This window comes from Thermoplasmata archaeon (assembly GCA_015063285.1).
Lineage (GTDB): Archaea > Thermoplasmatota > Thermoplasmata > Methanomassiliicoccales > Methanomethylophilaceae > Methanoprimaticola.
Map to the genome: position 1 here is coordinate 1 of SUST01000005.1, position 56,952 is coordinate 56,952.

Sequence of the window (56,952 nt, forward strand, 5' to 3'; positions counted from 1 at the left end):
GCCACAAGTATACCAAGCTAGCCCATAGGCCCACTGAATACTGCGATTTATCGGACGTATAAAAACTGTAGTCTCATCCGATTCTTCACATAGTCTAGGCGTACGCGATGACCTGGGGCCTTAACCCTGCGATATGCACCCATGTCCTGAGCAATGATCAGTTCTCCCAGGGATATTTGGGATCAAGAAGATCGGTGAGTAATCCGAGGTTCTCCGAGGCAATGGTCTGATCATGATCCAAGATGACCATGGAGGATGGATCGATGTTCTTACCGATCCCTGCGAAAGCCGTTTCCTTTGCAAGGAAGTCCTTGGCTGCCTTGATCTGTCTGGGCGCCTCGACATACCAGTAGCCATCCTCTTGGTACGGCTCACCGAAGCGGTTGCCTTTCCAGTGCTCCAGGAAATCATTTGATGCCTTCTCGACCCTTACCGGCGGACCCCTATGTTTATGGGTATCGGACAGGAAGTCAGCCTCAAGCTCGAAAACGACATGGAGTCTGAGATCATCCATCATATGTGCAGCACGGAGGACCTTGAAATCGAATTCTCCGAACTTCTTCTCGATGGCGTACTGAGTCCTCCACAGCTGTGCCTGGAGATTATCCTCGTTCACGTCAGGCTTATCGAACGAGATTGATGTGAGTCTGCTGTTCCTCTTGGCGCATATCCATTCCAGCTCCTCAGGGGAAAGCGGGATTCTCGGATTGGGGAAGAAGAACTTCTCGCTGGGATTCTCCAGGTATGCTTTGGCCGCAGTTTGGAACAGGTGCAAAGTGTCCTCATGGACAGCGGATGCGGCGTTCCTGTTCTTATCCACGGGATCGTAGACTACCAGCGCTGATTTGAAATGAGGTCCTTTCTCCTCTACCACGATGGTCTCGCCGTCCTTCCATCCGATTGCCGCTTCCAGTACTTTTCTGAACGATCCGAACTTGACTATGAGCACTTCGCACATGTATCCGGAGAATCCTCTGGAATCCTGTTCGGCACCGTATGCGCCGATGCCCTTCATGAACTTCTTCAGAAGACGGACCTGATCCTTCTGATCTGGTGTAAGATGAGAGTTCATGTACTCTGTGTGGAACGGGGTGCGGTCCACCGCGGTCCTGATCTGCGAGGTATCCTTCAGGTGGTAGCATGGGACCATATCGGTCTCTACTCCTTCGAAGTATCCTGTTGTGTATGGGTGCTCTGAATAGACCAATTCTCCGCCTATTATGTCCTTTCCGGCCTGAAGGCCGATCTCTATCATCTGCTCGCGGGGCATGTCCAGAGGGAAGAGCATGAATAGGTCGAAATCCTGGTCCTTCAGATAGCATCCTTTGGCGTAGGATCCGGCCAGCCTGACATCGACGTCAAGGCCCTTCTCCTTGTAATATCTCTTGACTGTGGTGAGCAGGCGATCGGCGATCGCATCGAGTTCCGCGGCGGATTCCTTTGACGGCACTATCTCCGATAATACCGACAATTCCACCAGTTCCTCGTCCATGCTTATCGCCTCGTTCCCTTGCTAGGATATCAGGCATATTGTAGAACATCTATTAAAAAAGAAGAAAGGGGTTTTGCCGCCCTTTCGGGCGGCTTTAAAGGTTATCAGGCGCTTGCCTTCTTCTTCCTCGACAGAGCGAAGAAGATGATGGCAATGAGTACGATGACTACGACTGCGATCGCGATGTACATAATCATGTTGTCTCCGCTGCTTCCGCCATCGTGGTTGTTCTCCTCGATGTAGTACACGGAGTACTCAGATGCGTAGATGGATGCGTAGTACTGGTCGTTCTCAAGGTCGTAGTAGACGTCGGTAACCATGGGGACAGCGGTATCGTTGATCACGTGGTATACGAATGCGTCGACGGTGCTGATAGGCAGGTCGATGCGTGCCTCGTGGTTTCCTTTGATCTCGAATGCCTTGTGTCCGTCGTACTTGGTCTCGGAGGCGCTGAACTTGAGGGTCTCCAAGGGGACGGCTCCATCGACGTTGAACCTGACGCCGGCCTTGTTCTGAACGATGAAGGAGTGTCCGTTGTTCTGGACGAAGAATCCCTCTGCGTCGGTCTTCACGATGGTTCCGGGCTCTGCAGGTACGACCTTGGTTCCGAATACGGAGGTCAGCTCGAGGTCACCGACTACATCGTAGTAAAGGATGAACTTGTCCTGCAGCACATATCCGCACATGTTTCCATCCTTGTCGACAAGCCAGAGAGGTGCATCTCCGCCGGTGAAGACCTTACTGTACATCTCTCCGTACTTGGCGGTGTCCTTGGCACCGTCGATGGTGATGTTGTAGGTCTTTCCATTAGACTTGGCGTAGAGATCAGCCACATAGCCGATGTAGATGGGCTCAACGTTGTTGTTCGCATCTACGGTGAATCCGATGTAGGAATTGGGGTCTAGGTCGTATCCAGGCAGGGCAATGATGCTGAGCTGAGGTCCTCCGGTCTTTCCGCAGTCCACAGACAGCAGGGCTCCGACGAATTCGACATCTATGCGGGCGTCGTCTGCCAATATGACACTTCCGTCCTTCACATAGGCCTTGCCCTCGATGCTCTGAGCTTCCAGGTTGATGTAGTTCAGTACGAGAGGCACATCGCCGGCGATGGTGAGTTCCGTCTTGAAGTCCTCGTAGTAGCCTCCGCGGAGGATCATGTAGTAGAGCATGTCGGTGTTGACGGTGTCAGAGTAGTACATGATTCCGGTACCGCTGGTCTTGAAGTCAACCTTGACTGCCTTTCTAGATTCGTCAGGTACGGTGGTGACGTCAGCCTGTGCTCCGTCGGTCTGCACGTAGGTGATGCTGGACTCCTTGTACTTGAGCACGGATTCGCCGTCGTTGGAGGGTATGATTGCGATTCCCTTGATGTATCCGTTGATGGACTTGAGCTCTCCTCCTCCGATGTAGTTACCGGAGACGGTCGCTTCCTCTGCTTCGAACTGGTAATCTCCGTCCTTGAAGTCGGTCATGACGACCTTTCCGAGGTCGGTGACGATTCCGTAATCCCAGAACTTCAGGTTCGTGGAAACGGCAGTGGGCTCGAAGGTGAATGAGGGTGCGAATCCGTCATCGTAGTCTGCAGGAACGATGTTTCCGCTGACTGCGACGTCTTCGGCCGTGACGATACGCACTGCCTGTCCTGCCTCGAACATGGCGGCCTTGAGGTCTCCCTTGAGGTCTGCGGTTCCGGTGTCGTTGGCGAGATCTGCTGTGATTGTCAGGTTATCGATCTCGATAAGCCTGTCCTCGTTCATCATGTACGCGCCTTCTACGGTCATCTTTCCATTGGTGGTGATGCCGTCCTGGTTGTAGGTGAACTTTCCGCTGATAGAGCAGTTGTCAATCGCGGCTTTCATGTCTCCATCTCCGGGGATGCTCTGGGTGTAGAACACTCCTTTGATGGATACAGAGGAATCTAAGTTGGCCTCGATATTCAGTTCGGAGATGTCTCCGGAGATGATGGCCTCGATGACAGACTCGATGTCGACATCGAGCTCTGCGGATACCTTGGAGTTGGCTCCGCTTGCCTTGAAGACTGAAGAGATGTCATCGGCTCCGTCGAACATGAGGAAGATCTCCCCGATGCTTTCCTTCGTATTGATGGTCACTTTGTTATCATCGATTGTGAAAGCTTCGCTGGTGTCGATTCCCTCGATGGAGATCTCAAAGGAGTCCTTCTCGTAATCCTTGTCGATGAAGGAAGCGATGAGGTCTCCCTTGATCTTCATGCTTCCGGTGATCTTCTCGGAAGATATGACGCTGCTGGAGCTGATCGAAGGCAGCACCAGTTCAACCTTGTAGCCCTCTTCGCTGACGCTGAGGTCCAGTCCTTCGAATGAGGTCTTGATTTCCATGTCATCATCGATCGATATGGATGAAGCTGCTCCGTAGAACGTGATGGCCTGTCCTCTGTATGCTGCATCGATAGTTCCGATCGAAGCACTGTAGTCATAGGTGAATGAGGGGTTCTGGTAGTCATCGATTCCGGACATGACGGCTCCAATCTTCTTGGATACCTGTTCGAAGTAGTCGATCTTTCCCTCGATGGAATCGAAGTTCTTGATTCCTGCCTTGACGTCAGAACACATTTTCTCCAGGTTGACGTTCTCCTTGTTGAAGACGAAGAGGATGTACTCGCAGGATCCTCCTACGGTGGCCAGGGTAGGCTCGTCCATGGATGCGATGATCTGCTCGATGTAATCTTCGGTCTCGGGTTCGGGGAATGCGGTGTAGAAGATGTCGTTGAGGACGGTCCTGACAGCTGCTTCGGACATTGCCGGGTCGTAGCCGCTGAAGATGAACTCTACGAGGTAGTCGAGGTTCCTCAGACTGAAGAGGTCCGGGTAGCTTCCGACATCATAGGTGAACTTCTCGCTCACGCTGATCTTTCCGCTGGTCATGTTGAAGTCATCGAAAGCGAGCTCGAAGGACTTGATGGCGTCGTTCAGGCTGATCTCGAGGGTTTTGTCGTCTGCGGAGATGTTGAAATCATAGTCGATTCCCTTGAATGCGAAATCGAAGTTGGGTGCGCCGACCTCGGCCTTGCCCTTGTAAGAGACTGAGAGGTCTCCGTCGATGTTGCATTCGACGGATGATTTGCTGCCGAGAGTGGCATCCGCACCGAACGAAGGTGTGGATGCGGTGACGTTGTATTCCTTTGTGTCTGCGGAGATCTCGATTCCTCCGAACCATGCATCTGCGGATATGGAGTCATCTGTGAGACCTGCATTGGCCTTGAATCCGTCCCAGGTCATTGCGTAGGTGCCCTGTTCGGTAGTGGCGTCGGCAGAGATCTTTCCGAGCACGAAGCTGCACTTTGCGTCGATGGACATGTGCTTGTAGTCGTCGACACCGGTAACGACGCTTGTGATGAGGTCGCTGACCTTGTCGGTGTATGCGACGAATTTGGAGACAGGGCCCGTCTCTGTGATCGTGCTGGCGATCTTGGCGCATTCCGTCTCGAAGTTCTTCTGGTCCAGCTGGAAGAAGAACAGGATGTATGCGAAAGGCATAGCTACATAGCCTGCGGACTCGTCAGGAATGGAAGCTACAGCACTGTGCACATAAGGCCTGATGGCGAATCCATCGGGGCAGATGGGCTGGAGGTAGGAGACGAAGAAGTCTTCGATTGTTGTCCTTCCTGCAGTCGGGTCGGGGATGTAGGCGAACATGAAGATCGCGGTTCCGACGATGTTCCTTCCGGACAGAAGCTCCATGAAGCTTCCGAGCTCGAGGGTGATGTCCTCAGTGTAACTGGTCTTATCGATGGTCATGTCTACGGCGTCGCCGTCGACCTTGATAGAATCGAAGGAGATGGAAGCGGACATCTTGACCTGTTCGTTGCTGAAGTTCGCGGAGTGAGACAAGTTCGCATTCTTGATGACAACTGCGCCATCAGCGTTCGAGTCAACAGTGATGGATGAAGACATGGTTCCGTTGATGAACGGGATCACGTTCTTGAGTGTCTCGGGTTTGGACCAGTCGATGTTGTCTGTCAGACCCTGGATTCCGACAGAGATGTCGAAGTTCTCTGTGGCCTTGATGGTGACGTCCTTATCGGAGACGCCTGCATCGAAGTCTCCCTTGAGGCTGACGGTGATCTTGTCGGTTCCGGATGAACCGGGTGTCTTGATGTCGTAAGATGCGTTGAGTTTGATCTTGTCGATCGATATTGTATCCATGCCGTCAGCACCGATCTTGATTCCGTCGGAGCTTACATTCACGGTTCCGCTGATGGATCCCTTGATCTCGGAGAGCGGGGTTCCGGACGCGATGGCACTGGTGGGCATGTCGACGTCTGCAGTGATGGATGCGGAGGTCTTCGTGAAGTTGTAGTTCACTCCGTTGACGGTTGCCTTGGTTCCGTTGTCGATGGTCATCTCCATGGAGACCTTCATAGGTGTCTTGGTGATATCGATGGAGACGTTGTAGGTAACCTTTCCTTCCATAACGATGGATGTGTACTCCTCAATCTCGTTGAATTCCTCTTCAGAAAGGAACTCCATGACAACCTGGGCACCTTCCTCAAAGATGAATCCGCTTCCGGAGTTACCTTTGATAGAGAAGGGCTTGGTCATATCCATGTAGAGTATGGCCCCCTCTTTGAAAGTCAAAACAACGTTTGACTCGAGTACATAGTCTGTGTTCAAATCGAATTGTTCGCCGTCTGTATAGGTCTTGCTTTCGGTGATGACCGTAGCATCCTCACCGGATACTTCTGTATCCGCCACTGCAAATACTGCAGCGAAAGATGCTACGAATGCGATAGCAAAAACGACAGCGCAAAACGCTTTCATTTTTTTATCCATTAAAATCCTCCTTAGAGTATTGGGCGTAAATGGGTGGTGTTAGTATATATTTTATCGTGCGTAATAGTAAGTAATTCTGCAAATAATAGACACGAAAAGTGTAAACTCTGTTAATTTTTTGTTTGCTGGCTATATCGTCCATCATTCTGAGAAACAATGGCTCGGTCCTGATTGGAAAAAGGTAGTGCCGGGTCGCGATATGAATCGCGCCCGGATTGTTTTTGTCGCGGTATTTAGAATTCCTTTTTGATGAATCTAGCCCAGGCTATGAAGTATCCCACGATTGCCCATACGATCAGCACCAGAGCGTTCTTCACCAGGTCGGGATACTCGATCGGTTGCAGTGCACTCATGTTGCTGAGCATCTCCAGGACCCTGATCATTCCCGACAGGTTTCCATCTGCGGTCATGGTCAGGAATGTGAACACCCTCATAATGGATACCTGAGTGGTATGGTCCGGCAGAGCGAAATAGTCTGGATCGAAGTACTGTTCATACTGGTCCATGGCATCGCTGTATCCGCTGAACACCGATTGTATGACCAATGTCTGCGTCTTCTCGTCCAGCAAGAAGAATTCCGGAGAGAATATCTGCATTGCTATCCAGCCTATTCCTTTGCTGAGGCTCTCATCGGTGAATCCTTTCAGGATGTCGACGGCACTCTGGATGACGTTATCGAACTGTTCAATGTTCTCGTTGTAACGGTCTACGTATTCAGGGATGCTGGTGTATATGGTGTCGCTTGCCTGGTCCATCATGAACCAGTTGTCTCCGCCGTCCGTGGTCATCATCGCTGATATGATGGGGAATATGACGATTAGGAGAAGGATGGAGACCACCGTGCACACACTGCCCTTCTTGAAGAAGGAGCTGATGATGAAGGCGATACCGGAAGCCGCGAACGCATACAGGGCAGCGAACGCGAAGGATGTGAAGAAATCGATAGGGACGCTTCCTATCTTGATCATCCCCACGATGATTACCAGGATGTAATAGGTCAGGATTATCATCGCTTCGATGATGGTGCAGGCCAGCAGTTTTCCTATGAAGATGGAGGTGCGTCTGACCGGTCTTGTGAAGAGGATCAGAGCGGTCCTTTCCTCGAATTCAGATACGATGGCAATCGACGAGAGCAGAGCGACCACCAGCACGATGATCATCGGCAGGCTGTCGATGTATACGTCGATAAGTGCACCGATGTCCTTCATGTTGTCCCATGTTCCGATAAGTAGCTGGAGGCCAGTTATCAGAAGGAAGACTAGGAGCACTATGGCGAGGCTGATCATGAACTTCCTTCCGCGGACGCATTTGATCATCTCGTTCTTCGCCACTACGGCAATCTGTGAAATGTCTCCGGCCATCTTATCTCGACTCCTTTATGAGATCAAGATACGTCTCTTCCAACGCATCCTGTTCGGTCAGTCCGTAGACGTTCATGTCCATCTTGTCCAGATCTCTGTACAGTTTTGCCCTCAGAGATGTGTCGGCATCCATCGTGATCGCGATATCGTTCCCGAGGCGCTCGGCCGAGATCACATACTCCAGCGAATCAATCTGTCCGATCATGTCGTCTGTCGGGAGGCCGTCAATCTTTGCGATAAGGCACCTCGTTCCCTCGTTCGATTCGAACGCCGATATGTCGTCGTCCTTGAGCAGCGTTCCATGGTTGATGAACGCTATCCTGTCGCATAGGTCCTGGACCTCCGGAAGGATGTGCGAGCTCATCACTATGGTCAGGTTCTTGGAGTCGTTCCTGAGGTTCTTCAGGACCTCTCTGATCTCCGCCATGCCTCTGGGATCGAGTCCCGAGGTGGGCTCGTCTAGGATGATTATGCTCGGGTCGTTCAGCAGAGCCTGGCCCAAAGCTATCCTTTGCCTCATTCCCTTAGAGAATGTCCCGAGTCTCTTGTCGCCCCATTCAGTCATTTTCACCCTAGCGAGGATCTCTTCAGTTTCGGCGGCTATCTGCTCCTTCCTCATCCCTATGAGCTCCCCGACGTACTTGAAAGTCTCAACAGGTGTGAGATAAGAGTAGAACTCCGGGGTCTCGATGACTGTTCCCACGTCGGTCAGAGCCTTCTTGGGATTCTTCGTCACGTCCACCCCATTCAGGTATGCCTCGCCGGATGTTGCGTTTATCAAGTGGGTGAGGATCTTGAGCGTAGTACTCTTTCCCGCACCGTTGGGTCCCAGCAGTCCGGTGAAACTGTTTTTCCTGATCGTCAGATTCAGGTCGTTTACGGCAGTGAATTTGCCGTACTCCTTCCTGAGGTTCACGATCTCGATGGGATTGTCTGTCATGCTATCACTATTTTAGGTATGCCTAAAACAACCACATATTTACAGGGTTGCAGGCCTCTAAGAGTGCACATACGGATGGTGATAAAAACTATACAATGCCGAGAGCAGCTCTTTCTTCTCTGACAAGGATAGTTTATTATGGGCAAGTTACATCCTCTTTGACAGGTTAATATCATGGCGAAGATCAGGGTCGGAGTCAACGGTTTTGGAACGATTGGAAAGAGAGTAGCTACAGCAGTATCGGCACAGGATGACATGGAGCTCGTGGGAGTCACGAAAACCAGGCCGTCATTCGAAGCTAGATCGGCAATCGAGAAGGGCTACGGGCTCTATGTTCCTGCAGACAATGTGCAAGCGTTCAAGGATGCAGGCATCGAAGTCAAGGGAACGATCGACGATCTGCTCAAGAGCGTCGACATCGTCGTAGACTGCACTCCCGGAAACGTCGGAGAGGAGTACAAGGCCAAATACCAGGCCGCAGGCGTGAAGGCCATCTTCCAGGGAGGAGAGGACCACGCACTCACGGGAATTTCGTTCAATTCCACCGCCAACTATTCGGAGTCATGGGGAGCACAGCTCTCCCGTGTCGTTTCATGTAACACGACCGGACTCCTGAGGACCCTGAATCCTTTGGATAAGAAGTTCAAGATCAAGAACGCCTTCGTCACCATCGTCAGGCGCGCTGCCGATCCTGGGGACACGAAGAACGGACCCATCAACGGATTGGAACCCTCTGTCAAGCTCCCCACCCACCATGGACCGGATGTGCAGAGCATCATGCCCTGGCTGAACATCAACACCATGGCAGTGAAGGCATCCACCACTCTCATGCACCTCCACACCGTTGTAGTACAGTTGGGCCAGGAGGTCACCACCGAGGATGTACTGGAGATCTTCAGGAACGCACCCCGTGTCAGACTCGTCAAGAGCAAGGACGGTATCAAGAACACTGCCAACATCATGGAGCTTGCAAGAGAGCTCGGCCGCGACAGGTCGGACATGTATGAGATCGTCGTATGGGAAGATGGCGTCAAGGTCGTCGGAAACACCCTGTACTACTATCAGGCCGTCCATCAGGAGTCCGATGTGATCCCTGAGAACATCGACTGCATCAGATCGATGTGCAAGATGGAGCAGGACGCAGCGACATCCCAGGCCAAGACCAACAAGGCAATGGGAATCTCTCAGTGAAGGTCTCAAGATGTCCAAGGATTTCAACACCCTCGAGGACTTCAATTACAGGGACAAGACCGTCCTCCTGAGGGTCGATATCAATTGTCCCCTCGACAAGCAGACCTTGAAGATCGTCAACGATTCAAGGATCAGAAGGGTCGTCCCGACAATCAGGGAACTGATCGGAAAGAGGGCAAAACTAGTCATACTGGCACATCAGAGCAGGAAGGATAAGTGGGATTTCATCAACCTCGAGCAGCATGCCGATCATCTTTCCAAGCATCTCAACATCCCTGTCAAGTACGTGGACGATGTCCTCGGCGACAAGGCTGTGGAGGCTATCAAGGCACTCGAGCCCGGACAGGTCCTGCTCCTTGGCAACGTAAGGGCGATCGACAGCGAGACGGCCAAAGGCGACATGAACATGCATGCAGAGGGCGAGATTGTACAGAAGCTCGCGCCGCTCATCGATTACTACGTCTGCGATGCGTTCGGAGCATCCCACAGGTCGCAATGCTCGCTGGTCGGATTCTCCGCCAAGGTACCTTCCGCATCCGGAAGGCTGATGGCTAAAGAGATGTCCGCACTCAAAGCCATCTTCGAGAATCCCCGCAGGCCATCCGTATTCATACTCGGAGGGGCCAAGTTCGGAGACGTGTCGATAATGATCGACCGCGTCCTCGGCAACAACACCGCAGATACGGTCATACTCACAGGTCTGGCCGGAAACGCATTCCTCCTCGCCAGAGGGGTGGACATAGGTGAGGCCAGCTCTCAGATCCTGTCGGAGGAACTCACAGAGGAGAACCTCCAGGCTGCAAAGGATGTCATGGCCAAGTACGGCCAGAGGATCCTTCTCCCAGTCGACGTGGCAGTCGAGAGGGACGGCAAGCGCGTATCCGTGAACATCGGCGACCTTCCCACTAAGGAACCCGCTCTGGACATCGGAGACGCCACCGCAGAGAAGTTCTCAAAGGTCATCAGGTCATCCAGGACAAGCTTCATGTCCGGTCCGGCTGGAATGATTGAGAAGCCCGATTTTGCCATAGGCACCCGCGAGCTGATGACCGCGATGGTCGACAGCGGAGGCCAGTCGGTCATCGGAGGCGGACACACCGGCGGAGCGGCAGAGAAGTTCGACCTCGCAGACAGGTTCTCATACGTCAGCACCGGAGGCGGTGCATTGGAGACTTTCTTGTTGGGAGAGCCTCTGCCTGTCATCGAGGCTTTGAAGTATTCAAGGCAGAAATTCGGTTCTGAGGCGCAAAAGCTTTAAGTGTAGGACTAAGGATGCGGTTGCGATGGCTAAGAAGAAGAGGCGCATAATAGAGGAACCCGAAGAGGAATACGAGTTCACGCCTACGGAATTCAACGAGAGGGAGTTTATCCTCAAAGAGACCTATTCGTCCAGGATATTCTTCCTTTCCATGGGAATGGCAGTCGTAATCGGCATCATCGGCGCAATCATCATCAAAGTAGCCCCGATGGAGAGTAACGGTTTCTACCTGTCCTCCATAATCGCGACCATCATCTCGTTCGCCGGACTCTTCCTCATCAGGAAGATCGCAGGAGCCCTAGGTCTTCACCCTGAGCTCATCGAGGTCAAATCAATGGCAGGAACATACCTGATGTATCTCGCCATGGCATTGGCCGTCTGTATCATCGGAGTCCAGTTCTGAGGACTCCCTTGGTAAAACACCTTATTTCTTTTACTTATTCAACTGCTGAATCAGAAGTCTGACCGCATTTCCGCGGTGTGAGATCAGGTTCTTGTCCTCTATAGACATCTCAGCGAATGTGAGTTTTCCGTCCGGCGAGAATATGGGGTCGAATCCGAATCCGTCAGCCCCCTTCTCGGATTCTGTAATGTATCCGCGGCACACTCCGACGACCACTATGCGTTCGCCGTCGATGTCGCATCCGATGCAGCATCTGAACTCTGCTCCGCGATCCTCAACCCCGTCCATGAGTTTCAGTATGCCTTTGTTCCCTATGGTCTTCTGAGCATATGCTGACCAGACGCCTGGGAAGCCCTTGAGAGAATCTATGAAAAGACCTGTATCGTCCACTATGAAGTTCCTTACACCTTTGGAGATGATCTCATCCATCCCTTTGTTTACAACTTCTTCAAGATCGCTGGTCTGGACCTCATCGTATGGGAGCCTGTAATGCTCCATCTCGATGCCCAGCTCATCGAACGCCTTCTGGTATTCGGCGACCTTTCCAGGATTGGATGTGATTACCTTGAGTTTCATGTGTATCTCGCCCTGTTCTTGATGTCGGTGAGTTTCTTCTTCACCTGTTTGGCATTCTGAACGTTGTCGTAATAGGTCTTCATCAGAACGTCGAAGGAAGATTCCAGACCTACATGCGCGGAACTGAACGCTCTTTCCAGCAGTCTTAGGTCCACCCCTATGTCCTCGAGCTCTGCATTGGCGCAGCCCATAGAGAAGTCGATGAAACAGACCTCATCGCCTTCCAGGATCATGTTAGAAGTGGTCAGATCCCCGTGGCAGATGCCCGCCGAATGCAGTCTGGCGATGGATTCCCCGATCTTCCTGCAGATCTCATCCGCTCTCGCCGATTCCTCATCCAGGACACTCTTGACCGAAGGTCCGTTGATGTACTCCATGGTGATGGAGCTCTCATTGAGGTCGATGTCGTAGATGCATGGCGTCCTGACCCCGGCAGCCCTTGCGTCATGCATGATGCGAGCCTCGTTGCGTGTCCTGACGTTCCTGATATGCGTGTCAATCTCCGGAAGCCTGTAGGACTTGGCTGGTCTGGTCTTCACCAGTGCTTCGCGTCCGAGGAACTCAGTGAAGGATATAGAGGCCTCAGCTCCATGAATGACGTTTTTTTCGAGCATCATATCACAAATCTTTAATTGTGTATATCTCAATTCCTCTTCCGATATATATGAAATATACTATCACAGGAGACAATCTCCAGTTCGTCAACGTGGAGCTCAATCCCGGAGAGACACTCAACTCGGTTGCCGGGGCCATGGCATACATGACAGGGAACATGAGGATGGAGGCAGTCATGGAGGGCGGCTTTATGTCCGGTCTCAAGCGCAGCCTGTCCGGATCGTCATTGTTCCTCGTCAAGTATACCCCTCAGAACAGCACTGGTATCGTTGGACTCGGAGGAAAGGTCCCCGGAAAGATCCTGGATATCGATGTTGGAAAGGGAGGCTGGATTGTACAGAAGACAGGATATCTGGGAGCAGAGCCCAGTGTCAAACTCGACATGGCATTCCAGAAGAAGATCGGAGCGGCATTCTTCGGAGGAGAAGGATTCATCCTTCAGAAGCTGTCCGGAAACGGAATGGCATTCGTAGCGGCATGCGGTGACCTGAACGTCGTCGAGCTGAAGCCCGGAGAGCAGTACAAGGTCTCCACGGCCAATGCGGTCGCTTGGGAGGACACAGTATCGTATGATATCTCTGCCGCGGGAGGAATCAAGACGTCTCTGTTCGGAGGAGAGGGACTTTTCGTTACCACTCTTACTGGACCCGGAAAGATAGTCATACAGTCGCTGACCTTACAGGATCTTGCGAACGCACTGATTCCGTACCTGCCGTCCAACAACAGCTGAGGTGAAAACAAATGGCAGAAGCATCTAATACGAAGAAGATTGGAACGGGCAAGTCCGGCCTAGGATTGGTCCTTCTTGCGGTCGGAGTCATCGCACTCATCGCGCTCGTGGTCTGGGCACTTACGAACCCTGCCATCCTCGAGGCTGCAGTGACTCTCATCATATTCATCGTCGCAGCGATCGTCGTCATCGCCCTGATCATTGCTGGTGTGATGTTCATCATCGCCATACCGATGTATGTCAAGAAAGGGGAGCAATACCAGGAAGGAGTCGATTACAGCATCGATGACGTCAAGCCTGTCAAGGAATCCTCTTCTGAAGACAAGAAGAACGAATGAAACCTTTGGGGGTCCATCCCCCATTCTTTTTTTATTGCGATTTGCTGATTGGGGTCCGTGGAAAGAATACCATTGGGATGCTCTAATTTCGATTCCCTTTTAGGAGGGGGTATCGAGAAGGGAAGCGTGACCCTGATTTACGGAGAGGCCGGTGCCGGTAAGACGAATGTATGTCTGCAGCTAGCCCGCAACGTCGCCATCAACGGTGACAAGGTGGCCTACATCGATTCCGAGGGCCTCTCATCCGAGCGTCTGAGTCAGGTATTCAAGGGGCATGAGGAGAGCATAAAGAATCTCCTGGTGTTCGAGGTGCACAGCTTCTCTGAGCAGTCAGACCGCATCGACAAGATAGAGAAACTTGCGGCAACGGGCACGATATCCATGGTCATAATCGATTCCCTCACGATGTTCTACCGTTTCAATTACGAGGACAGCTATGTTAGGAACGATTTCATCAGGCAGACCGAGGTCCTGTTGAACATGGCCCGTCAGTACGAGATCGCCATAATGCTGACGTCGCAGGTCTATTCCAATATAACCACGGGCGGTGTGGAATTCTTAGGAGGGCATGCTCTCCATCACAACGCAAAAACCATAATTCGTTTGGATAAGAGGACGGAAGGCAGACGCGCTGCCGTAATAATGAAGCACAGGAGCCTCCCCGAAGGGAGGTCTGCGCTTTACCGCATAACAGAGAACGGAATCTCCGATCCTTGATCAGACATCTCTGTCGATTGCGTATCTGGCAAGGGCAATCATGAATTTCTTCTCTTCGCTGTCGGGAAGGAATTGGATCTTCGCGATCGCATTCTCCACTTTCTGTTTTGCCAAGTTGAGGTTGTAATCGATCGCACCGACGTCCTCCATGATCTTCTTCGCACGGGCACATTGTTCGTCGGTGGCATCGAGGTTCCCGAGGATGGATTTGAATTCAGCCAGAAGCTCGGGGTCCTTGAGGTTGGCGATGGTGTTTGTCACCATGCATGTGCATTTTCCCTTGCGTATATCGTTCCCGACGGATTTCCCGGTCTTGCTGGAGTCTCCTGCGACACCGAGGTAATCATCGAACATCTGGAATCCCAGACCGAGCTCGATGGCGTACTCGTTGATGGCCTGGACCTCTTCTGGTTTGGCACCTCCGATGATCGCTCCTCCAGCCGCAGCGGCGGCGAAGAGGACGCTTGTTTTCAGCTTGATCGTTTCAAGGTAAACCTCTTCGGAAACTATCTGCCCTTCGTTGTTGATATCCATCTGCTGACCGCGGGCAAGGTCCCATACGGCCTGGGCGACGTATTTCAGAGTGTCTCTCATCTTCTCGGCGGGGACATCGAGGTTGGCGATGATCTGGTATGCCTTGGCGAAGAGGGCATCTCCGGCAAGTACCGCTGTCGGCATGCCGTATCCGACATGGATGGTCGTCATTCCTCTGCGCTTCTCATCTCCGTCCATGAGGTCATCGTGGATTAGGGTGAAATTGTGGATGTACTCGATGGCTACAGCCAAGGGGACCGCTTTGGAAGCATCTCCTCCGACGGCCTTGCAGCATGCAACGGCCATAGCGGGGCGCATTCTCTTCCCTCCCGCGTACGGGTATTGCTTGGAAGCGTCCATGAGGATCTTGGGTTCCTCGTCTCCGATGTAACTCTTGATAGGTCCGTCCAATTCTGCGGACATCTTCTTAAGGTATTCCTTGGCGTCAATCATAGTTGGTCCATCCATTCCTTGGTCTCGCCCAGTACTACGTAGCGGGCCTTTGAAAGCTGTTTCAGGTTCTTGGATCCCGTAAGGACCATCGCGGTCCTGAGTTCCTCTTTGATGATTGTTAGTTTTTCCTTTACCGCAGCAGCGGATTCGGTCGCATCCTTGAGTATCACATTGGCGATACCGGCTGCGTTAGCACCCATTGCTATCGAGGATGCTACATGGATTCCGTCCAGTACACCTCCGGATGCGATGATGGACAGCCCTGAATCTCTGCATTGCATCAGCGAAGCCGGCGCAGGTATGCCCCAGTCGAAGAAGGTGTCCCCGATGTTCGCCCTGACAGTATCCTCGCTGTCCAACGCGCGATAGAATTCTACCGCAGAGAAGCTGGTGCCTCCCATTCCTGCGATGTCAACCCCTTGGACTCCGATGCCTTTGAGCCTGTCAACGACATGTTTAGAGATTCCAGCTCCGGTTTCCTTCACCATGACCGGGCCTTTTCTGGCGATGTCGCGGATGGCATCCCAGCAACCTTCGAAATTGGTGTCCCCTTCCGGTTGTACCATTTCTTGGAGAGGATTAAGGTGTATAGCAAGAATGTCTGCGTCGATTAGGTCCACAGCCTTTTCGATCATCTCCTCGTCATACTTCTTGCCGCTCTTCTGCTCTATGAGCTGGACTGCACCTATGTTGCCAATGACCAAGGGGATATCGTAATCCTTGATCACCGAGTAGCTTTCAGGAGATACGCCCATGACTCCGGCCCTTTCGCTTCCGACTCCCATTCCGATCCCGAGATCGGCGCATGCCTTCGCGATGTTGGAGTTGATCTTCTTCGCTCCTGCAAAACCGCCGGTGATGGCCGTCACGATCAGAGGAACCTCTAACTTCTTGCCGAAGAGGCAACAGCTCATGTCCACATCATCGGCGTTGAGTTCAGGGAGTGCATTGTGGACGAGCCTGATGTCATCCCAGTAGCAGTATCCCGGTGCTACGCGCTCACCTTTGCAAATCCTGATGTGATCAGCTTTTCTGTCCTTTATCGCCATATTATCACGGTCTTACCTTTGTGCAGGGGACATCCTCGCCCCTCAGCAGCGACAGCAGTCTTCCTGGGACGGTTCCGTTGACCAGGATGCATTCTCCGCTGTCCCCGCAGATCTTCAGCATCTCATCGACCTTACCGCGGATGCCTCCGGTGACATCGGCCACCGTGAGTTCGCTGTCCAGTTTGTCCAGCATCTTTCCATCAACTTCAGGTATGAGCTTAGCGTTCTCATCCTTTTTGGGGTCGGATGTGTATAATCCGTCAACATCGGATACGAATACTATCCTGTCCGGTTTGAAAATCTTCGCTAGAGCCTCCATCGCCTGATCTCCCGAGCATATCCCGAACCCTTTGGAACGATCTGCCACCACATCGCCGAACAGAACCGGCATCACACCGATATGGGCCAAGGCTTTGATCGATTCAGGGTTGTCCACGATAAGTCTCCCGTTGTCCATGACGAAGCAGGATCCCGGGGGTACGGAGACCGCCGGCATTCCGACCTTGATCATCTCTTCGACGACATTCAGGCTGAGTTCTCTGACGTCATGCTGCACCTGAGCCACTGCAGGGATCTGTCTGAAATCCTGGAGGCCATGCTGCAATTGGTATTGCTTGGAAAGAACATGTCCATAGGAGCCGGCCCCGTGAACCACAAGCACGCCTTTACCGGACGCTGCTATCTCGGCACAGAGTCTGGCCGTCTGCTCCCTGTTGAACTTCTTGTATTCGGATTTGTCTGTGATGACGCTTCCGCCAAGCTTTATCAGAATCATTGTTCAGTCATCTGTTCTCTTTATAATAATATAAGTGGTCGCAATCGTCGAATGGATCGAGACTCCCGTCCATCAGATGAGAATGATAAGTGGCTGACAGCGTGCCTGAGTTCCCGTACGCTTGCGCAATACAGTACAGACAGGTACGCGGGAGGGCTTTACTGCCGGGTTCGGAATGGGACCGGGTGTGACTCCTCCGCTATGGCCGTCATGCCAATACAGGGGATATCGGGGATGTATATAATACTGTCCATCGGTTCTGTCGATGGACAGATGATAAAGGTGGCGGGAACTGAATCTTCACCATTTAATCAACATTTAACTTACTATATCAGCCATACCGGAATCTAGACCTTACCCAAGCTCCGTGCAGCGTCGAACGCCAGATCGGTTGTTGGTGTTCTGCATAGCTTAGGCTTAATAGCCTGGTCCCTCATCTGGGCCGCTGGCAGAATTGCCTGGTATGGAGAAGAATCCGATTGCTCCTACGGCCGCTCCAGCAGCCAGGGTGATGCCTCCTGCTGCGACCAAACCTGATGCCGCGGCTCCTCCGGCAAGACCGACAATGCTCCCCGCCAATAAGAGTCCTGCACCGGCTCCGATGGCAACAGCTCCGACTATAGCCACTGCCGTAAAGAATGTCTTCCAGCTCCATCCGCCGTCGAATTCCATTTCAGCTGCAGACATGTCCACATAGTTTGTGGGCATTTTCATTTCCTTTGTTGCGTACATCCTACCGATCCCTCTTTCGATCCTTTTGAGACTGATCCCTTACTTACTCGAAGTTCAGCTGCTGTGGTTGGGGTTCTCGTAGTAGCACTCCCCGCAGGCCGCTGCGAACAGGCCTGTTGCGGCCACACTCGTTCCTATGGTTCCCACAGTGAACAGGGTAGAAAGGCTTGCATAGTAACCTGCGGCTGCCATCGGTGCGAAGACCGCTGCGACGACAAGGGACGCTATCGCCATACCGGACCAGAACTTCTTCCAGCTCCACCCTCCGTCGTATTCCAGATCGGTGGATGTCATCTCCACGTAGCTTGTGGGCATCTTCATCGCGTACGCAGCATTGTTCATTCTCAAACCTCCGATCCCGACGGGGGTGAGTTCCACTCCCTTTCCAGCTCCATTCCGAGCTTCGCCGCTGCGAAGCATCCGACACCGAAAGCGATGGTCCCGACTACGATACCGGCAGCCAGCGGCATTGCGACGGCTGCGGCTATGATCACTCCCAGTGCCGCTGCGGCCACGCAGGTCCACAGTGTCGCTTTCCAGCTCCACCCTCCGTCGTATTGCATATCGGTCTCGCTCATGTCCAAGTAATTTGTGGGCAGCTTCAATCCATTGGTCGCATACATTATATCCTTGCCTCCTCGGTTTTTTATTCCTATTCTAGGAGGGGTCCGTCACTGCGATGGCGAGGGGGATGACAGATCGACCGCCAACGTTCCGACGCCTCCGACAGCAGCGACGATGCTGCCGATGCCTAATACTGCTCCGGATCCCGCTATCAGGGCCATGCTGCCGGCCATGGCACCTACCAATACCCCGGCCACACCGCAACAGGCGATGGCCACGCCGACTATGGCCACGGTGGCGAAGAACTTGCCCCAGCTCCATCCTCCGTCGAATTCCATCTCACTCTCGCTCATGTCCACGTAGTTCGTGGGCATCTTCATTTCATGCGTTGCATTCTCCATCTGCGTTCCTCCTGATCATCACAGTTCTCTCTTTTCTGCGATCTTTTTCCCACGGTCTGTACTGTTTCACAGGCATTGGGGTCTTCGTTTGCTCTCGATTTAATTTCCATTTCTGTACTTCTTTATAAAGTTTTGGATAGGGCATCCAGTCGACGTACGACTGGGCCCAACTCTATTTTAATATAGTTCAGGGCCTCCTGACTATCGATATGCCGATCATCAGCGCCGCTACTGCGCCGGCGGCCACCGCGATTGGGATCAGGAACTTCGAATAATCATCTTTCTCCTCGGGATCCGCATCTCCCCAGACTGCCTTGAGGACTATGTCCTTGGTTCCCATGGTGATCGTCCCGCCCATGTTGTACGTCTTATCGTCATAGGACCATCCCTTGAACACGTAGCCCTCCTTCTTCCCGGAGTATATCTTGATGGTGAAGGTCTTGCCTTCCTCCACATCAGGCTGTACCGGTGCGGTCCCGGATCCTCCGTCGAGGTCGTAAGTGACCTTATGCGTGGGGAGTCCTTTCTTCCATATGGCCTTGAGGGTGATGTCCTCCAGCTCCATCGTTATGACGTCGCCTTCCTGGAAAGTGAGGCGGTCGTAGGACCATCCTTTGAATACAAAACCTTCTTTGGTCGCCGTGCAGCCTTTGACGATGAAGGTATGACCTTTGGCGACATCCGATTGTGTAGGTGCCGTACCGGATCCTCCGTTGAGGTCGTAGGTGACGCTGTGAGTCTCCGTCCACACTGCTAGGATGGTTATGTCCTTCTTCCCCATGGTGATGGTGTCGCCAGCCTTGTAGATCTTCCCGTCGTAGATCCATCCTTCATAGAGGCATCCGGTCTTTGTTCCGGAGTAACTCTTCAGATGGAATTCCGCACCCTCCTCTACCAATGAGTCAGATGGTTTCGAACCTGATCCGCCGTCGATGTCGTATGAGACCTTATGCACCGGTATCCATTTTGCGATCAGCACCATATTCGACGATCCCATCGTAACATGGGCGCCTACTTTGTAAGTTACCCCGTTGCAGGTCCACCCTTCGAAGGAGTACCCGGTCTTCGTACCGGTATAACCTTTGACGGTGAAACTGCTTCCCGTGTCCACATAGTCGCTATCCGGAGCTTTTCCGCTGCCACCGTCTATGTCGTAGTACACATAGTGTCCCTCTTTCCATTGGGCTACGAAAGTGATGTCTGATTCGCCCATTGTGATGGTTTGGCCTTTCTCATAGACCTTTCCATCCCACAGCCATCCTTTGAAGAGATACCCCTCCCTGGTCCCGGTGTAGTCATAGACGGCGAACTCATACCCTTCAAAGTAATATGTTGGAATGGGGACCGTGCCCTTACCTTCGGCCTGATCGTATGTGACCTTGTGTTCCTTGGTCTCTCCCTGTTCGGCAACCATGACGCGATTTGTATTTTCCTTTAATTTGAAAGTATGGCCCAGGAAATCAGCGCTGCTAAAGTCCGTGATCTTTGTTATCCCATCTGATTTGTAGAACTCATAGTCAGTCTGGGGATAGGGGAATTGGAAGGCAGTGTTGGAAATGCCCTTACACTCTTTACTCACCGTCAACTTTTTCAGATCGAAATTAAACGCATCCCCTCCGATACTGCTTACATTGGATGACAGGATCAAGTAATCCACCACCGCTGTGCAATTTCTAAACGCAGAACCACCCACTGTCGTTATATTTATAGAAATCACGAGTTCTCCCGCAGTCTGTGTACCTTTTCCATCATAAAACTTACAAGAGCTGAAAGCACTATCATTGATGGTTGTAACGGAATCAGAGATCACGTGCTTCACACTTTTTCCATCCTTATATTCTCCATAGAAGGTGCTACACTGAAAAGCTGTACTGCTGATCGTTGTTACGCTGCAGGGTATGTACAGTACCCCGTGGAATATGGCATATTTGTAGAGATTGCTTTGGATTCTTTTAGTGCTATCCGGTATTTCCAAACCGCCCTTGAATTCACTATGGGAAAAAGGCTCGGTCACACCTATTAAATCGGCATTCACTGTCAGCTTATTGAATACACATTTCCCGAATGCGGAAGCGCCCATTCTTTGCACACCATTCGGTATCATAAGATCGGGCGGATTATCATTGGCTTTATAACAATTGTAGAAAGCATGATTCTCTATCGTCTTCAAGGTTCCTGGTATCACTGGCGTTCCTGTGAAAGTAGATCCATTGAAAGCATGTTCGCCGATAAATTCGATGTGCCCTGGAAATTTGAATTCGCATAAGAAAGGGACGTTCTCGAATGCATGTTCGCCGATATACAACACTGAATCAGAAAGAGTGAGACTATTGAATTTGCAGCCGGTAAATGCATACGCTCCTATTTTTTCGAGAGAATAGGGCGTCTTGAGCGTTTCAGTAAAGCGACAGTTCTCGAACGCCCTGTCTTCGATGTTGATCAACTCCTCTGGAAGACTGAGGGTGCCGGTCAATCCACTGCATGCATTGAATGCATATTGACTGATTGTTGTGATATTCTGTGGGAAAGTAAGAGATCCGGTCAACGCGCTGCAATTGGCGAATGCATATGCTCCTATCGACTCAAGACTAGTGAGGTTTTGTAGTTGTAGATTACCCAGTTGTACGCAATCTTTGAACGCGTAATCTCCGATGGATTGTATTTGATCTGCTCCGCCGAACCCGATGGTTGTAACATTTTCGAGTCCGAAGAATGCATACGCTCCTATAGTGATCGCTCCAAGCCCGACAGTGATCTTAGTGATTTTTGATTTGTATGTGTCGCTCTTCCACGGAGCGGGGTTGTCAGCGGTGTAATCCGCCATATATCCGTTGTCCCCATCTTCTTTAGTTATCTCTAAGAGGTAATCGTCCGTGGGCTCTGTTGTTTCTGTAATATCTTTGAGTTCCCAGTGGAGTCCTCCGCAGGTTCCTGACGGAAGGTCACCATCCGCATTGGTCTGTCCAGGGTATATCAGCGACGATGCTATCATCGCAAATATCGCCAGGATCGCAATCCCTGTCAGCATGCGCTTGTACTCAGCGGCCGTCCGGCCACCAGGTTTCCCAGCTGTTCTCCTTTTTGGGTGCGATAGGACTCTTTCATTCATGTTTCAGCCCCTCAGAATCCCAATCCGTCCAGGAAGTAGTCCATATAGGTGTTCTTCTCGTATATGGTCCAGGTCTTTACGGACATACCGTTCAGTATCTCGATCTGGTTGCCCTTGTCATCGATCAGGGCCTGATCATCGAAGGATACTCTGATCTTGAAGAACGCACCCTCTTTGGTAATGGTGGCATCGTCCGCGATGGAGTGTATCTTTCCGTTAACGCATCCGAACTCGGTCTGCAGGAGCCCATCGACGGTGAATCTGCATTCCTGTCCGACTGCAAGCCTTACCCTGTCATGGGCGTTGACGACCATCTCGATCTGCTTGTCCGAACCGCTGTTGATGTTACCGATGGCCGCTCCGGTCTGCACATAGGAACCAACTTCGATATCCAGGTCATAGTGGACCGTTCCGGTGTTCGCCGCCTTTATGGTATACTTCGCGATGTTCGCTTCAGCCGAAGCGATCTGCGCCTTGAGCTGGACAGTCTGGTCCTTGGCATTGCTGTTCTCGCTTCTAATCGATGAAAGATACTTCAGCTTCACATACTCCTGCTTGTTGTCCAGATTGTTCTGGTTGTATTCGGAGAGGTATTGATTGAACAGATCGTAGAATTCGACTTCTACCGGCTCCGTGGAACTGCCTATGAAAGGATTGGAAGTGGTATCCCTATTGAGGGAGTTGATCATGGTATCGATCCTCTCAAGCCTGTCCTCCGCCTTTTCGCCCTGTTTTACGTATGAGTCGTATTGAATAAGCTCTTTTTCCAGATTGGCCTTCGTGTTGTACCAAGTATTGTAGAAGTCCTTAATGGTGCTCATTTTGTAATAGGTGCCGTATTCAGGGATAAAAGAAGCGTCAATACATAACTGATAGAAATCGGCATAGATTTCATAGAAGTCCTTCTCCGATGACCTAACGAACGGATTGTTGCCCGGACCCGGTTCAGAGGCCGCGGCCAGAAGTCTGTTGATCTTGCTTATCTTTTCCACACTGGCATTGTATAGCTCCTGATACATGAGTCCGCTTTTGATGTCCTTCTCTGCAGAGGTCTTCTGGGAATACAGATTGTTGAGATATTTCATGCGTACAGTTTCTTTCTGATCCGCATATGTCGTCTGTTCGAGTTCGTTCTCGTACGACTTCATCATCTCATAGAACTCCCTCTCGTCTCCCATGTTGACGAATGGATTCGGTTTGTCGTTCTCGACCGCATCCATGAATTCGCTGATAAGGGACAGTCTGTTCTCATAGTGCTTCAGCGAATTCTCGTAATTCCTGCGTTCCGCCTCTGCGACGGAAGAATCCAGCACGAAGAGGATGTCATCCTTTGCTACAAGATCTCCTTCTCTCGCATACACCTCTATTATGGTGCCTGCGACATCGTTGGTGATGGATTTCACTCCAGAATCGACCACGATCCCGGAGTTCTCCACCTCTTCGGCCTTGACGGCCGTGCACGACCATACCGCGACCCCTATGAGGATCAGTACTATGATTAGTATGGTATAGTACATGAACTTCGGGGGATTGCGCATGTAGAATAGGCGGCTGTCCTTCAGTCCCTGAAGCTTGTAATCCCCCAAAGTTGCCATCAGATTACCTCGTTGAAAATATCGGCGACGAATTCCTTGCCTTCCTCGGCGGGGTTCAGAACAGTGTAGAACACCGATCCGAGGGTAAGGTCGTGCTCGAATGCATAGACCTGCATCTTAGAGTATGCCATGATCATTTTGTCAATAGGTCCGGTGTATCTTGCCATGAGGCATTTCTCGAGCCTGATCTTGGGTTCGAAACTGTAGGGGTTGGCAACATTCGCGGGCGCCTCCTTGAGTTGGATGAGCATTTCGGAGTCGTGGGTAGACTCCTTGCCCATGATCTTTGTCGTGTCACGGACGATAAGGGGTCCGTAGGGTTTCAGGTTCTCCTTCTTCAGATAGGACTCGAACATCTTGGCCGATTTCTGGATGGTATCCTCATCGATGCCTTCCAGTATCCTGGAGATGACGTTGTTGAATGTCACGTTCTTGTCTTCTGCGATTTTTATCTCATTCATATGTTATTTCTCCTATTTCGTCTAAATCGTTTGTTTTCTTTTCTTCCGAAGTTATTTCAGCCTTATCCACGGAAGGATCTTCGTATCCTATCGTGGTCTCATCTCTCTCCATGATCCTGGTCTCTTCGGACTTCTTCTCTCCGACGTTGATCTCGCCGGTCTGTGTGGACCATAGTTCGTAATATGCGCCGCGGAGCGCCAGAAGTTCATCGTGCGTTCCAGATTCGACAACCTTTCCAGAATCCATCATGTAGATCCTGTCGCAGTTGCGGATGGTACTGAGCCTGTGGGCTATGATGAGCATCGGGCAGTCCGCCAGCTTTTTGAATATGAGGTCGAAGGTTGTCTTCTCCGTGACGTAGTCCATGTTGCTGGTGGCTTCGTCCATTATGAGGAAGTCCGGGTTTCTGAGGATGGCCCTTGCCAGGATCAGCCTCTGTTTCTCTCCTCCCGACAGTCCTCCGCCTGTCTCATCGAGGAAGGTGTCGTATCCCGCTGGGAGTCTTTTTATGAATTCGGTACAGCCCGCGATTTCGCACGCCCTGTCCATCTCTTCCTTGCTGGAGTACCCTCCGAGAAGCAGGTTCTCACGCAGAGAACCGCTGAATGTCCTGATGTCCTGGGGGACGCATCCTATGCGTTTCCTCAGAGAGAACGAGTCTATCTCCTCGATGTTGCGTCCGTTGACCTTTACGGTACCGGACTGGGGGCTGTAGAACTTGAGTATGAGCTTGGACAGGGTAGTCTTGCCGCATCCTGACCTTCCGACAATCGCAATCTTCTCGCCTTTGCCGATATGGATGTTTACGCCTTCGAGCACTGGGGGCCTTGTTCCGTACCCAAATGTCACGTCGCAAACCTCGATGTCCTCGATGGGGTCCTCAAGCAGGTCCTTTCCGTCCTCGATCTCGTTCTCTTCGTCGATGTCGTAGATCTCTGAGAGACGTTTCAGCGAGATGTCCGCTTCCTGGATGCTCAGCTGCATCCCTATGAGCCTGCCTATGGGGTCGATGAAGTATCCCGCCAGTGATGTGAATGCCATGAGAGTACCGAGTGTGATGCTGCCCTGTATTGTGAGATATCCTCCGAAAAGGATCAATGCAAGATTGCCTATGTTCGTTATGGCTCCTGAAAGGGATGATTGGATGTTGTTCAGCACCCCTCCGTCAAACTGTATGCGGAGTGACTTGATGAACTCGGTCTCGATCTTTTCCATTGAGTGTTCCTCGGAGACATTGGTTTTGATCGTTGCGACATTGTTCAGTGATTCGATGATCTGGGAGTTGAGCCTCGCATTCTGTTCCATCGATTTCCTGTTCAGTTTTTTGTAAGGTGCCCTGAACGCGAACATCAGAACACTGCTCAGGATGGCCATTATCAGGACAATCCAGAACAGATCTATGGATTGGAAGGCCAGCACCACACCGACAATTATGACCATGGCGGCATCGATGACGACCGTCAGAGCAGTGTTGGTTAGAATGTCTTTGACGGTTCCCGCGTCCTGGAATCTGGTGACGATGTCTCCAGTCCTTCTGGATTCGAAGAACCTGATAGGGAGTTTGAAAACGTGGTCGAAGTATCCCAGCATGAGAGGGATGTCGACCTTCTGCGAAAGGTAGAGGACCATGTGCGACCTAAATGCAGAAACGATGATGTTCGTACAGACAATCGCAATCAGAACTATACCGAACAGCAGCAGTTGATTGTCCTCCTGGTAGGGGATGATCTCATCCACCAGAGTCTTGTTGAACATCGCTATCAGGATACCGAAGATAGTGATCAGGACGGACATGATGATGGCCATGATGAAAAGACCTTTGTGTGCCCTCATCATCTTGGAGAATGTGCCGAACAGCGTTCTGCTCTTCTCCCTGGTCTTTATGAATTCTTCCTTCGGGACCATCATTATGAGTCCGCCGTCGAAGTCCTCATTGAACTCATCCAATGTTTTCTTGACGACTTTACCCGTGTCCGGATCCATGTAGAAGACTCTGTTCCTCTTTATGCTGTAAACTGCCACATAGTGGGCGGTTCCGTCCTCACGCACCAGTCTGGCGATGGCAGGGAGTGTGAAGTCGTCATGGGCAAAAGAATCCGAACTGATGTAGATGGGTCTGGAATCGAACCCAAGGGATTGCAGCCCTTTGTTGAGTCCATCGATCGTGGTTCCGTAAGCATCGGTACCCATGATGTCTCTCAGTTGGGCGATTGTGACATACTTGCCGTAGTATGAGCATATGCTTACTACGCAAGCAACTCCGCAATCGGAAGAATCATGCTGTTCGACGCACGGTATCTTCAAACAAACCCCTCACTAAATCGAATCACGTTTAGGGGCGTTGTTTTATTTAAATAAAGTTAATCTTTAATCAGCATTTGAATAAACCAGGCAATATCTGGTCAGGCTTCTATGCAATCCTGCCCATTCAATGCATTATTTCGATCTTTCCTGATAAAATAGGTAGAAATGACAATCGATTTTGTAAGTAAAAAATCAGAAATGCGGGTGGCCTCACCTCCGAAGGAGGGTGGAGATGAGGCCTTCACCGATCTGTCCCGACAAGGCAAGTTGTGGTAGTAGGGCCAGTTCAATGACGCGGCACACCCGTTCTTTTTAATGGAATCATATGCCGTTAATACTATTAGGACTACTCCATTAAAAAAGGTAACGTAAAAATTTGTTTGTTAAGTATTACTTTTTGCTCGAAAAAGTATGTTCATTCGAACTATTTTGGGAAAAGGAGCCCTCCCCGTTTGAAAGGGGAAGGTAAGTGGTTTTAGTGAGCTACGACTCAGAGGTCGTAGTTCTTGAGGTTGAAGTTGGGGACGATGTCCTTGAACTCTTTGGTTGCCCACTCTACGAACTTGTCGGTGTCGTCGGGGAGGGCTGTGAGCTTCTTGTGGATGTCCTGGAGGGTCTCGAGCTGCTTGACAGTGAGTGCGAGTTCCTTGGACTCGTATCCTTTGAGGAGGATCTCTGCTGCCTTGACTCCGGCTGCCTTGGACCTGAGGTACAGGTCGTTTCCGTTCTCGGCGATGGCCTGTCCGATCTCGTATGCGTGGTCGTAGGCGAGGATGTATGCCTCGGGTCCTCTGTATCTGTCAGCGTACATGTACAGGTCCCTGAGGGTCTTCTCCTGCTTGAGCTGGATGGCGGTGTTCATCAAAGCTGCCTCGTATCCGATGGATCCGAACCAGCACTGGACGGAGGTTCCTCCGAACTCGGGGTGATACTCGACAGACTCGTTGGACCAGAGGTCACAGCACTGTGCAATGAGGTTACCCTGAAGATCGCAGTGTGCGCACTGGCAGTTCTTTCCCTCCTGGGTGGTGGGCTTTCCGGCGATTGCCTTGACGATGGGTCCCTCGTAACCGCAGTCTTTGTCGGGTCCGAGTGCTCCGCATTCCCATGCGCAGAGAGTCCTTGCGGCTGAGATTGCACGGGTGACTGCAGAGAAGGTCCTCTGAACATCCTGGTCCATCATTCCGCCGGCCATGAACATGGAAACGTTCGCACCGGAACAGTTGGTGTCTCCGCCAGGTGTGCTGTGGTTCTTCTTACAGATGTCGACCATCTGTGACCAGCACCAGGTCATGTCGATGGATCCGAGGTAACCTACTCCGAAGAGGAAGGCGACGATGTCTCCGTTCGTGACTGCGTAGTCTGCGAATTCCTTTCCACCGACAGACTCGACGGACAGGTTGTCGCATCCGTTCTCACATGCGATGTCGCAGCACTCGAAGAACTTCTCGGGGTATGCGTGGGCCTCGTCCATTCCGGGCCTGAGTCCGTGGTCGGCCTCACGCTGGTCGGGGATGGTCTGCCTGGTACCGCAGTTGAGTCCGTACTCCTCGTGGTACTTCTCACACATCTCTTCCTGTCCGGCAACGACGGGTGCGGACAGCTTTGCCTGGTTCATCTGGGAGACCCACTCGGTCTCAAGCTGTACGTTGGGGAATCCGACGGTGATTGCCCTGTCGAGGATATCCTTTGTGATGTAGTCGACGTACTCTTTTCTGAGTCTCTCGGGGTCCTTCTCGGTTCCGGGCCTGGGAGCGTAGTTGATCTCAGGAACGACGTATCCTGCACCGAGTTTGAGTCCGAATCCGTATGTAACGGGCTGTTTTGCGTGTCCGAATACCATGTCGTCTGCGCAGTCATATGCCATCTTTGTGTATCTTGTAACTGTTGCCATCTCACTGACCTCCTACGATGCTGTCCCACTCTTCTCTGATTCTCTTCCAGTCGTATCCCTGCCTGATCTTCTCTGCGATCAAGGGGGTCTGGGGTGCCTTCTCGGAGTAGATTCCTAGGTCGTAAGAGTTGGCGTACTCCCTGTTGACTGCTCCACCGCATCCCATCAGGGGGATGTTGATTCCCTTCTCCATGAGCATCTTTGCCTCTGTGGGGAATGCGGACATGGTGGTGGTCATGAGTGCTGTTCCGCTGGCGAAGAGGGGCTTGACCTCCTCTACCTTTGCAACGAAGTCGACGATAGGTACGTCACGTCCCATATCGATGACATCGTATCCTGAGGACCTGACCATCACTGCTGCGATGTTCTTACCGATGTCGTGGGGGTCTCCCTCTGCCGCGTGCATGACGACGGATCCCTTGGACTCACGTCCTCCGGGGACCTGCTTCTCTGCGATTGCGATTCCGATCTCCATGGTCTTTGCGGCCATCATGATCTCGGGGAGGAAGTAGACGTGCTCTGCGTACAGTTTTGCGACGCATTCCATTCCAGCGACGAGTCCGTTGTTGATGATGTCGAGAGGCTCCCTTACCTTCAGAGCCTCCATTACAGTAGGTCCTACTGTCTTGAATTTCATATGAAGAACTTCTTCTGCTACCTTTCTGAAAACCTCATCTGTAGGTAACATCTTCTCTGCCATTTCCTCAGGCGTCAATGTGACCTGCATGTCCACATCGTAACGTTTGAGGACTTTTGTGAAATCCGCTCCTTCCTTGCTTAGCATTTTACCACCTTTGTTAGGTTGGATGTATCAAAGCAAGGGTACTTTATAACCCGTTTCAAAATCGAATCTGTGAAAGCAGATTATAACATTTATAAAGGTTTGGTTAAAACATCCTGGATGATACATTCATCCACCCCCAAAAAATATTGATTTAGTCATCAAACTGCTGGCTTGCAAAACAACAGGGGTTTAAGCCAAATCTTAACACATGATAAGACCTATGTATAATTGGAAACATATATGTATAATACAATTATTATACAAATCATAATGTCTTCCATTGTTTACCTTCGGAATTTGAAGACCAATACTATATATGCATATCTCAACGAATCAGTGTGGGATCCTGAAAAGAAGAAGTGTGTAAACAAGAGAAAGTGCATCGGCCACCTGGATCCTGAAACGGGAGAGATAGTCCCTAACAGGAAGGTAAGGACAAGGGAGTACCCCAGGGTCAAAGGTCATTTCATCTGCGACATGTTCGACAATATTTCGAAGAACATCAGCCTGTCCGAGACGTTATCTTTGTGTTTCCCTGATAATTGGAAGAAGATAATGTCTGTCGCATATTATCTCGCTGCGGAAGGGGGCGAACTCCAGTTTTGTAAGCAATGGTCGATAAACAACAAGACGCCCTACAATCAGCCTCTGACACCCAACGTGATCAACGAACTGCTTGGGAGCATCTCGTCCAACGGGATCTCCCTGTTCTTCACATTATGGAGGCTACGCATACAGCCTGACGAAACATATGTGACTTCTATCGATTTCACCGAGACAAACTATAACATATCAGATTATATCAGAACCCAGAACATAGAACTGGGAAATCTGAGCAACAGGATGAAGATGGAAATATACTTCGCTACTAAGGGTAACACGCCCTTATGTTATCAATTATCAAATATGGCGACCGGGCGCAAATTCGGGGATTACGATGTCAGCCCTGCCAGTTTCACGAAGCTATCTTCATTCCTGGATGAGGAGTTGGGCGAACCGATCGATCCTTCCTTGATTGCGTATGCAAAGAGCAACCTCATCGTCCGTACCCGTCCAGACAATGAATTCGTCAGTGAGATCATCGAGAAGGCCGAGCCCACGATGACCAACCCTGAGAATTACAGGACCCTGTTCGGTACCCCACTATTCATCGAGACATTCATGCATCATGTGAATGGGAAGAAGTTCTATGTCCATGTCTTCTTCGATCCGAACAAGGCTGTCGGCGATCTGTCCACATTCATCTCCATAGTCAACATGTGCAAATACGAATTGGAGACGGGGAGGGAGAATGAAATCCACAAGGATCTGTATGAACGCTATCTCATTGTGGACGAAGAGAACGGGAAGACAGTCGTGGAGCATAACAGTGAGGCCATCCTCCATCATAACAAGTTCCTTGGTTATTCGGCCATCATTTCAAATTTCACTAGGAATCCGTCGACTGCGATGGTCCCATTCATCCAGAGAAGGACCATCACCAACATGTTCGAGAACATGTACAATGAGTACGATACCTCATCGTTGAACCTGTTCAGCGAAGTGAATCATCTGAGCCGTATCTTCATCCAGTTTATCGCACTGATCCTGAGGATGGCATCCGAGAACATCATGAACGATAAGAAGCTGAACAAGACGCTGACCTACAAGGAGCTGATTGCTGAGCTGAGGTCGATCAAGACGGTAAACGTCCCGAAATTGAAGAAACCTCTGCAGACCGAACTGAGTGACACTCAGTTCCGTATCCTGAATGCATTCAACATCGATTATGATGTGGAGTGATCAGCAGTATGTGGTTTTGTCGCTGTCGAGGACCTCGTTCCAGAGCCTGATGGTCTCTTGAGCATCTTCTTCATCCATTATCTGGATGGCGAATCCTGCATGGATGACGGCCCACATGCCCACTTCGGCCTCGACCATGGATACGTTGGCCTTCCTGGTGACGCCGCCGAAATCGACGTCCGCCATATCGTTCTCGATCTTCACAATCTTACCGGGAATTGCTAGACACATGGTATCACTCTGTCATGATCTTGAGGATCGCCTCTGCAGGCTGTCCGTCAGTGGCTGTGAGGGCCTCGATGGCCTTCTCCCTGTCGCATCCTGTCTGACTCATGACAAGGTCCACATCGGACGAGGCAAAATCGACTGTAGGTGCGGATTCCTCCTGACCGCCCGAACTGAGGGGTCTGACGGTTTCGGGGCCTGAGATCTGATAGCTCTTGGAGCCTCCCATCTCGACGCAGACGACATCAGCACCCTTGAGGACAATCTCGTTGGTCTTTGTCCTGATGACAACTTCGACAACATCGTTGATGCTGTTCTGCTTGATGCCCATCTGCTTCATGGCCTTCTGCATCTGGCGAGGGTTGATCTTCATTCCGCCCATATTACTCCCTCATTGAGTCCTATTTTATATTTATAGCGAAGACACGACCGCTTCCTTCAAAGCTTTCAGCACATCGTCAGCTTTTGATGTATCGGGGACCCCTCCCTGGGAGAAGTCCGGTTTGCCTCCGCCCCTTCCTCCGAATTGAGAAAGAACATCGCCCAGGGTCTTCTTGCAGTCTACAGCCTTGCAGCCGGATGCCAGCATCACAGAGAGCGTCTCCGATACGGACACAAATATAGCAACGCCTCCCTTGGACCTGATGGATTCCATGGTGTCGTTCAGTACGTTCCTGTCCCCTCCGGGGATGATGGCAGCATATATCTCCGTTCCTTTGATATTCTCGGACACCAGATTCTTCACGATCTGTTTGGTGGCATCCTTGAGCAGCCTGTCTTTCAGCTCGGAGCCGTGCTTCATGTTGGCCACGGCCTTGGCCGCATCCTCGTTCTTGCACCCTATGACGTCGATGACCTCCAGTGCGATGTTGGAAAGCCCTATGGCCGCTTTCTTGGCCGCCTCTCCGACCTTGAAATGGATCTCGTACCCATCCTTTCCGGCTTTGACCTTACGGTCCACGACCAGCATCCCCAATTCGGAAGTCTCCAAGACATGGACTCCGCTGCATGCGGAATAATCGATGTCCCCGATCGCCACGACGGTTATCTCCTCGTCCTCGCCGATCCTGTCAAGTTTTATCCTGACCTTCTCAAGTTCAGGGTCGTCCCTGTCCATGATGATGTGCGTGATGGACAGGTTGTCGGCAATCGCCTTGTTGGCAAAGTCCTCTGCAGCCCTTATCTGGTCCCATGTGAGGTCCTGGTTTACGATGACGTATTTCGTTTCGGGGGAGATGAAGATCTTCACGATGCCGAGCCCCTCGCACTGCCTTTGCAGCGAACCGAACAGGAGGTGTTCGCCGGTATGCCCCTGCATGAGATCGTAGCGTCTGTCCCAATCCACTTGGCACCAGACGATCTCCCCGACCTTTAGGTCGTTACCCGGACACTTATGTACGATATCGTTGTCCTTGTTGTAGAAGACCTCCGTGACCTTGCAGTTGTGGATCATTCCCGTATCGCAGACCTGTCCGCCCCCTCCGGGGTAGAACGCGGTGCAGTCCAGGATAACATCGTCTCCGTTAACGGAGACTACGTGCGCCTCGAAATCGAAAATGTATCCGTCATGTCTGAAGATCTCGTCAGTCATCGTATCTGTCCGGACGAACAGGTCCGAGTAATAAAAATAAGTCGTTTGGAAAAAGTTTTCTGTGTCCCCTGCATAGAGACACAGGATCGCCTCCCGGCGTATCGGGGTTATCCTATCGACGTGTTGCGGTAGATAAATTCCACGATAACCGGGGTGCCGTTGGATTCGGTCATGATCGCGAAGACCATTATTCCCGTTTCCGAATTGTAGCTTCCGAAACCTCCTCCGGTCATGGGGACCTTGCCATCCACCAGTCCTTGGAAGACACAGTATACGAAGTATTCTGCCGGAGCCTGCGTGTGCATCGAGAAACCATACATCTTGACATCATATTTGCCATAGACCCCTATGAAGTGTCCAGGGGTGTAGAAGGCAGTGCCGTAGGTCCTTTCGAACGAAACGGTTCCCGTCGCGCCGAGTTTGGAGACCCCTGCTTTCGTGAAGACGGTGGTGTCGATCAACTCCAGATCCATTCCTGTCGTGAACACAGGTTTCTCTATTTTGGGCAAGGAGGCATCATAGACCTGGGTGTAATTCCTCTGGGCCGAGATCAGTCCCTCGATGCTTGCGGTATCGGACGTATCCACGGCCGACATGGTTATGGTGCTTCCGTTGTAGGTGAGGCTCCACATGATGTCGGTGTCATCGAGCACCAGCGCCAGGAGATATCCTGTAGTCTTGTCGAAATCTATGATGACTCCAGCCAGGGACTTGGTGGAGATGGCCGTACCTACAGACTGCTCCATCTCGCCCTTGAATATCGGGCCGCTGTTCTCCAGCATGTAGAGGCTCTTACCTCTGAGCTCAGCTGTCGTGGTGTCGGACACTGCGCCTCCGTCATGGAGAACCCATTTCTGATGGGGGATTTGGTAATCCCAATCCAGCCATGTCGGGACTATGTTGTTCTTGGTATACACGCTTGAACTGATGTATGTCTGCAAGGTCGAGCTTTTAGATATGAATATCTCGTTCACCACGATGCATTCGCCGTAGCAGGTGGAGATGCTCAGGAACGATCCGTTCTCAGCCTCGTAACTCCACATTATACGGTCCCCGGCACGGAATGCCAGGAATTCATACCCTCTCTGGGAGCATATTAGATAGTGCTTCGGGTCAGCCGTGTACTCCGTGTATTCACGAATGGTCAGGTCGTTCGACGCGAATGTGGTCGTGATCTTCGCTCCGTCGTAGTAACCCTTCGTCTCTGTCTGATGCCACAATCCTTCTGCAGAGGCCCCCGAAACCGGGCCTGTCTTCTCATCCTCGCCGGTGTTCGCACAGAGTGCAATCACCACACAGGCCACGAGGGTGACCGTTACCAGAGCTATCTTGGATTTGTCGGAGATCATGATTTCGCCTCCATTGCCGTTGCTCTCTTCTCATCCCTTATGTAGAAGTCGGGACCTCCGTTGGGTAGCATTCCATGTTCGCGCAGCGTTCTGGAGACATTCCTTATGAGGTCGCTGACCACGTCGTCATAGTAGTGGACGTCGTCCAGATATGCCTGAAGTTTTGTCCTCACTCCGTCCTGGTCGAATTCCATGAACTGGACGTTCGGTTTGGGCAGACTTCCGTCGATCACGATATGGTCCACGCCGTATGCGGAGGACTTCAATAGTTCATAGAGTTCGTCAAGGTCCATGCTTTCGACTTTGAAGTGCATGATGAGGTCTATGCAGTAGCTCTTGGCATCAGCCGTCATGTTGCGGACCACGGATTGTGCGACCACATCGTTCGGCATGATGACGATCTCCGCGTTCTCCATGCTCATGAATGTGGTCGTCATCATACCTATCGACTGAACGATCAGCCTGGTATCGCTGTCGCGTAGACGGACTACATCGCCGGTCTTTAGACTGCGCGTGAGCATGATGCCGAATCCGCTGAAGAACTGCTGCAGAGTGGACTGGGCACCGAATGAGATTGCTAATCCCACGATTCCCAAACTGGTGACGATGACCATCAGATTGACTCCGAAGTTGTCCATGATAACGTAGGTAAATGACAGGATGATCACCAGATTCATCATGACCGATAGGATCGGGTACACAGACGATTTGGACCCGTCCGTTGTGGAGTCGTCTATCCAACCAAGGACCCTGATCAGGACCAGTCTGGCGACCAGCAGGACGATGAAACAGAAAATCACCATCATTATTGTGTACACGATGTAGTTGAATATCGTGATGCTGTAGGGGGACATACCTAGAATGCGTGCGCATTCGGCCAGCCCCAATATCAGGATGAGGACGAAAATTGCCCTTCCTGTATCGAACTTCATAATTCCTCATCCTCCTTGAGATACTTGCGCACGATCAGCGGTATGAGTTTCAGGCCGATCAGATACGCCAAGCAGACGAAAGCGATCATCGTGATCAGAGCGGAGAACCAGGATTGCCCGAATATCCACGGAAGGTCGTTCTCGAAGTATCCGAAGAAACGGTTGTAGTTGTCATCGCTTATGATGTCGGATTTGACAGACACTGAAAGCACATTCGATGCATCGGATTCGATGACCATCCCCCTTTCAGGGTCGTTTATCATTATCTTGAAGGAAATGTCGTAATCATCCTCTTCCGCGTACTGGTCAACACCTATGTTCATCAGACAGTAGCCCAGTTCTTCAGCTTTGAGAAGCACTCTCTGCCCTTCCGGGAACGTTATCGAGATCTCTTTGCTGACGTCGGGGTAGACGTAGACGACTATCGATCTATCCTTCAGTGTGTTCTTGACGTCCAGATACAGCGAAGCCGATTCGCCGGCGTTGATCTCCATCACACCTATCGAGGAGGAGATCGAGACATCGTCCGCTTGGGCATAATAGATGCCTTTGGAATTGGTTACATGGATATTGATCGGTACAGAGGATATCGCAGATTCGTCAGGTGAAATGTTCGTCGGGTCGTGGGATCTGAATCTGAATGAGAAATCGTATGCATCCACATCGCATTCTACGGAGGGGGAGATGTTCGCTCTGAAGTATCCGCTGCCTCCTCCTTTCAGATATGTTCTGTCTCCGGGGGATCCATCCTCGCTCTCTGTAAAGGTCAGGAGAATGTCGCCGTAGGTCTTCAGCGGTTCGATGTATACAACACGGTCGCTCGAACCAGTGTTATACAGATCGAAGTAGATTGCGCTGGTTTCCCCCAACTCGACCGACAGGTCGAGTGTAGAAGCCGTTACTGTGATGCCATCCATCTCGGCGATATGGTCGGCATCTGTTTCGGAGACCGGCACTGACAATAAGCCAAAAATCGCAAATGCGACGACAAGCAGTGCGGTGACTCTTCCGCTTGGTATGCTCATATGAACAAATCTTTTTATTAGTATTTAACAAGGTTTAGGATACCAGAAAACTGACGCGTGCCCTTTTGTTTTTATAGGTCCTTATTAGTAGCGTGCGATTGTAAGAGGCGCTCTTATGAGAAGAACAAACACCTGTGGTGAACTAAGAATTTCCGATCTCGGAAAGAAGGTATGCCTACAGGGTTGGGTCAGGTTTTCCAGGGACCACGGCGGAGTACAATTCATCGATCTCGCCGACAGGTACGGAATAACACAGGTCGTTTTCGACCCTGAGGACCTCCCTGCAGGAACAGATGCGAAGCAGCTTGAAGCGGTTATCAACACCTTCACACGCGAATGCGTCATATCCGTCGACGGAATCGTTAGGAATAGGGTAGAGGGCACAGAGGATGCCAGGAACCCCACGGGAAAGATAGAGGTTCTCATCACCGGAGCGGAGCTGCTCAACACGTGTGCCATCCCTCCATTCGAGATCGGAGATCAGAAAGAGGGAGTTCTCCCCAACGAGGACACCAGACTGAAGTACAGATATCTGGACCTCAGGAGGACCGAGATGATCCAGGCCATGGTGTTCAGGAGCAAGCTCGTACACCTGGCCAGGCAGTATCTCGAGCAGAACGGTTTCCTCGAGATCGAGACTCCCATTCTGGGAAGGTCCACTCCTGAAGGAGCAAGGGATTACATCGTCCCCTCAAGGATACACCCCGGAACGTTCTATGCGCTGCCCCAGTCGCCTCAGCAGTTCAAGCAGATGCTCATGGTCGCTTCCATGGACCGCTACTACCAGGTGGCAAGGTGCTTCCGTGACGAGGATTCCAGGAAGGACCGTCAGCCCGAGTTCACACAGCTGGACCTAGAGATGTCATTCGTGGACATGAAGGACATCCAGGACATGATGGAAGGGCTGATGTCATACATCTGGAAAGGATTGTACAACGAGGAACTCAAGACTCCCTTCCCCCACATCGCATACCGCGATGCGATGGAGAGGTTCGGTTCCGACAAGCCCGATATGAGATACGGACTCGAGTTCGTGAAGCTGACAGAAGTCGTCAAGGACGCTCCCTACAAGATCTTCCAGAACATCTTGGCCAACGGCGGAATCGTCGCAGGTATCAACCTGAAGGCGGACGTCGCCGGCGACAAGGTCGGAAGGAACGATGTCGACCGTTACATCGCATACGCGAAGAAGGTCGGACTGGGAGGACTCACATGGATGAGGTGCGTCAACGGTCAGTTGGAATCCAACATCGTGAAGTACTTCACACCTGAGATCCTGGACAACATCAAGAAGACCATGGGTGCCGAGGAAGGGGACCTAATATTCATCATCGCAGGACCCTGGAAGGCAACATACGAGAGCGGAGGATTCCTCAGGAAGAAGATCGCTGAGGACCTCGGACTAGTCCCCGAGAACGAATTCCAATTCTTCTGGATGGACCAGTGCCCCATGTTCGAGATCGACCCCGTGTCCGGAAAGTATGACGCATTCCACCACCCGTTCGTCCTTCCCGAGAACGATCTGGATGACGATTACGTCGGAGGAGCCTGTTTCGACCTCTGTCTGAACGGAAACGAGCTCGGATCCGGTTCACTCCGTATCCACAACGCCGAGAAACAGATCGAGGTCTTCCACAAGCTCGGTCTGGACGATGAGAGGATCGAGAGGAACTTCGGATACTTCGTCGAGATGCTCAGTTACGGTGCACCTCCCCATGGAGGTATCGCCATCGGTATCGACAGGATATGCGCTATCCTGCTCAACAAGGATTCCATCAGGGACGTCATCGCATTCCCCAAGAACAAGAGGGCAGTGTCCCTCCTGGACGGTTCCCCGTCCAAGGTCGATGACGACAAGCTCGAGGAGCTGCAGATCATCTCCCTCGCAGGAGAGGACCTGGATCTCTCAGAGTACGAAGACACTCCTGAGGAGTGAGAAACATTTCAGGGCCTTCGGGCCCTTTCTTCTGACTTTTTCAATCTGTATCCAGCTGTTATCGAGAGTATAGGCAGTTCGATCAAAGGTGCGATTACAAGCACCAAAAGCAGCAATGTGGATTCAGGGAACGCGGCCACTGCGATCGCCAAAGACAGCGGCGAGTTCCTAGCCATGCTGGTGAATATCAGCGATGTGGTATCGGCGGTATCGAACTTCTGGACTTTGGCGACGGATCCAGCGACTATGTAATTCACCAGGAAGAAAGCGAGTAACGGCATGATCAGCATCAGGAATAGATTCAGGTTGTCCATCAGTTCTTCGCTCTGTGAAGCGAACATCGCCATGATCGCCAGGCAAAGGAAGAATAGCTGGAGATTGTCCCCGTTATTGTTCATGGCATTCCCAAATCTCTCGAACAGGGACAGTCTGGGCATCAGTGCTTTTACGATCACCGCCGCCGTAAGAGGGATTACGAGGACGATGACCATGCTTGTCAGGAGTCCAGGAATATCCATAGATATCTGCGTGTTGAAGAACAGCACAAGATAGACGGGCATCAGGACTATCTGTAATACGAGGTTCAGAGGCAGCAGTGCACTGCTCAGAGGCACATTTCCTTTTGCCGCAGCAGTGAAGACCAGATACCAGTCTGTACAGGGTGTTACGAGCAGCATCAGCAGTCCGATCCTTACGTCAATATCGGTGAAGAGCAGCCCCAAGATTATGGAGAATATAGGGGTCCAGATGAAGTTGATGAGGACGGCGGACAATGTGAAACGTTTGTTGGAGAACGACTTTCCAATGTCACGTATGCTCACGCACATGAACACGGAGAAGAGCATGACCATCAGGAACGGTTCTATGAGCTGCGATGCATCACCGCAGTCGAACAGTAAGCCTGCCACCAGACCGATTATCGCTGCTGAAAGCATGATCAGCGGATGCAGGAATGCGTTGTCCATGGTAATGGAGCGATTCCTGAGATAATAAAGGTGGTCAGTTATATTCTACTACTGACCTTCACTAAGTATGGAAAACAAGAATATCATTGCTATAATCGTCGTGATTCTTGCCATCGAGGTCATTTTGGCAGGTTTAGTGATCCATGTAATGTTAGATGACAGCGGCAGTGGAGATGAGGACGCATTCACGCTGTATATCGGGCTCAATGATTCAGTAACGCATGAGGACTACGACCCTGATGTAGCCGCGGAATGGATCGACGAAATCGTTCTAAAGTATTCGGATGGTCTCACTCGTTATTTGGCAAACGGGGCATACACTTATGATGATGGAACCGTCACTCACGAGAATTCGCTGGTGTACATTCTCGTCGGAGTTTCAATTGACGATATCCATAAGATATGCGACGAGGTAAAGGAGAAACTTCATCAGTCATCCATTCTTATCACGGTGGAAAAGAAGGCCTCAGTGTTTTATTAAAGGGAAAGGGGCCAGCAGCCCCATCCCGTTTCAAAGGAAGGTGACGGTCTCATTCAGTGGTTTCCTGGAAGCATGCATCGGACCGGGCATGCAGTCATCCGCGGGGTATCCGAGGGGGAGAAGGTTGTAGACTGTCTCGTCGTCAGGGAGGTTGAACGCCTCTTTGACCTTCTCGGGGTCGAACCAACCTACCCAGCAGGTACCAAGTCCTAGGGCATGTGCCTGGAGCATCATCTCATCGGTGACGATGGCAGCATCGGTCTCTCCGCGGTTCAGTTTTGAGAAATGGCTGATCCATTCCAGTTCCTTCTTCATTGCGATGATGAGGACGATAGGAGCATCGAAATGCATGCACCATTCTTTGTCAAACTTCTTTCTCTGTTCCGGGGATTTGACCACATATACATGTTGACCTTGCATGTTCTTCGCGGTGGGGGCCAATCTTCCAGCCTCAAGTATCTTCTGAAGCTTCTCATCTTCGACGGGTTTGTTGCTGTATTTCCTGACCGAATATCTGGACTTGATCACGTCTTCGAATTGCATGAGGAGTTATCTGCAGTTCAGGATAAAATGCCATCTTCGTTACTGCAAGAACTGTCAGAATCTGGCTTCGATCAGTTTCTTGGCCGCTTCTACTACCTCTGCCGAGGAGTATTTTCCTCCGGTCTGCCTCATGACGTATCCGATGACCTGGTTGGCAGCTTTGTCGTTCTTCTGGTAATCTGTGACGATCCTAGGGTTCTCATCCAGGAATCCGTTAATCAGTGTCTCCAATCCAGCGGAATCCTCCTGAGCAGCTGCAGCGTCTTGTCCGGTCATGTAGGATTTGATCTCAATGGCGCATTGGGTGTCGGTTATCTTGCCGTCGGCGAAGTCTTTGATGAGCTCTTTCAGTTTACCGAGGTCGGTCACGCCGCGTTCCTCCATAGCACGCCAGTTGGCGCTGATGGGGCCGCCTACCCATTTGATGGCGTTGGGTGTCCCGAATTCCTTGGCGATATCCTCGAATAAGACTGCGAGATCCATAGAGGTGTTAACGAGCTGTTTCGCCATCTTAGGGTCGAGCTTGTACTGCGAGGTTATTCTCAGGATCATGTTCTGAGGACTCTCAGAGATCTTGATGGAATCGGCAAGTTCTTTGATGTGATAGACTCCAAGATCGGGTTCGTCGATGTAGCCGTACTGGTCCTCGAACTCCTTGACCCTCATGCTTATGGTCACATCCCTGTCGGGGTCGTATCTCCTGGTCTCCCTGACGATCTTCTTCTTGGCCTTGATCATGGCGATCTGCCTGACCATCTCCGAGTGGAGCGCCTTCTCGGCGTTCTTTAGACCGCTGACGTTCTTGATCTCCACCCTTTCCGTTCCGACGGAGATGTTGCAGTCGCATTTGACCTCCCATTCAAGGTCGTCGGGGATGTTTAGCAAATGCCTGATGTCACCAATCATCTGGGTAAGGAACTGTCTGGCCTCGGCAGGGGTGGCGATATCGGGTTCTGTGACTATCTCTGCCAGCGGGATTCCCGATCTGTTGTAATCGACGAGGGATGTCAGGTCGGCGGTCCTCTTGGTGCTGCCGGGGTCTTCCTCGATATGGATCCTGGTGATCCTGATGGGCTTCTTCCCATCGAGGTAGTAGACTCCCCTCTCTCCGATGGGGTTGTCGTATTGTGTGATCTGGACGCTCTTGGACATGTCGGGGTAGAAGTATGTCTTCCTTGCGAACCATGTGGTGTCGTTGACCTCGCAGTTGAGCATTTTCGCTATCATGATTCCGTAGATCAGCACCTGCTTGTTGAGGACAGGTCTGGATCCCGGCATCCCCAGGCATGTGGGGCACACATATGTGTTGGGGAATTCGCAGTCTGCTGTGGGGCAGGAGCAGAACATCTTCGATTTGGTTGGGAGCTGCACATGGCATTCCAATCCGATCTTCATATGGACACCTCCGGTCTCTTCAGATCGAACTGCTTCTCCCAGTCCTCCGCTATCGAGAACAGGATGTCCTCGTTCCAGTGGTCGGCCACGAACTGCATCCCGACCGGCATACCTTCCGAATCGTATCCGCAGGGTACGGACAGGTGAGGGGTACCGGCGATGTTTGCGGGAACGGTGAGATAATCTGCTTTGTATGATTCCAGAGCGGACATCTTGGAGATGTCGTCGAATCTGGGTGCGGTGAATGGCATTGTGGGGGCCAACACGGCGTCATGGGTTTCTAGGACCCTCTTGTAATCGTTTATGACGACCTGCCTGACCTCTCTGGCCTTGGCGTAATGCCTTCCTCCGAATCCGGCCATACGTGCGTAGGTTCCCAGCAGGATCCTCCTCTTCGCTTCGTCTCCGAAGTATTTGGAACGGACCTCTGTGAAATAGTCGTCGAATTTCAGGGAGTGGTCGCCTTCCTGGTGGCCGTATCTCATCCCGACATATCTTGCGAGGTTGGTGGATGCTTCGGATGTGGCCAGGATGTAGTAGGCGGGCATGGCGTATTTCAGCGAGGGCATGTCCACATAGTCCACATCGATTCCTATGCTCTTCAGTGCTTCAAGGGCATCCTTGAAGATCGATTCGACCTCTTTGGACAATCCCTCGATGCCTTCTTTGGGCACGGCGACGGATTTCATCTTTCTGTAATCGGTCTTGAAATCTGGCTGGGCCATAGATGTCGGATCCCTTTCGTCCTTGCCGGCGATGATCTGCATGTACTTCTTGAGGTCAGTGGCCTTCTGGGAGAGCACACCTATCTTGTCCAATGAGTTACCGTAGTCGATCAGTCCGTGTCTGGATACGCGTCCGTAGGTGGGTGCGATTCCGTAGACTCCGCAGAATGATGCGGGGCAGCAGATGGAACCTCCCGTGGAGACTCCGAGGGACATATGGTCCTCGATGACCGATGCCGCGCAGGCGGAACCTCCGGACGATCCTCCGCAGGCCCTGTTCAGGTCATAGGGGTTCCTCGGAATCTCGAATCCCGAGTTGGTGGAGAATGTACCAAAACCGAACTCGTCCATGTTGGTCTTTCCGACGAGTTTGCCTCCGGCCTCTCTGAGTTTGGAAATGCATGTAGCATCGAACACCGGGTGGTATCCCTCGAGGATCCTGGATCCGGCGCAGGCCTCCATGTCGTAGGATGTGAGGTTATCTTTTGCTGAGAAGAGGAACTTGGCATCGCCTGCGACGATGTCGTCTGACATGGCGTGGAACATCTGATACTTGGCGTTGATGGCCTTCAGGTCCTTCATGACGCTATCCATGCTCATGACAGCCTGGGCCCCCTTACGTACCTGTCGTATGTGTCCATGTCCTTGAGGAGCTCATCCGCATCGTACTCGACCTTGGGCTCGTCCTCTCTGGTGATATCCTGCACCAGAATAGGATTCACTCCGCGCTCGCTGCACTCGGGTGCCTCGTTGAGCAACTCGAAGTAACTGAGGATGTCCCCGAGATCCTTGCAGTATCTCTCGGCCTCCTCGTCGGTCAGGGCCAAATGGGCGAACTTCGCCACGTCTCTAACGGTCTTCACATCCATAACTAGACCTTCGGCGGTCTATCGGACTTATAATAAAAAACATTACGCGCGTTTTTTTACGAATACGAACCCGTAGAGAGTTATCCTCCCTTCCTTGAAGGAGAATGACTCGCCGAAACTCTCGAAATACTTCTGCAGACCTATTCCGAGCGTGGATACAGAGGGCATGAGCATGTCCGGGAACCTACAGGGTTCGGGGTAGGCGCATTTTCCGCAGTACAGGCAAGGTCCATCCATGAACCCTTGGCATTTTTCGCCGTTGTCCCTGAGCTTCATGACGAATCTCCTGATTCCGCGCTGCATATCTTCTGTGACCTCATGGAGGAGTTCGGCATCATGGTAATCTATCTCGAAGACACGGCTGATGATGACGACGTAGTCCATCTCCCTGTAGAATGCAGGAACGTCCCTTTTCGCACCTGGATTGCAGCCCCAGTTCGTATCGAAGGTGCCGCATTTGTTCTCCTTGCATTTGCTGAACGCGATATCGTAGCTCTCCTGTTCGTATTCAGGGACAGGGGCCTTGATGATCCTGTAGTTCTCGAAATCTTTGAGGCTTGCGACGGACTTCCATGTCTCCATGATGAAAATATCGGCATACTTACCATAAAAAGGGTTCATACGGTTTGTCTTAAGAATTGTTAATAGAAGGTAATGGGCAGAGTTGAGCGATCGTCAACGGACAGCACTTTGGGTTTCAGAAGTTCATATACTGCCTTTTTTCCCGAAAGACCTTTATTATGTGGACGTTTAGAACATCGCATGGCAGCAGCTGCTACACCCGAGAAACAACTCGCCGCAGGAATGAAGGCGATGGAAGAAGGAGACTTCAAGAAGGCATATTCGTCTTTCAAGAAGCTTGTGGTCGAGTTCCCTGACAACGCAGAGTGTTGGTTCTACAAGGCCGAATGCGGGAACTACGCATCAGGAATGTTCGGGGCCAAGGCGGATGTGGACGAGATCATCGATGCTTACAAGAAGGCAATGGAGCTCGATCCCGAGCGCGCAGATTACTATCAGGCATACGGTTTGTTCTGCATCTCCGTACAGAAGTATGATGAGGCTGAGAAGGCATATTGCGAAGCAGCGGAGATCGACGAATCCCTGTCATCGTCTCTCTACTCAGAGTTCGCCATTGAATACTTCAACAACGTCATGGCGCAGTACGGTGAGATCATGGAGGATCCCAAAGCCCGTGCGCCTTATGCGAAGAAGGCACTCCAGTATATGCTGAAGGCATTGGATCTGGATGCCGAAGAAGCCAAATCCCTTCTGTGATTCAAAATCATTCAAAAAATGCGGGGAAATCCCCGCATTTCAATCTTTGCTTTCTGCCGAAAACTGTCCGAGGATCTCGTACAGGAGGTCGTGAAGCAGTTTTCCCTTTTCCGGAGACAGATTTACGCACGATGCCATTCTTCCAGGTACGCTGAGTGCTCTGTCGCGCAGCTCCATTCCTTTTGGAGTGACGGATACTATGAGTGTCCTCTCATCCTCTTTGGAACGGTTGCGTGTAACATAACCCTTGGATTCAAGGTTTTTTAGCATTGGAGAGAGTGTCCCCGAATCGAGGAAGAGTCTGTCCCCCAGGCTGTTGACCGACGACGATCCCTGCTCCCAAAGAACCATCATCGCGATGTATTGGGTGTAGGTAATATCAAGTTCGTCTAGCATCGGACGGTAACGCCTGACGATCTCCTTTGCACAGGCGTACAGCGGGAAGCAGACCTGGTTCTCCAGTTTCAGGCAGGCGTATGGATCCTCGGTCATGGTTCAGAGCAACCCTTTGATGTCTTTCTCGATCTTCTCGGGAGTCTCGGTGGGACCGTAGCGGTCGACTACATTTCCTTCGCGGTCGACGAGGAACTTGGTGAAATTCCACTTGATCTTCTTACCGAGCATGCTGCCCTTCTGAGATTTCAGGTAGGTGTACAGAGGTGCTTCATTGTCTCCGTTGACCTCAATCTTCGAGAACTGGCGGAAGGTAGTGTTGTATTTCATCTGGCAGAATTCGACGATCTCTTCATCGGATCCCGGTGCCTGGTTGCCGAACTGGTTGCAGGGGAAGTCGAGGATCTCGAATCCATCCTTCTGATAGGTGTCGTACAGTTTCTGGAGTCCTTCGTACTGAGGGGTGAAACCGCATCCGGTAGCGGTGTTGACTATGAGCAGTACTTTTCCCTTGTATTCGGAGAGGCTGACGTCCTCTCCTTTCGCGTCTTTCATCGTGTAGTCGTATATTCCCGTAATACCACCTTAATTTGATACAATTATATTGTATACAATTTAATTATTTAAACCTAATGAAATGGAGAAAAACCGAAGAAGAAGAGGTTTGGAAAGGGATTTGATGTGTGATCAGTAGTATGGAGGCTGCTGCTGGTAGGGGTCCTGCTGCATGTTTGCGGGGACGCGGATTCCCATCCAGGTGAACAGGCTGCATTGGAACATGGTAACGTGCTGAACGTTGGATCTCACATATTTGTTCATCACCAGGGATGCGGCGACACCGAGTACGATTGCTGCAACTCCCAGTACGATGATCAGGATGAAGTTTCCATTGTCCACATACGGGGCCAGTCCCTTGTTGATCATCGGTAGTGCTGCCGTGAGGATCGTACACACTCCGGATACGACCGAGAACATTGGTATGAATATGCTAACCACTCCGATGCCGATCGAGAGGATACCAAAAATCAGGATGAACAGTCCGTTCTTATCCCCGATTCCGAAAGAGATGAGTGTCTGCAGCGAGTCTGTGTCTGGATTGTTGATCAGTCCGATTGCGCAGATTGCTACAACCGTCATAACGAATGCACCTATCGACATCACCATTCCTACGAAACGGAGATTCTTGTTGTTGTTGGGTGCTCCGTAAAGGTAGGTCATAGGCAGTTTCTGCCCGGGCTGGTTAGGATAGGGTGCCGCCCCGTAAGGCTGTTGGCCATACATGGGTTGCTGATATTGCTGGGGAGGAGCCTGTTGGTAAGGCTGATATTGCTGCTGGTACGGGTCTTGTGGTTGTGCAGACTGGTAAGGCTGTTGTTGATATGGCTGTTGCATTGGAGCCTGCTGATACGGTTGCTGTTGCTGGTAAGGCTGTTGGTCGTATGTAGGCTGCTGATACGGTTGCTGTTGCTGCTGGACAGGGGGTGCCTGACTGTAATAATTCGCATTGGGGTCGTATGCTCCGATGCGTTCCACCTCGTTGTTAACGGTTGGGTTGTTTCCCATCTGAGGTTCTACAGGTGCAGGCGGCAGTTCAGCCCCGCAGTTGAAACAGAAACGATTTCCTGCCGGATTGTCTGATCCGCAATTACCGCAGAATGTCATTATGAATCCTCTGATTCCCCCATTATTAACGCGTTATAATAATTATTGGGAATCGTGATTTCCGTGATCTGCAGATGATTCAGTTCGATACGGTATTATCTTTTTCCACAGAGAGGATGATGACACGGTCCCCGTCCTCGATGCAGTACAGATTGTACCTGCCTACGCTGTACATCAGATAATCCTGGAGGTCCCCATGGAGCCTTGTCGCGAAGGAAACGGGGTTGCAGCATCCCTGCAGATGTGAGACGATCCATCCCATGATGTCGGTCACATCCTCCTTCGTTAGGTTATCTAGCTGACCTTTCGCTCTTTTGGATATGTGGACATCACAGATCATAGCCGTTCATCACCTCCTCCAGAGTGTATGTGGTCTGATCGTTCGCGAAGACGTTGTAAGCATTGTCGGCTGATTTCCTGGCGAATTCCATCCTGAGTTTTTCCATGGCCGCCTTCTTCATGAAATCTTCGACGGTCGTTTTGTTGAACTGTGCGTAAGCGGATAGGAGTGCCGATTCATGTTTGGAAATGTGAACGGTGAATGCCTCAGTATCTTCTTTGGGTTTCTCTGTTTGAGGAGCGGGTGTCTCCTGGGGCTTTTCGACAAAGTTAGCAGACTGATAGCTCTGAATCGGAGAGGGCTGTGCAGGCTGGTATGGTTGCTGATATCCCTGCGGTTGCTGCTGGACTGGAGGTTCTTGGCGGTACACATACTGTGCGGGCGCCTGATTCTGGTAATTAGGCTGAACCTGATTGGGTCCAGGATAGTATTGGCCTCCCTGTGCCCCGTTCTGGGGGTAGTATGCGTTCCCCGGCGCCTGGTTGTATATGTCGAGTTCTGCTCCGCATCTTTGGCAGAAGCGGTTGCCAGGCATGTTGTCCAAACCACAGTTCCTACAGTATGACATGTTACCAGTCTCTCCGACCTTAAGGCAGGATATAAACCTTGTTAGGATTCGTTTCACAAAAATGCAAACATTTTCATTCGAAATTGAAAAAAAAGATGGTAGCGAGGAGTCGATTTGAACGACCGGTCTCCGGGTTATGAGCCCGACGGGATATCCTGGCTACCCCACCTCGCTATAACCAACTCTAAGTAAGTGTATTATAAAACGTTTTTGTGAGTCCAATTTCTAAAAGGTATGCGCGTTCCGAATGCATCACACAGGGATCTGTCTGTCCATCTGGATTGTGGATTCCGTTATGTTCTCCATTGTTTCGAAATAATCTATGAAAGCCTGGAGCGAATCCCCGCAGACGGTATATTCGAGACCGATGAACGTGTTGTTCCCATCTCCGCCCGTTGCTATGAAGTCGGTGGTCACCAAGGAGAATTTGTCATCGTCTCCTACGGTTTTTCCTTTCACTTCAATGGAAACGACGCGGGATCCCGGCTCTTTCGTTGCATCGTATTTCACGGTCATCCCTGAAATTTGTATGAAGCCGCCGAACACCTCTCCTAGATGGCTGTAGGAGAACTCCATAAGGTTTCTGAGGTCCTTTCCTGTGACCTCCAGCAGCCAAAGTGTATTCAGGAACGGGTTGACATCATAGGCATCATGGACTATGACGTCCCCCGGTTCTATGCTGATGCGGATCGCTCCACCGTTTATTATCCCGATGTCCGCACCACTGGCTAAGCGGAGAGTATCCGCAACCAGGTCGCCCAGATTTGTCTCCTTGGTCCTGACGTCTCCACGTTCTCCGTTAAGGAATATGTCGGTGTGGCCGATCTTACCCTTGAGGATCTCTTCGATCTTATCCTTTTCAATCTCAATCGCATCATCGACGACCTTGACATCGATCTTCTCTCCCCTGTACAGCTCGGCGGTTATCTCGCCGCTGGTTACCGTGACCATCCCGACATATGTGTTATTGCATCCTGTGCTAGCTATCGTGGTGTCGCTCGGGATGAGATCGATGCTGCCGTCGCAGACCTTGCCATATTCCATTTCCGTATGGCTGTGGCCATCGATGAAGAGGTCGATACCGTCAACTCTGCTGCATATTTCATCGGAATTCACCGTGGAGCTTCTATCTACACCGATATGCCCGAGGGCAACGATGAAATCCACATCCATATCGTTGAGAATGTCGATCATGCGTTCGGATGCCTCGAACGGATCGGTGACCACACTGTCCCCCATGCATCCTGCTTTGACATCTCTCTCGGTATCAGGCGTCAGAAGTCCGAAGAACCCGACCCTCTTACCGTTCTTCTCCAACACTATGTACTCGGGGAAGATGCTCTCGCCGCTGGACTTGTAAATCAGATTTGAGCAGATGATGGGGTAGTTCAGGTTGGATAGGTCCTCGAGCATGACATCGATCGAGTAGTCGAATTCATGGTTGCCCGGTATGCCCACATCGTATCCGACGGTATTCATGACATTAATCGATGATTCCCCCAGGGACAGTGTTCCGTAGGCACTGCCCTGTATGAAGTCGCCAGCATCAACCAGGAATACGGTCTTGCCTTCAGCCTCGTTAGAGTCTTTGAGCGCTTTGACGGTCGAGAATCCGACACCGCCCTCGTTACCATAATGGCAGTGGGTGTCGTTCGTGTGAATGATCATGAAATCGTCTGAATCGGATCCTTCTCCGTTATAGGCGATGAAAGAAGCGAAAAGTACGGCGATTACGCACACGGTCACAATAAGGGCGATTCTGGAATTCTTCATCGGTTTGTAATGATGTTAAGCGTTTAAAAGAATGGGCGAGGGCATGAGCCCTCTGGAAAGTGATTTCAGAAGAATTTCTTCAGGAACATGAGGTCGTCGATCTTTCCTTTGATTTGGATCTTCTTCATGACGAACGCCCTCATGGGCCTGAGGGTCCCGTCGATGAGTGCCTGAAGGTTCTCAGGTGTGGTGATGAGGGTGATGTCTGCTTCCTGAAGGAGCACAGGTGTGAAGTCGTAGATCTGTGCGTTCTTCAGCTTCATGGAGTACGCTTCGCTGCCCAGGTCGATGTTGATGGTCTTCACTAGAGGTTCGATCTCCTTCTTGACATTGGGATCCTTCTCCATCTTTCTGTGGAACTTGTCAATCATCTCTTGGATTTGCGGTTGCATCGTCATTTGTTTCTCACCAATCATCGAGTCTTGTGTTTTTCCTTTTCGCCAGTGAATCCCTGACCGGTTCCCAGGAGGTTCTCACATGAGGAGGGGCCTTCCCGTTCTTCTTTATCCAATCATAGATGAAATTCATAGTCTTGGAATCGCTGGGATAGCCGCTTCCGATATCCTCTCCGAATTCCTTCCTTATTTCTTCCATCATGCGGTCTCTCGTTACTTTTGCTACGATGGACGCTGCCGATACTATGGGGTATGTGTCATCGGCTTTATGCTTTGCTATTATTTCCACATCTTTTCCGACCTTTGCATATAGGCGATCGGTAAAAGAGGATTCGTTGATATCTGGGCAGTCGGCGAGAATCTGGACTGTATCCCATTTAGATACACCTTCGGCGAACATGTTGAGCTCTATCTCGTTAAGTGAGATGCTCTTTCTCTGTTCGTCTATCTCCTCGGAGGAAACGATGACGGTGCACCAATGGTCCGCAACAGAAATGATCTCATCGTACATCCTCTCGCGCGTCTTCGGCGTGAGCTTCTTGGAGTCCTTCACGCCTATGTTCTTCAGTTCCTTATCCGATTCAACGTAAACGACGCCTACGACGAGCGGGCCCATCACTGAACCCCTTCCAGCTTCGTCTACTCCGCAGAACATAGTATTCCAACCGAATCGGTTGTAGGCACACATAGTTTTAAAGTAGTTCGGTATTGGAAGGTCTGATGACGCTCAAATGTGATCTTCAGTACGGCAAAGGGGATGCTGAGTACAAGCTTACCCGTGTTGGAGTCAAAGGTGTACGCAAACCCATCCTCGTCCAGAGGGAGGGAATTAACGGTACGCTCAACCATATCCTGAACTGCAGCATCGACATCTATGTCGACTTGCCCGGGGACCAGAAAGGCTCCCATATGTCAAGGAACGTAGAGGTACTGAACGAGATCGTGGAGGAGTCCGTCAAGAAACCCATCACGGCCATCGAGGATGTGGCCGCAGACATCTGCAGGAAGCTCATGGTCCACCACGAGTATGCGAAAGAGGGTGAGGTTCACATCGAGGCAGAATACTTCCGTGCATCCAAGACGCCTCTTGGGAAGGATACATTCGAGTCGTATACGCTCCTGTCAGGAGGACATATCGAGCGTGACGGGGAGATCACGAAGATGGTCGGAGTCGAGGTCATAGGGATGACCGCATGTCCCTGCGGACAGCAGACGGTCACCGAGATGCTGGAGATTCAGAGCGAGCATCCTGTTATGACTCACAACCAGAGGAATGTGGTCACTCTGATGGTTTATCTGCCCGAGGACAGGTCTGTGGAAGCCAACGATCTGATCGACCTTGTGGAAGCATCCTTCTCGTCGCCAACATACGAGCTTCTGAAGAGGCCGGACGAGGGACAGGTCATCATCAATGCACACTCCAACACGAAGTTCGTGGAGGACGTCGTCAGAGCCGTTCTGGACAACTTCGTCAAGAAATATCCTGACCTTCCGGATGATGTGTTTGTAGACGTCATCAGCGATTCAGAGGAATCCATCCACAAGCACGACGCATTCGCAGAGAGGGAAGCGACACTTGGCGAGCTCCGTCAGGAGAACCAGTGAGCATCTCTCAAAAACTGATTATTGATATAATTATAAAATGGGAGGGGGGCAGGATCACTCCTGTCCTTCCTCATATTCATCAAGTTTCTCATCCAGTACCGATATGTCGGAAACATAAACGTCCGGAGGACATTCAAGATCATCCAGACATCCAACCCAATAAACGACAAGTCCGGGTCCGAACAGTTGGGTATAGGGGATCAGCTGTTTTCTGGAGTTGTACTTGAACTCGGTGTTGTCCCCGAAGGATGCCTTGCTCTCTACCCAGCAAATCTTGTGACCCTTGTAAACCATGGGGCGGTCCAGAAGGCAGTCGGGGGTCTTGGTGAACTCCACATCGCTGTCCCTGAGGTCGTTCTCCGTACGGTAGGTGACGCCCTGGCCATCAAGCCATTGGTGGGCAAGGTCCTCGCCCCAGATGCCTCTCTCCCTCTGCCTGTCGTTGGCGGCGGGCGAGTATACGATATCGTTCTCTATGGCCTCACGGATCTCATCCGCGACCTCGGGACTCTCCAACGAATCGGGGTCGTTGATGGCCGCCCAGAAGTCCTTCTTGGATGTCCCGTCCTCTAAGAAGATAAACATCGCCGTGAGAATCGGAGGGAATCTGTACTTGTTCGACAGGTCCATGATCGTCTTCCCCTTATGCCACTCTTTGAGCATGCGGGGGGTGTTCTGCTTTACGATGTAGAACCTCTTCTTCACTTCCCTGCTGGTCTTCTGTGTGTAGAGTGTGTCCAGCAGCCTGTCGTCGTACCGGCCTTTATGGGCTTCGATATCGGCGGGTGTCCTCAGGCTGTTGTACAGTTCCTTGTACTCTGCATACTCCACGGTATCACTGTGCGAGGTTTCTGCAGAGGTCTTCCACTGCAGAGATGACGACGTCCTTTACCATGGATGTAGGCGGGCAGTAGGCGTTCTCGGAGCGGACGAGGAAGTCCTCAGCGGTTATTCCGTTGATGACGGCGGACGTCAGCCAATCGATACGGCCGGTCGCTTCCTCTCCTGCGATGATCTGAGCTCCGATGATCCTGTGGGATGTCCTGTCTGCGAGGACCTTGACGATGAGTTCCTTTCCGCCAGGATAGTACCTTGCACGGGTGAGACCCTTCGCCTTTCCTTCTGCGACATCGACACCATACCAAGATGCGAGCCCCTGTGAGAGTCCAGTACCGGCGATCTGCTTCTCGCCGATGAAGCTGACCCATGGGCTGGCGACCGGTCCGAAGAGCTTCTTGTCCTTGCAGACGGCGTTGTTTCCTGCCACGGCTCCCTGCTTGACTGCGGTGGATCCGAGTTGACTCATGGTCGCTCCGTTCATGACGGCAGATTCGCACTGCACCAGATCTCCGGCCACATAGATATCGGGGACGAGTCTGCCCCTCTTATAAGGCTGGAGTGTGGGTGCTACGATCACGGCGTTGAGCTGTCCGATATCGAATCCCAAGGCCTTGGGGATGTCGAGGTTGGCACGGACGCCGGTCGCGAATATCATGACCTCGCAGGGGTACTCCTTGCCATCCGCTGTGACGCTGGTGACTTTGTCCGTACCGTTGACTGCTTGGATGGGGGCTTTCATCACGAATTTGATTCCCATATCCTCGAGGTGCTTCTGGATGTCGTCGGCCATGTCCTTGTCCGCGATACGGGGGATGACTTGATTCATCATCTCGACGACGGTGACGTCCTTCCCCATATCCTTGAATGCCACAGCGAGCTCGAGTCCGATGACGCCTGCTCCTCCGATGACGACATTCTTCGCATCTTTCAGTGCTTTCTGGATGTTCTTTCCGTCCCTGACCGTCCTCACGATGAAGACGTTCTTCAGGTTGGTGCCTTCGATAGGTGGAACGAATACCTTTCCTCCGGTTGCGATCACAAGTGAGTCGTATGCGTATGCTTTTCCGCCTGCTGTGACGGTCTTGGCAGCATCATCCACGGATTCGACAGCAGTCTTTGTGAACACCTTTATCCCGCGCTCCTTCTCGTAGAAGTCGGGGGTGTGCATGACTATGTCGGTCCAATTGCTCTTCCCCTCGATACCCCACGGGATAGCGCAAGGGGAGTATGCGACATCTTCGTCTTCTGTGAAGACCGTGATCTCGCATTCAGGGTCTTTCGCCCTGGCGGTAGAGGCCGCTGTCATTCCTGCGGCTCCTGAACCGATTACAATGATTTTCTTAGCCATTAGGCTCCTCCGTTTTTCCGTAATCTCCGGCTATATAATAACTATTTGAAAGGGGGATTTTTTGTCCACTGATTTCATCGGTTTGACGCTTGATTCAGGTCGAAAAAGGTTATAACATACACGGGCATACTAAGCGCAGGTACCCAGATGAAAGAGAAGAGATCACCGTCGGAGCTAGAAGCCTGTTGGAAAGAGGGCGATATGGCCGGCGGAGAGAAGGTGAGGGCGATGGTCATGATCATGCGCACCAACGGTTGCTGTTGGGTGAAGCATGGGGGTTGCACCATGTGCGGATACAGGGAAGCCTCGCTGATGAATGTCACGCCCGACGATCTCTTGAAGCAGCTGGAGCAGGCCAAGGGCAAATACAAGGACGAGCCGTTCGTCAAGATGTACACCTCGGGAAGCTTCCTAGATGATAACGAGGTGCCCCCGCAGGTCCGCGAGACCATCTTCGATACTTTCAAGGACTGTAAGCGTCTCCTCTTCGAGAGCCGTCCCGAGTTCATCACACCGGATGTTGTCGGCAGTCTTCCGAAGAACATCACAGTTGCCCTGGGATTGGAGAGTTCCGACCCCGAGGTGCTCAGGACATCGGTCCATAAGGGATTCACGCCGGATGACATCAAGCGCGCGGGCGAGCTCCTGAAGGATAACGGTCTGGGGGTCAGGACGTACCTTCTCCTGAAGCCTCCTTTCATGACAGAGAGGATGGCGATCGAGGACTCTGTGAATTCTGCCAGGTTCGCCGATCACTTCTCGGATGAGATATCTGTCAACCCTCTAAACGTTCAGAGGGCGACCTATGTGGAGCGTCTTTGGAAGAGAGGGGAGTTCAGATCCCCATGGATCTGGTCGCTCATCGAGGTCTTCAAACAGCTTCACGGTACCGTCAACGCACGCCTCATGTCCTCACCTTCGGGAGGGGGAGCGATGAGGGGCGTCCATAACTGCGGAGAGTGCGATCAAAGGGCACTCGATGCGATAGAGAAATTCAGTTACTCGCAGGACATCAAGGATTTGAATGTGACCTGCAAATGCATCTCCAAATGGGAGGCGTACATGAGGTCCGAGACCATTCTCGGGTCACCCGCCGACCTTGAAAGGGATTTCGAAAACGAGTTAGTTCTTAGGATGTGAAATGGATGGATTACGACATCAAGAAAGGATGGTTTAAGAACATCGAAGGAGACAAGCTGGCACAGTTGATGGAAGAGACCTTTGGAAACGTCAAGAAGGACGGGGACAAGTTCGTATCATCCTACGGTGTCATGGAGACGATCGAGGTCACAGTGATCAGCAAGGACAAGATGGACATCACAACGAAGAACATCCCCGATGCTAAGAACTGTTCCGACGATGAGATCCTCGACAGCAAGAAGAAGCTCAACGTCTTTGCAGAGAAGGCTACCGGATTCAACGCCAAGGCCCGTATGAAGAGGGCCCAGAAGAAGGCGAAGGACGGAGAGCTGTAAACTTTCACGCCCTCGCTCTCTTATTATTATAGACGCGAGGGCAACTTTATATATAACCTATCTATACGACATTTTGGATTGGACAAAATAGTGTCCGACCAGACGCACCGGGCAATGCGGTTGCATCCCACGTCTGCTTCGTATGCAAATGCTTCTGGAAGCGAATATGGCGTCACGGTCGGAGCATTAAGACGTTCGTCTGATAAATCGCGAGGTTAGCGAAGAGACCCTCGCAGGTATGTGAAAATATGCCACAAAGAAGACGTCCACAGAAAGGATCTAGGGCATTCGGCCCTAGGAAGAGAGCGCAGTCTCAAACACCGAGGCTTGACTCTTGGCCCGAGATCAGCGGAGCCCCTAAAATCCAGGGCTTTGCCGGATACAAGGCAGGAATGACACACGCGTTCGTCGTTGACAAGCGCGGAAAGAGCACCACCTCCGGAATGGAGATTCAGGTGCCCGTGACAGTCGTTGAGATTCCCCCGATGAAGATCGCGGCAGTCAGATTCTACGAGAGCAGCATCGTCGGTCTTAAGACAGCAGGAGAGGTCTGGGCAAAGGACCTCGACCCGCTTCTCGACAGGCGCCTCAACGTACCCAAGAACCACGAGGAAGCGACTTTTGCAAGGTATGACGGACTGGACATCGAGGATGTCCGTGTACTCGCCTACACCCAGCCCAAGATCGTCTCCGGAGTACCCAAAAAGGTACCCGACCTCATGGAGCTCAGGATCGGAGGAGGAACCATCGATGAGAGGGTAGCATACGCAAAGCAGATACTCGGTACCGAGGTCAACTTCACTGACTTCGCCCCTGAGGGAGCACTTGTCGATGTCATCGCAGTGACCAAGGGTAAGGGATTCCAGGGAGTTACCAAGAGGTGGGGAGTCAAGCTCCTGTCTCACAGGAACAGCAAGCACCGCCGCGGAATCGGTAACCTCGGTCCTAAGAGACCCGGATACGTCAGATCGACAGTTCCCGGATCCGGACAGATGGGATACCACCAGAGAACCGAGTTCAACAAGAAAGTCGTCAAGGTCGGTACCGACGGCGCAGAGGTAACCCCCAAGGGAGGATTCCTCAACTACGGAGAGGTTAGGAACAACTACATCCTCGTTCACGGCTCCGTACCCGGACCCACCAAGAGGCTCATCAGATTCAGAGATGCAACCAGGCTTCCCAAGAAGGCCGAGACCGAGGCATTGGATGTTACCTATGTCTCCGTCGAATCAAAGCAGGGGGCATGAGTAAATGGCAACCACAAATGTTTATGGAGTAAACGGTGGAGTCGCTGGAACCGTCGAGGTCCCCGAAGCGTTCGCTACCCCCTACAGGCCTGACATCATCAAGAAAGCGGTCCTGGCTGCAGCAGCAAACGGCAGACAGCCCTACGGACCCGGAGCAAGGTCTGGAATGAGGCACGCGGTCAGTTTCCGCGGAAAGGGAACCGGATCTGCACGTAACCAGAGGATCCACGGACTCGGAAAGGCCGGAGAGTCACCCAACAACGTATCTGGAAGGAGGGCACACCCGCCACTCCCCGAGAGGATTTGGGCTCAGAAGGTCAACAAGAAAGAAGCAAAGATAGCACGCGCATCCGCACTCGCAGCAACAGGCTGTGCGGACTGTGTCAAGGCACGCGGCCACCAGTTCGACGACAACGTGTCCTTCCCCATCGTCATCGAGGATTCACTCAACGACGTCAAGGAGACATCCGCAGTCATCGACCTCTTCGAGAAGATCGGAATCGGCTACGACCTCGACCGTGCAAAGGAAGGACGCAAGATCCGTGCAGGAAGGGGAACAATGAGGAACAGAAAGTACCGCACCCCCGTCTCCGTATTGGTCGTCGTCGCTGACGACGAGAGGAACGCACCCATCTTCAAGAGCGCAGCGAACATCCCCGGAGTAACCGTTGAGGAAGTCAAGACACTCAATACCAGCATCCTTGCACCCGGAGGAGACGCAGGAAGGCTCACTGTCTACACCAAGGCAGCCATCGACGCTATCGGAGGTTGGACACAATGAAGCAGAGTGATGTTCTCATCAGGCCGTTCGTCACTGAGAAGTCGACGAACCACATGACCGGAACCCCTACACAGGACTTCAAGGACGGAAACAAGATCGAGTTCATCGTCAACAGGAATGCTGACAAGCAGATGATCAAGACCGTCTTCGAAGAGCGTTTCGAAGTCAAAGTAGACAAAGTCTGGACAAGAATCCAGAAGGACGGAAAGCACGCCATCATCAAGCTCGCAGACGGATACTCTGCAGAGGATGTTGGTATGAGAGTCGGAGTCTTCTGAGGTGAGTGATTATGGGAAAAAGATTGATACCAATGAGAAGGGGTCGCGGAACCTCTTTGTACC

General features: G+C 51.6%; 58 protein-coding genes, 1 tRNA gene and 1 rRNA gene (1 of these 60 only partly in view). 17 read left to right on the plus strand and 43 right to left on the minus strand.

Annotated elements, in window-relative coordinates:
• Positions 1–157: 157 nt before the first annotated feature.
• From cca to E7Z62_04285, 4 genes are all read right to left on the minus strand, one after another.
• Positions 158–1,492 carry a CCA tRNA nucleotidyltransferase gene (cca, locus tag E7Z62_04270; protein MBE6522327.1) on the minus strand — a complete coding sequence of 445 codons (1,335 nt, stop codon included), beginning with the start codon at positions 1,490–1,492 and terminating at the stop codon, positions 158–160.
• Between the two features lie 104 nt (positions 1,493–1,596).
• Positions 1,597–6,303 (minus strand): DUF945 domain-containing protein, encoded by a 4,707-nt coding sequence (locus E7Z62_04275; GenBank protein ID MBE6522328.1) that lies wholly within the window; start codon positions 6,301–6,303, stop codon positions 1,597–1,599.
• Positions 6,304–6,536: 233 nt separating this feature from the next.
• Positions 6,537–7,664 (minus strand): ABC transporter permease, encoded by a 1,128-nt coding sequence (locus E7Z62_04280; GenBank protein MBE6522329.1) that lies wholly within the window; start codon positions 7,662–7,664, stop codon positions 6,537–6,539.
• A 1-nt stretch (position 7,665) separates the two neighbouring features.
• Entirely contained in the window at positions 7,666–8,604 is a 939-nt protein-coding gene (locus E7Z62_04285) for an ABC transporter ATP-binding protein (protein MBE6522330.1), read from the minus strand.
• Between the two features lie 174 nt (positions 8,605–8,778).
• On the opposite strand from E7Z62_04285, the gene E7Z62_04290 reads away from it, so the two are divergent.
• Genes E7Z62_04290 through E7Z62_04300 form a run of 3 tightly spaced genes read left to right on the plus strand, consistent with a single transcriptional unit; the run spans position 8,779 to position 11,456 of the window.
• The gene (locus E7Z62_04290) at positions 8,779–9,795 is read left to right on the plus strand and encodes a type II glyceraldehyde-3-phosphate dehydrogenase (GenBank protein ID MBE6522331.1); all 1,017 of its coding nucleotides are present in this window, start codon (positions 8,779–8,781) and stop codon (positions 9,793–9,795) included.
• A gap of 10 nt (positions 9,796–9,805) precedes the next feature.
• Positions 9,806–11,053, plus strand: coding sequence for a phosphoglycerate kinase (locus E7Z62_04295; protein MBE6522332.1), 1,248 nt, complete (start codon positions 9,806–9,808; stop codon positions 11,051–11,053).
• Positions 11,054–11,078: 25 nt separating this feature from the next.
• Positions 11,079–11,456 (plus strand): hypothetical protein, encoded by a 378-nt coding sequence (locus tag E7Z62_04300; GenBank protein MBE6522333.1) that lies wholly within the window; start codon positions 11,079–11,081, stop codon positions 11,454–11,456.
• 30 nt (positions 11,457–11,486) lie between these two features.
• Here E7Z62_04300 and rdgB read toward each other — a convergent pair whose 3' ends face one another.
• Together rdgB and E7Z62_04310 are read right to left on the minus strand one after the other, a co-directional pair.
• The gene (rdgB, locus tag E7Z62_04305) at positions 11,487–12,032 is read right to left on the minus strand and encodes an RdgB/HAM1 family non-canonical purine NTP pyrophosphatase (protein ID MBE6522334.1); all 546 of its coding nucleotides are present in this window, start codon (positions 12,030–12,032) and stop codon (positions 11,487–11,489) included.
• Positions 12,029–12,649 carry a Kae1-associated serine/threonine protein kinase gene (locus E7Z62_04310; GenBank protein MBE6522335.1) on the minus strand — a complete coding sequence of 207 codons (621 nt, stop codon included), beginning with the start codon at positions 12,647–12,649 and terminating at the stop codon, positions 12,029–12,031. The genes rdgB and E7Z62_04310 overlap by 4 nt, the downstream gene beginning before the upstream one ends.
• Positions 12,650–12,696: 47 nt before the next feature.
• Between E7Z62_04310 and E7Z62_04315 the strand changes: the two genes are divergently transcribed.
• Genes E7Z62_04315 through radB form a run of 3 tightly spaced genes read left to right on the plus strand, consistent with a single transcriptional unit; the run spans position 12,697 to position 14,432 of the window.
• Complete coding sequence (locus tag E7Z62_04315; protein ID MBE6522336.1) at positions 12,697–13,377, plus strand: TIGR00266 family protein; 681 nt, start codon at positions 12,697–12,699, stop codon at positions 13,375–13,377.
• A gap of 11 nt (positions 13,378–13,388) precedes the next feature.
• Positions 13,389–13,715, plus strand: coding sequence for a hypothetical protein (locus tag E7Z62_04320; protein MBE6522337.1), 327 nt, complete (start codon positions 13,389–13,391; stop codon positions 13,713–13,715).
• A gap of 57 nt (positions 13,716–13,772) precedes the next feature.
• Positions 13,773–14,432 carry a DNA repair and recombination protein RadB gene (gene radB, locus E7Z62_04325; protein MBE6522338.1) on the plus strand — a complete coding sequence of 220 codons (660 nt, stop codon included), beginning with the start codon at positions 13,773–13,775 and terminating at the stop codon, positions 14,430–14,432.
• Here radB and E7Z62_04330 read toward each other — a convergent pair whose 3' ends face one another.
• The 14 genes from E7Z62_04330 to E7Z62_04395 form a co-directional block, all read right to left on the minus strand.
• On the minus strand, positions 14,433–15,416 hold the full coding sequence (locus tag E7Z62_04330) for a polyprenyl synthetase family protein (protein ID MBE6522339.1): 984 nt from the start codon (positions 15,414–15,416) through the stop codon (positions 14,433–14,435).
• Positions 15,416–16,468, minus strand: coding sequence for a type 2 isopentenyl-diphosphate Delta-isomerase (locus E7Z62_04335; GenBank protein MBE6522340.1), 1,053 nt, complete (start codon positions 16,466–16,468; stop codon positions 15,416–15,418). Before E7Z62_04335 ends, E7Z62_04330 begins: the two co-directional genes overlap by 1 nt.
• 4 nt (positions 16,469–16,472) lie before the next feature.
• The gene (locus tag E7Z62_04340) at positions 16,473–17,243 is read right to left on the minus strand and encodes an isopentenyl phosphate kinase family protein (protein ID MBE6522341.1); all 771 of its coding nucleotides are present in this window, start codon (positions 17,241–17,243) and stop codon (positions 16,473–16,475) included.
• A 91-nt stretch (positions 17,244–17,334) separates the two neighbouring features.
• Positions 17,335–17,456: ribosomal RNA gene (rrf, locus tag E7Z62_04345) — 5S ribosomal RNA — on the minus strand.
• 204 nt (positions 17,457–17,660) lie between these two features.
• Entirely contained in the window at positions 17,661–17,951 is a 291-nt protein-coding gene (locus tag E7Z62_04350; GenBank protein MBE6522342.1) for a hypothetical protein, read from the minus strand.
• 78 nt (positions 17,952–18,029) lie between these two features.
• Positions 18,030–18,317 (minus strand): hypothetical protein, encoded by a 288-nt coding sequence (locus E7Z62_04355; protein ID MBE6522343.1) that lies wholly within the window; start codon positions 18,315–18,317, stop codon positions 18,030–18,032.
• Positions 18,318–18,319: 2 nt separating this feature from the next.
• Entirely contained in the window at positions 18,320–18,598 is a 279-nt protein-coding gene (locus E7Z62_04360; protein ID MBE6522344.1) for a hypothetical protein, read from the minus strand.
• Positions 18,599–18,646: 48 nt separating this feature from the next.
• Positions 18,647–18,940 (minus strand): hypothetical protein, encoded by a 294-nt coding sequence (locus tag E7Z62_04365; GenBank protein ID MBE6522345.1) that lies wholly within the window; start codon positions 18,938–18,940, stop codon positions 18,647–18,649.
• 187 nt (positions 18,941–19,127) lie between these two features.
• Positions 19,128–22,049, minus strand: a complete 2,922-nt coding sequence (locus tag E7Z62_04370) for a hypothetical protein (GenBank protein MBE6522346.1) — start codon at positions 22,047–22,049, stop codon at positions 19,128–19,130.
• Between the two features lie 11 nt (positions 22,050–22,060).
• Positions 22,061–23,644, minus strand: coding sequence for an HlyD family efflux transporter periplasmic adaptor subunit (locus E7Z62_04375; GenBank protein ID MBE6522347.1), 1,584 nt, complete (start codon positions 23,642–23,644; stop codon positions 22,061–22,063).
• Positions 23,644–24,105: a hypothetical protein gene (locus E7Z62_04380; GenBank protein MBE6522348.1), complete on the minus strand. Its 462-nt coding sequence runs from the start codon at positions 24,103–24,105 to the stop codon at positions 23,644–23,646. The genes E7Z62_04375 and E7Z62_04380 overlap by 1 nt, the downstream gene beginning before the upstream one ends.
• Entirely contained in the window at positions 24,098–26,410 is a 2,313-nt protein-coding gene (locus E7Z62_04385) for a peptidase domain-containing ABC transporter (protein ID MBE6522349.1), read from the minus strand. The genes E7Z62_04380 and E7Z62_04385 overlap by 8 nt, the downstream gene beginning before the upstream one ends.
• A gap of 490 nt (positions 26,411–26,900) precedes the next feature.
• Entirely contained in the window at positions 26,901–28,304 is a 1,404-nt protein-coding gene (locus tag E7Z62_04390) for a methanol--corrinoid methyltransferase (protein ID MBE6522350.1), read from the minus strand.
• Between the two features lies 1 nt (position 28,305).
• Positions 28,306–29,088: a methanol--corrinoid methyltransferase gene (locus E7Z62_04395; GenBank protein MBE6522351.1), complete on the minus strand. Its 783-nt coding sequence runs from the start codon at positions 29,086–29,088 to the stop codon at positions 28,306–28,308.
• A gap of 336 nt (positions 29,089–29,424) precedes the next feature.
• Here E7Z62_04395 and E7Z62_04400 point away from each other — a divergent pair, with 336 nt between their 5' ends.
• The gene (locus tag E7Z62_04400) at positions 29,425–30,870 is read left to right on the plus strand and encodes a hypothetical protein (protein MBE6522352.1); all 1,446 of its coding nucleotides are present in this window, start codon (positions 29,425–29,427) and stop codon (positions 30,868–30,870) included.
• On the opposite strand, the gene E7Z62_04405 is transcribed toward E7Z62_04400, so the two are convergent.
• The 6 genes from E7Z62_04405 to E7Z62_04430 form a co-directional block, all read right to left on the minus strand.
• Complete coding sequence (locus tag E7Z62_04405) at positions 30,871–31,101, minus strand: HypC/HybG/HupF family hydrogenase formation chaperone (GenBank protein MBE6522353.1); 231 nt, start codon at positions 31,099–31,101, stop codon at positions 30,871–30,873.
• A 4-nt stretch (positions 31,102–31,105) separates the two neighbouring features.
• Positions 31,106–31,477: a Nascent polypeptide-associated complex protein gene (locus tag E7Z62_04410; protein MBE6522354.1), complete on the minus strand. Its 372-nt coding sequence runs from the start codon at positions 31,475–31,477 to the stop codon at positions 31,106–31,108.
• Positions 31,478–31,507: 30 nt separating this feature from the next.
• Positions 31,508–32,686: an alanyl-tRNA editing protein gene (locus E7Z62_04415; protein MBE6522355.1), complete on the minus strand. Its 1,179-nt coding sequence runs from the start codon at positions 32,684–32,686 to the stop codon at positions 31,508–31,510.
• Between the two features lie 107 nt (positions 32,687–32,793).
• Positions 32,794–34,035, minus strand: a complete 1,242-nt coding sequence (locus E7Z62_04420) for a hypothetical protein (GenBank protein MBE6522356.1) — start codon at positions 34,033–34,035, stop codon at positions 32,794–32,796.
• On the minus strand, positions 34,032–34,967 hold the full coding sequence (locus E7Z62_04425) for a mechanosensitive ion channel (GenBank protein MBE6522357.1): 936 nt from the start codon (positions 34,965–34,967) through the stop codon (positions 34,032–34,034). The genes E7Z62_04420 and E7Z62_04425 overlap by 4 nt, the downstream gene beginning before the upstream one ends.
• Entirely contained in the window at positions 34,964–35,992 is a 1,029-nt protein-coding gene (locus E7Z62_04430; GenBank protein ID MBE6522358.1) for a hypothetical protein, read from the minus strand. The genes E7Z62_04425 and E7Z62_04430 overlap by 4 nt, the downstream gene beginning before the upstream one ends.
• A 115-nt stretch (positions 35,993–36,107) precedes the next feature.
• Between E7Z62_04430 and aspS the strand changes: the two genes are divergently transcribed.
• Positions 36,108–37,928 carry an aspartate--tRNA ligase gene (aspS, locus tag E7Z62_04435; protein ID MBE6522359.1) on the plus strand — a complete coding sequence of 607 codons (1,821 nt, stop codon included), beginning with the start codon at positions 36,108–36,110 and terminating at the stop codon, positions 37,926–37,928.
• 8 nt (positions 37,929–37,936) lie between these two features.
• On the opposite strand, the gene E7Z62_04440 is transcribed toward aspS, so the two are convergent.
• Positions 37,937–38,863, minus strand: a complete 927-nt coding sequence (locus tag E7Z62_04440; GenBank protein MBE6522360.1) for an arsenic resistance protein — start codon at positions 38,861–38,863, stop codon at positions 37,937–37,939.
• A 97-nt stretch (positions 38,864–38,960) separates the two neighbouring features.
• Here E7Z62_04440 and E7Z62_04445 point away from each other — a divergent pair, with 97 nt between their 5' ends.
• Positions 38,961–39,374, plus strand: a complete 414-nt coding sequence (locus E7Z62_04445; protein ID MBE6522361.1) for a DUF3574 domain-containing protein — start codon at positions 38,961–38,963, stop codon at positions 39,372–39,374.
• 30 nt (positions 39,375–39,404) lie between these two features.
• On the opposite strand, the gene E7Z62_04450 is transcribed toward E7Z62_04445, so the two are convergent.
• From E7Z62_04450 to E7Z62_04470, 5 genes are read right to left on the minus strand one after another with little or no spacing between them, the layout of a single operon-like run.
• Positions 39,405–39,917, minus strand: a complete 513-nt coding sequence (locus E7Z62_04450) for a nitroreductase (protein MBE6522362.1) — start codon at positions 39,915–39,917, stop codon at positions 39,405–39,407.
• Positions 39,918–39,971: 54 nt separating this feature from the next.
• Positions 39,972–41,312 carry an Asp-tRNA(Asn)/Glu-tRNA(Gln) amidotransferase subunit GatB gene (gene gatB / locus E7Z62_04455; GenBank protein MBE6522363.1) on the minus strand — a complete coding sequence of 447 codons (1,341 nt, stop codon included), beginning with the start codon at positions 41,310–41,312 and terminating at the stop codon, positions 39,972–39,974.
• Complete coding sequence (gene gatA, locus E7Z62_04460) at positions 41,309–42,631, minus strand: Asp-tRNA(Asn)/Glu-tRNA(Gln) amidotransferase subunit GatA (GenBank protein MBE6522364.1); 1,323 nt, start codon at positions 42,629–42,631, stop codon at positions 41,309–41,311. Before gatA ends, gatB begins: the two co-directional genes overlap by 4 nt.
• A 2-nt stretch (positions 42,632–42,633) precedes the next feature.
• Positions 42,634–42,906, minus strand: coding sequence for an Asp-tRNA(Asn)/Glu-tRNA(Gln) amidotransferase GatCAB subunit C (locus E7Z62_04465; GenBank protein MBE6522365.1), 273 nt, complete (start codon positions 42,904–42,906; stop codon positions 42,634–42,636).
• Between the two features lie 42 nt (positions 42,907–42,948).
• The gene (locus E7Z62_04470) at positions 42,949–43,527 is read right to left on the minus strand and encodes a hypothetical protein (protein ID MBE6522366.1); all 579 of its coding nucleotides are present in this window, start codon (positions 43,525–43,527) and stop codon (positions 42,949–42,951) included.
• A gap of 141 nt (positions 43,528–43,668) precedes the next feature.
• Here E7Z62_04470 and E7Z62_04475 point away from each other — a divergent pair, with 141 nt between their 5' ends.
• Positions 43,669–44,184 (plus strand): hypothetical protein, encoded by a 516-nt coding sequence (locus E7Z62_04475; GenBank protein ID MBE6522367.1) that lies wholly within the window; start codon positions 43,669–43,671, stop codon positions 44,182–44,184.
• 39 nt (positions 44,185–44,223) lie between these two features.
• Here E7Z62_04475 and E7Z62_04480 read toward each other — a convergent pair whose 3' ends face one another.
• From E7Z62_04480 to E7Z62_04520, 9 genes are all read right to left on the minus strand, one after another.
• Positions 44,224–44,676 (minus strand): MarR family transcriptional regulator, encoded by a 453-nt coding sequence (locus E7Z62_04480; protein MBE6522368.1) that lies wholly within the window; start codon positions 44,674–44,676, stop codon positions 44,224–44,226.
• 3 nt (positions 44,677–44,679) lie between these two features.
• Complete coding sequence (locus tag E7Z62_04485; GenBank protein ID MBE6522369.1) at positions 44,680–45,132, minus strand: glutathione peroxidase; 453 nt, start codon at positions 45,130–45,132, stop codon at positions 44,680–44,682.
• Positions 45,133–45,264: 132 nt separating this feature from the next.
• A complete protein-coding gene (locus E7Z62_04490) occupies positions 45,265–46,239 on the minus strand; it encodes a zinc-ribbon domain-containing protein (protein ID MBE6522370.1) in 975 nt (324 codons plus the stop codon).
• 79 nt (positions 46,240–46,318) lie between these two features.
• Entirely contained in the window at positions 46,319–46,579 is a 261-nt protein-coding gene (locus E7Z62_04495; GenBank protein ID MBE6522371.1) for a hypothetical protein, read from the minus strand.
• The gene (locus tag E7Z62_04500; GenBank protein MBE6522372.1) at positions 46,569–47,147 is read right to left on the minus strand and encodes a zinc ribbon domain-containing protein; all 579 of its coding nucleotides are present in this window, start codon (positions 47,145–47,147) and stop codon (positions 46,569–46,571) included. The genes E7Z62_04495 and E7Z62_04500 overlap by 11 nt, the downstream gene beginning before the upstream one ends.
• Positions 47,148–47,243: 96 nt before the next feature.
• Positions 47,244–47,321 (minus strand) — tRNA-Met (locus tag E7Z62_04505).
• Between the two features lie 78 nt (positions 47,322–47,399).
• Positions 47,400–48,920, minus strand: a complete 1,521-nt coding sequence (locus E7Z62_04510; protein ID MBE6522373.1) for a hypothetical protein — start codon at positions 48,918–48,920, stop codon at positions 47,400–47,402.
• A gap of 65 nt (positions 48,921–48,985) precedes the next feature.
• Positions 48,986–49,318: an SCP2 sterol-binding domain-containing protein gene (locus E7Z62_04515; protein ID MBE6522374.1), complete on the minus strand. Its 333-nt coding sequence runs from the start codon at positions 49,316–49,318 to the stop codon at positions 48,986–48,988.
• A gap of 7 nt (positions 49,319–49,325) precedes the next feature.
• The gene (locus E7Z62_04520; protein MBE6522375.1) at positions 49,326–49,970 is read right to left on the minus strand and encodes a ribonuclease HII; all 645 of its coding nucleotides are present in this window, start codon (positions 49,968–49,970) and stop codon (positions 49,326–49,328) included.
• 65 nt (positions 49,971–50,035) lie between these two features.
• On the opposite strand from E7Z62_04520, the gene E7Z62_04525 reads away from it, so the two are divergent.
• Positions 50,036–50,920: a GTP cyclohydrolase I FolE2 gene (locus tag E7Z62_04525; protein MBE6522376.1), complete on the plus strand. Its 885-nt coding sequence runs from the start codon at positions 50,036–50,038 to the stop codon at positions 50,918–50,920.
• Between the two features lie 54 nt (positions 50,921–50,974).
• Here E7Z62_04525 and E7Z62_04530 read toward each other — a convergent pair whose 3' ends face one another.
• Entirely contained in the window at positions 50,975–51,751 is a 777-nt protein-coding gene (locus E7Z62_04530; GenBank protein ID MBE6522377.1) for a hypothetical protein, read from the minus strand.
• A gap of 4 nt (positions 51,752–51,755) precedes the next feature.
• Positions 51,756–53,108, minus strand: coding sequence for an NAD(P)H-nitrite reductase (locus E7Z62_04535; GenBank protein MBE6522378.1), 1,353 nt, complete (start codon positions 53,106–53,108; stop codon positions 51,756–51,758).
• Between the two features lie 147 nt (positions 53,109–53,255).
• On the opposite strand from E7Z62_04535, the gene E7Z62_04540 reads away from it, so the two are divergent.
• The 6 genes from E7Z62_04540 to E7Z62_04565 form a co-directional block, all read left to right on the plus strand.
• Positions 53,256–54,248 (plus strand): TIGR01210 family radical SAM protein, encoded by a 993-nt coding sequence (locus E7Z62_04540; protein ID MBE6522379.1) that lies wholly within the window; start codon positions 53,256–53,258, stop codon positions 54,246–54,248.
• A 5-nt stretch (positions 54,249–54,253) separates the two neighbouring features.
• Positions 54,254–54,583, plus strand: coding sequence for a hypothetical protein (locus E7Z62_04545; GenBank protein MBE6522380.1), 330 nt, complete (start codon positions 54,254–54,256; stop codon positions 54,581–54,583).
• 248 nt (positions 54,584–54,831) lie between these two features.
• Positions 54,832–55,830, plus strand: a complete 999-nt coding sequence (locus tag E7Z62_04550) for a 50S ribosomal protein L3 (protein ID MBE6522381.1) — start codon at positions 54,832–54,834, stop codon at positions 55,828–55,830.
• A 4-nt stretch (positions 55,831–55,834) separates the two neighbouring features.
• Positions 55,835–56,611 carry a 50S ribosomal protein L4 gene (locus E7Z62_04555; protein ID MBE6522382.1) on the plus strand — a complete coding sequence of 259 codons (777 nt, stop codon included), beginning with the start codon at positions 55,835–55,837 and terminating at the stop codon, positions 56,609–56,611.
• Positions 56,608–56,889 carry a 50S ribosomal protein L23 gene (gene rplW, locus E7Z62_04560; GenBank protein ID MBE6522383.1) on the plus strand — a complete coding sequence of 94 codons (282 nt, stop codon included), beginning with the start codon at positions 56,608–56,610 and terminating at the stop codon, positions 56,887–56,889. The genes E7Z62_04555 and rplW overlap by 4 nt, the downstream gene beginning before the upstream one ends.
• A gap of 11 nt (positions 56,890–56,900) precedes the next feature.
• Positions 56,901–56,952 carry the 5' end (the start) of a 50S ribosomal protein L2 gene (locus E7Z62_04565; protein ID MBE6522384.1) on the plus strand. Its footprint extends 644 nt past the window's final position, so only the first 52 of its 696 coding nucleotides appear in the window; the start codon lies at positions 56,901–56,903; the stop codon falls past the right edge of the window.

Bases quoted from the DNA above. Each gene is read 5' to 3' on its own strand.
- cca (MBE6522327.1), bottom strand. From the start codon at position 1,492: ATGGACGAGGAACTGGTGGAATTGTCGGTATTATCGGAGATAGTGCCG.
- E7Z62_04275 (MBE6522328.1), bottom strand. From the start codon at position 6,303: ATGGATAAAAAAATGAAAGCGTTTTGCGCTGTCGTTTTTGCTATCGCA.
- E7Z62_04280 (MBE6522329.1), bottom strand. From the start codon at position 7,664: ATGGCCGGAGACATTTCACAGATTGCCGTAGTGGCGAAGAACGAGATG.
- E7Z62_04285 (MBE6522330.1), bottom strand. From the start codon at position 8,604: ATGACAGACAATCCCATCGAGATCGTGAACCTCAGGAAGGAGTACGGC.
- E7Z62_04290 (MBE6522331.1), top strand. From the start codon at position 8,779: ATGGCGAAGATCAGGGTCGGAGTCAACGGTTTTGGAACGATTGGAAAG.
- E7Z62_04295 (MBE6522332.1), top strand. From the start codon at position 9,806: ATGTCCAAGGATTTCAACACCCTCGAGGACTTCAATTACAGGGACAAG.
- E7Z62_04300 (MBE6522333.1), top strand. From the start codon at position 11,079: ATGGCTAAGAAGAAGAGGCGCATAATAGAGGAACCCGAAGAGGAATAC.
- rdgB (MBE6522334.1), bottom strand. From the start codon at position 12,032: ATGAAACTCAAGGTAATCACATCCAATCCTGGAAAGGTCGCCGAATAC.
- E7Z62_04310 (MBE6522335.1), bottom strand. From the start codon at position 12,649: ATGATGCTCGAAAAAAACGTCATTCATGGAGCTGAGGCCTCTATATCC.
- E7Z62_04315 (MBE6522336.1), top strand. From the start codon at position 12,697: ATGAAATATACTATCACAGGAGACAATCTCCAGTTCGTCAACGTGGAG.
- E7Z62_04320 (MBE6522337.1), top strand. From the start codon at position 13,389: ATGGCAGAAGCATCTAATACGAAGAAGATTGGAACGGGCAAGTCCGGC.
- E7Z62_04335 (MBE6522340.1), bottom strand. From the start codon at position 16,468: ATGGCGATAAAGGACAGAAAAGCTGATCACATCAGGATTTGCAAAGGT.
- E7Z62_04340 (MBE6522341.1), bottom strand. From the start codon at position 17,243: ATGATTCTGATAAAGCTTGGCGGAAGCGTCATCACAGACAAATCCGAA.
- E7Z62_04350 (MBE6522342.1), bottom strand. From the start codon at position 17,951: ATGCCCACAAACTATGTGGACATGTCTGCAGCTGAAATGGAATTCGAC.
- E7Z62_04355 (MBE6522343.1), bottom strand. From the start codon at position 18,317: ATGAACAATGCTGCGTACGCGATGAAGATGCCCACAAGCTACGTGGAG.
- E7Z62_04360 (MBE6522344.1), bottom strand. From the start codon at position 18,598: ATGTATGCGACCAATGGATTGAAGCTGCCCACAAATTACTTGGACATG.
- E7Z62_04365 (MBE6522345.1), bottom strand. From the start codon at position 18,940: ATGGAGAATGCAACGCATGAAATGAAGATGCCCACGAACTACGTGGAC.
- E7Z62_04370 (MBE6522346.1), bottom strand. From the start codon at position 22,049: ATGAATGAAAGAGTCCTATCGCACCCAAAAAGGAGAACAGCTGGGAAA.
- E7Z62_04375 (MBE6522347.1), bottom strand. From the start codon at position 23,644: ATGGCAACTTTGGGGGATTACAAGCTTCAGGGACTGAAGGACAGCCGC.
- E7Z62_04380 (MBE6522348.1), bottom strand. From the start codon at position 24,105: ATGAATGAGATAAAAATCGCAGAAGACAAGAACGTGACATTCAACAAC.
- E7Z62_04390 (MBE6522350.1), bottom strand. From the start codon at position 28,304: ATGGCAACAGTTACAAGATACACAAAGATGGCATATGACTGCGCAGAC.
- E7Z62_04395 (MBE6522351.1), bottom strand. From the start codon at position 29,088: ATGCTAAGCAAGGAAGGAGCGGATTTCACAAAAGTCCTCAAACGTTAC.
- E7Z62_04405 (MBE6522353.1), bottom strand. From the start codon at position 31,101: ATGTGTCTAGCAATTCCCGGTAAGATTGTGAAGATCGAGAACGATATG.
- E7Z62_04410 (MBE6522354.1), bottom strand. From the start codon at position 31,477: ATGGGCGGAATGAAGATCAACCCTCGCCAGATGCAGAAGGCCATGAAG.
- E7Z62_04415 (MBE6522355.1), bottom strand. From the start codon at position 32,686: ATGACTGACGAGATCTTCAGACATGACGGATACATTTTCGATTTCGAG.
- E7Z62_04420 (MBE6522356.1), bottom strand. From the start codon at position 34,035: ATGATCTCCGACAAATCCAAGATAGCTCTGGTAACGGTCACCCTCGTG.
- E7Z62_04425 (MBE6522357.1), bottom strand. From the start codon at position 34,967: ATGAAGTTCGATACAGGAAGGGCAATTTTCGTCCTCATCCTGATATTG.
- E7Z62_04430 (MBE6522358.1), bottom strand. From the start codon at position 35,992: ATGAGCATACCAAGCGGAAGAGTCACCGCACTGCTTGTCGTCGCATTT.
- aspS (MBE6522359.1), top strand. From the start codon at position 36,108: ATGAGAAGAACAAACACCTGTGGTGAACTAAGAATTTCCGATCTCGGA.
- E7Z62_04440 (MBE6522360.1), bottom strand. From the start codon at position 38,863: ATGCTTTCAGCAGCGATAATCGGTCTGGTGGCAGGCTTACTGTTCGAC.
- E7Z62_04445 (MBE6522361.1), top strand. From the start codon at position 38,961: ATGGAAAACAAGAATATCATTGCTATAATCGTCGTGATTCTTGCCATC.
- E7Z62_04450 (MBE6522362.1), bottom strand. From the start codon at position 39,917: ATGCAATTCGAAGACGTGATCAAGTCCAGATATTCGGTCAGGAAATAC.
- gatB (MBE6522363.1), bottom strand. From the start codon at position 41,312: ATGAAGATCGGATTGGAATGCCATGTGCAGCTCCCAACCAAATCGAAG.
- gatA (MBE6522364.1), bottom strand. From the start codon at position 42,631: ATGGATAGCGTCATGAAGGACCTGAAGGCCATCAACGCCAAGTATCAG.
- E7Z62_04465 (MBE6522365.1), bottom strand. From the start codon at position 42,906: ATGGATGTGAAGACCGTTAGAGACGTGGCGAAGTTCGCCCATTTGGCC.
- E7Z62_04470 (MBE6522366.1), bottom strand. From the start codon at position 43,527: ATGAACCCTTTTTATGGTAAGTATGCCGATATTTTCATCATGGAGACA.
- E7Z62_04475 (MBE6522367.1), top strand. From the start codon at position 43,669: ATGGCAGCAGCTGCTACACCCGAGAAACAACTCGCCGCAGGAATGAAG.
- E7Z62_04480 (MBE6522368.1), bottom strand. From the start codon at position 44,676: ATGACCGAGGATCCATACGCCTGCCTGAAACTGGAGAACCAGGTCTGC.
- E7Z62_04485 (MBE6522369.1), bottom strand. From the start codon at position 45,132: ATGAAAGACGCGAAAGGAGAGGACGTCAGCCTCTCCGAATACAAGGGA.
- E7Z62_04490 (MBE6522370.1), bottom strand. From the start codon at position 46,239: ATGACATTCTGCGGTAATTGCGGATCAGACAATCCGGCAGGAAATCGT.
- E7Z62_04495 (MBE6522371.1), bottom strand. From the start codon at position 46,579: ATGATCTGTGATGTCCACATATCCAAAAGAGCGAAAGGTCAGCTAGAT.
- E7Z62_04500 (MBE6522372.1), bottom strand. From the start codon at position 47,147: ATGTCATACTGTAGGAACTGTGGTTTGGACAACATGCCTGGCAACCGC.
- E7Z62_04510 (MBE6522373.1), bottom strand. From the start codon at position 48,920: ATGAAGAATTCCAGAATCGCCCTTATTGTGACCGTGTGCGTAATCGCC.
- E7Z62_04515 (MBE6522374.1), bottom strand. From the start codon at position 49,318: ATGACGATGCAACCGCAAATCCAAGAGATGATTGACAAGTTCCACAGA.
- E7Z62_04520 (MBE6522375.1), bottom strand. From the start codon at position 49,970: ATGTTCTGCGGAGTAGACGAAGCTGGAAGGGGTTCAGTGATGGGCCCG.
- E7Z62_04525 (MBE6522376.1), top strand. From the start codon at position 50,036: ATGACGCTCAAATGTGATCTTCAGTACGGCAAAGGGGATGCTGAGTAC.
- E7Z62_04535 (MBE6522378.1), bottom strand. From the start codon at position 53,108: ATGGCTAAGAAAATCATTGTAATCGGTTCAGGAGCCGCAGGAATGACA.
- E7Z62_04540 (MBE6522379.1), top strand. From the start codon at position 53,256: ATGAAAGAGAAGAGATCACCGTCGGAGCTAGAAGCCTGTTGGAAAGAG.
- E7Z62_04545 (MBE6522380.1), top strand. From the start codon at position 54,254: ATGGATTACGACATCAAGAAAGGATGGTTTAAGAACATCGAAGGAGAC.
- E7Z62_04550 (MBE6522381.1), top strand. From the start codon at position 54,832: ATGCCACAAAGAAGACGTCCACAGAAAGGATCTAGGGCATTCGGCCCT.
- E7Z62_04555 (MBE6522382.1), top strand. From the start codon at position 55,835: ATGGCAACCACAAATGTTTATGGAGTAAACGGTGGAGTCGCTGGAACC.
- rplW (MBE6522383.1), top strand. From the start codon at position 56,608: ATGAAGCAGAGTGATGTTCTCATCAGGCCGTTCGTCACTGAGAAGTCG.